The 42,012-nt window shown below is 62.1% G+C and carries 45 protein-coding genes and 1 tRNA gene (1 of these 46 running past the window's edge); 15 read left to right on the forward strand and 31 right to left on the reverse strand.

Annotated elements, in window-relative coordinates; genetic code table 11:
• Positions 1-163, forward strand: partial view of a phosphatase PAP2 family protein gene (locus DCO57_RS13420; protein ID WP_208977939.1) — the end only. The gene continues 656 nt to the left of window position 1, outside the view; the window shows 163 of its 819 coding nt (coding positions 657-819); its start codon lies beyond the left edge, outside the window; its stop codon occupies positions 161-163.
• Positions 164-172: 9 nt separating this feature from the next.
• On the opposite strand, the gene DCO57_RS13425 is transcribed toward DCO57_RS13420, so the two are convergent.
• Together DCO57_RS13425 and DCO57_RS13430 are read right to left on the reverse strand one after the other, a co-directional pair.
• A complete protein-coding gene (locus DCO57_RS13425) occupies positions 173-433 on the reverse strand; it encodes a hypothetical protein (protein WP_116699411.1) in 261 nt (86 codons plus the stop codon).
• Positions 434-547: 114 nt separating this feature from the next.
• Positions 548-1,012 (reverse strand): low molecular weight protein-tyrosine-phosphatase, encoded by a 465-nt coding sequence (locus DCO57_RS13430; RefSeq protein ID WP_116699412.1) that lies wholly within the window; start codon positions 1,010-1,012, stop codon positions 548-550.
• 172 nt (positions 1,013-1,184) lie between these two features.
• On the opposite strand from DCO57_RS13430, the gene DCO57_RS13435 reads away from it, so the two are divergent.
• Positions 1,185-1,481, forward strand: a complete 297-nt coding sequence (locus DCO57_RS13435) for a 4a-hydroxytetrahydrobiopterin dehydratase (RefSeq protein ID WP_116699413.1) — start codon at positions 1,185-1,187, stop codon at positions 1,479-1,481.
• 55 nt (positions 1,482-1,536) lie between these two features.
• Here DCO57_RS13435 and DCO57_RS13440 read toward each other — a convergent pair whose 3' ends face one another.
• Positions 1,537-1,764, reverse strand: coding sequence for a sulfurtransferase TusA family protein (locus tag DCO57_RS13440; protein WP_116699414.1), 228 nt, complete (start codon positions 1,762-1,764; stop codon positions 1,537-1,539).
• 210 nt (positions 1,765-1,974) lie between these two features.
• On the opposite strand from DCO57_RS13440, the gene DCO57_RS13445 reads away from it, so the two are divergent.
• The 4 genes from DCO57_RS13445 to DCO57_RS13460 all read left to right on the forward strand — a co-directional run bounded on the left by DCO57_RS13445 (position 1,975) and on the right by DCO57_RS13460 (position 5,555).
• Positions 1,975-2,808, forward strand: coding sequence for a transporter substrate-binding domain-containing protein (locus DCO57_RS13445; protein WP_165814736.1), 834 nt, complete (start codon positions 1,975-1,977; stop codon positions 2,806-2,808).
• 72 nt (positions 2,809-2,880) lie between these two features.
• Positions 2,881-3,432, forward strand: a complete 552-nt coding sequence (locus tag DCO57_RS13450) for a DUF924 family protein (protein WP_116699416.1) — start codon at positions 2,881-2,883, stop codon at positions 3,430-3,432.
• 435 nt (positions 3,433-3,867) lie between these two features.
• Positions 3,868-4,206: a P-II family nitrogen regulator gene (locus DCO57_RS13455; RefSeq protein ID WP_165814737.1), complete on the forward strand. Its 339-nt coding sequence runs from the start codon at positions 3,868-3,870 to the stop codon at positions 4,204-4,206.
• A 20-nt stretch (positions 4,207-4,226) separates the two neighbouring features.
• Positions 4,227-5,555 carry an ammonium transporter gene (locus tag DCO57_RS13460; RefSeq protein ID WP_116699418.1) on the forward strand — a complete coding sequence of 443 codons (1,329 nt, stop codon included), beginning with the start codon at positions 4,227-4,229 and terminating at the stop codon, positions 5,553-5,555.
• Between the two features lie 237 nt (positions 5,556-5,792).
• On the opposite strand, the gene DCO57_RS13465 is transcribed toward DCO57_RS13460, so the two are convergent.
• The 16 genes from DCO57_RS13465 to DCO57_RS23540 all read right to left on the reverse strand — a co-directional run bounded on the left by DCO57_RS13465 (position 5,793) and on the right by DCO57_RS23540 (position 19,615).
• On the reverse strand, positions 5,793-6,476 hold the full coding sequence (locus tag DCO57_RS13465; protein ID WP_116699419.1) for an HAD family hydrolase: 684 nt from the start codon (positions 6,474-6,476) through the stop codon (positions 5,793-5,795).
• Positions 6,477-6,545: 69 nt separating this feature from the next.
• A complete protein-coding gene (locus DCO57_RS13470; RefSeq protein ID WP_116699420.1) occupies positions 6,546-7,373 on the reverse strand; it encodes an ABC transporter permease subunit in 828 nt (275 codons plus the stop codon).
• A gap of 34 nt (positions 7,374-7,407) precedes the next feature.
• A complete protein-coding gene (locus DCO57_RS13475; RefSeq protein WP_116699467.1) occupies positions 7,408-8,301 on the reverse strand; it encodes a cation diffusion facilitator family transporter in 894 nt (297 codons plus the stop codon).
• 250 nt (positions 8,302-8,551) lie between these two features.
• Positions 8,552-9,325 carry a DUF1223 domain-containing protein gene (locus DCO57_RS13480; protein ID WP_116699421.1) on the reverse strand — a complete coding sequence of 258 codons (774 nt, stop codon included), beginning with the start codon at positions 9,323-9,325 and terminating at the stop codon, positions 8,552-8,554.
• Positions 9,326-9,422: 97 nt separating this feature from the next.
• Positions 9,423-10,046, reverse strand: a complete 624-nt coding sequence (locus DCO57_RS13485) for a DsbE family thiol:disulfide interchange protein (RefSeq protein WP_116699422.1) — start codon at positions 10,044-10,046, stop codon at positions 9,423-9,425.
• A gap of 5 nt (positions 10,047-10,051) precedes the next feature.
• Positions 10,052-10,225 (reverse strand): heme exporter protein CcmD, encoded by a 174-nt coding sequence (gene ccmD / locus DCO57_RS13490; protein ID WP_116699423.1) that lies wholly within the window; start codon positions 10,223-10,225, stop codon positions 10,052-10,054.
• A 4-nt stretch (positions 10,226-10,229) separates the two neighbouring features.
• Complete coding sequence (locus tag DCO57_RS13495; protein WP_116699424.1) at positions 10,230-10,997, reverse strand: heme ABC transporter permease; 768 nt, start codon at positions 10,995-10,997, stop codon at positions 10,230-10,232.
• 103 nt (positions 10,998-11,100) lie between these two features.
• Entirely contained in the window at positions 11,101-11,772 is a 672-nt protein-coding gene (gene ccmB / locus DCO57_RS13500; protein ID WP_116699425.1) for a heme exporter protein CcmB, read from the reverse strand.
• On the reverse strand, positions 11,769-12,431 hold the full coding sequence (ccmA, locus tag DCO57_RS13505; protein ID WP_116699426.1) for a heme ABC exporter ATP-binding protein CcmA: 663 nt from the start codon (positions 12,429-12,431) through the stop codon (positions 11,769-11,771). The genes ccmB and ccmA overlap by 4 nt, the downstream gene beginning before the upstream one ends.
• A gap of 166 nt (positions 12,432-12,597) precedes the next feature.
• Positions 12,598-13,374: a hypothetical protein gene (locus tag DCO57_RS13510; RefSeq protein WP_116699427.1), complete on the reverse strand. Its 777-nt coding sequence runs from the start codon at positions 13,372-13,374 to the stop codon at positions 12,598-12,600.
• Positions 13,375-13,510: 136 nt separating this feature from the next.
• Positions 13,511-14,425 carry an RDD family protein gene (locus DCO57_RS13515; RefSeq protein ID WP_116699428.1) on the reverse strand — a complete coding sequence of 305 codons (915 nt, stop codon included), beginning with the start codon at positions 14,423-14,425 and terminating at the stop codon, positions 13,511-13,513.
• Positions 14,425-15,420, reverse strand: coding sequence for a stage II sporulation protein M (locus DCO57_RS13520; protein WP_116699429.1), 996 nt, complete (start codon positions 15,418-15,420; stop codon positions 14,425-14,427). Before DCO57_RS13520 ends, DCO57_RS13515 begins: the two co-directional genes overlap by 1 nt.
• Complete coding sequence (locus DCO57_RS13525; RefSeq protein WP_208977940.1) at positions 15,420-16,691, reverse strand: DUF58 domain-containing protein; 1,272 nt, start codon at positions 16,689-16,691, stop codon at positions 15,420-15,422. The genes DCO57_RS13520 and DCO57_RS13525 overlap by 1 nt, the downstream gene beginning before the upstream one ends.
• A gap of 23 nt (positions 16,692-16,714) precedes the next feature.
• Positions 16,715-17,671, reverse strand: a complete 957-nt coding sequence (locus tag DCO57_RS13530) for a MoxR family ATPase (RefSeq protein ID WP_116699431.1) — start codon at positions 17,669-17,671, stop codon at positions 16,715-16,717.
• Positions 17,661-18,983 (reverse strand): hypothetical protein, encoded by a 1,323-nt coding sequence (locus DCO57_RS13535; protein ID WP_116699432.1) that lies wholly within the window; start codon positions 18,981-18,983, stop codon positions 17,661-17,663. Before DCO57_RS13535 ends, DCO57_RS13530 begins: the two co-directional genes overlap by 11 nt.
• Complete coding sequence (locus tag DCO57_RS23540) at positions 18,980-19,615, reverse strand: DUF4129 domain-containing protein (RefSeq protein ID WP_165814738.1); 636 nt, start codon at positions 19,613-19,615, stop codon at positions 18,980-18,982. The genes DCO57_RS13535 and DCO57_RS23540 overlap by 4 nt, the downstream gene beginning before the upstream one ends.
• 563 nt (positions 19,616-20,178) lie before the next feature.
• Here DCO57_RS23540 and acnA point away from each other — a divergent pair.
• The 3 genes from acnA (at position 20,179) to DCO57_RS13555 (ending at position 25,376) form a co-directional block, all read left to right on the forward strand.
• Complete coding sequence (acnA, locus tag DCO57_RS13545) at positions 20,179-22,854, forward strand: aconitate hydratase AcnA (protein ID WP_116699434.1); 2,676 nt, start codon at positions 20,179-20,181, stop codon at positions 22,852-22,854.
• Positions 22,855-23,122: 268 nt separating this feature from the next.
• On the forward strand, positions 23,123-23,719 hold the full coding sequence (locus DCO57_RS13550; RefSeq protein WP_116699435.1) for a hypothetical protein: 597 nt from the start codon (positions 23,123-23,125) through the stop codon (positions 23,717-23,719).
• A 109-nt stretch (positions 23,720-23,828) separates the two neighbouring features.
• Positions 23,829-25,376, forward strand: a complete 1,548-nt coding sequence (locus DCO57_RS13555; protein WP_116699436.1) for a DUF2235 domain-containing protein — start codon at positions 23,829-23,831, stop codon at positions 25,374-25,376.
• Between the two features lie 32 nt (positions 25,377-25,408).
• On the opposite strand, the gene DCO57_RS13560 is transcribed toward DCO57_RS13555, so the two are convergent.
• The 6 genes from DCO57_RS13560 to ispG form a co-directional block, all read right to left on the reverse strand.
• The gene (locus DCO57_RS13560) at positions 25,409-26,476 is read right to left on the reverse strand and encodes a hypothetical protein (RefSeq protein ID WP_116699437.1); all 1,068 of its coding nucleotides are present in this window, start codon (positions 26,474-26,476) and stop codon (positions 25,409-25,411) included.
• Positions 26,477-27,030: 554 nt separating this feature from the next.
• Positions 27,031-27,546: a DUF6515 family protein gene (locus DCO57_RS13565; RefSeq protein ID WP_116699438.1), complete on the reverse strand. Its 516-nt coding sequence runs from the start codon at positions 27,544-27,546 to the stop codon at positions 27,031-27,033.
• Positions 27,547-27,565: 19 nt separating this feature from the next.
• On the reverse strand, positions 27,566-28,339 hold the full coding sequence (locus DCO57_RS13570; protein ID WP_116699439.1) for a DUF2092 domain-containing protein: 774 nt from the start codon (positions 28,337-28,339) through the stop codon (positions 27,566-27,568).
• A gap of 562 nt (positions 28,340-28,901) precedes the next feature.
• On the reverse strand, positions 28,902-29,639 hold the full coding sequence (locus DCO57_RS13575; protein WP_116699440.1) for a DUF429 domain-containing protein: 738 nt from the start codon (positions 29,637-29,639) through the stop codon (positions 28,902-28,904).
• Positions 29,632-30,534: a pyridoxal kinase gene (gene pdxY / locus DCO57_RS13580; RefSeq protein ID WP_116699468.1), complete on the reverse strand. Its 903-nt coding sequence runs from the start codon at positions 30,532-30,534 to the stop codon at positions 29,632-29,634. The genes DCO57_RS13575 and pdxY overlap by 8 nt, the downstream gene beginning before the upstream one ends.
• A 21-nt stretch (positions 30,535-30,555) precedes the next feature.
• Positions 30,556-31,815, reverse strand: a complete 1,260-nt coding sequence (gene ispG, locus DCO57_RS13585) for a flavodoxin-dependent (E)-4-hydroxy-3-methylbut-2-enyl-diphosphate synthase (RefSeq protein ID WP_116699441.1) — start codon at positions 31,813-31,815, stop codon at positions 30,556-30,558.
• Between the two features lie 245 nt (positions 31,816-32,060).
• Here ispG and DCO57_RS13590 point away from each other — a divergent pair, with 245 nt between their 5' ends.
• The 4 genes from DCO57_RS13590 to DCO57_RS13605 all read left to right on the forward strand — a co-directional run bounded on the left by DCO57_RS13590 (position 32,061) and on the right by DCO57_RS13605 (position 36,448).
• Positions 32,061-32,963, forward strand: a complete 903-nt coding sequence (locus tag DCO57_RS13590) for a 4-hydroxy-3-methylbut-2-en-1-yl diphosphate synthase (RefSeq protein WP_116699442.1) — start codon at positions 32,061-32,063, stop codon at positions 32,961-32,963.
• 114 nt (positions 32,964-33,077) lie between these two features.
• The gene (locus DCO57_RS13595) at positions 33,078-33,860 is read left to right on the forward strand and encodes a 3-hydroxybutyrate dehydrogenase (RefSeq protein WP_116699443.1); all 783 of its coding nucleotides are present in this window, start codon (positions 33,078-33,080) and stop codon (positions 33,858-33,860) included.
• Between the two features lie 130 nt (positions 33,861-33,990).
• On the forward strand, positions 33,991-35,004 hold the full coding sequence (locus DCO57_RS13600; protein WP_116699444.1) for a patatin-like phospholipase family protein: 1,014 nt from the start codon (positions 33,991-33,993) through the stop codon (positions 35,002-35,004).
• Positions 35,005-35,602: 598 nt separating this feature from the next.
• Positions 35,603-36,448, forward strand: a complete 846-nt coding sequence (locus tag DCO57_RS13605; protein ID WP_116699445.1) for a pentapeptide repeat-containing protein — start codon at positions 35,603-35,605, stop codon at positions 36,446-36,448.
• A gap of 312 nt (positions 36,449-36,760) precedes the next feature.
• Here DCO57_RS13605 and DCO57_RS13610 read toward each other — a convergent pair whose 3' ends face one another.
• On the reverse strand, positions 36,761-37,576 hold the full coding sequence (locus tag DCO57_RS13610) for a MipA/OmpV family protein (RefSeq protein ID WP_208977942.1): 816 nt from the start codon (positions 37,574-37,576) through the stop codon (positions 36,761-36,763).
• A 217-nt stretch (positions 37,577-37,793) separates the two neighbouring features.
• Between DCO57_RS13610 and DCO57_RS13615 the strand changes: the two genes are divergently transcribed.
• Positions 37,794-38,090: a YggT family protein gene (locus DCO57_RS13615; RefSeq protein ID WP_116699446.1), complete on the forward strand. Its 297-nt coding sequence runs from the start codon at positions 37,794-37,796 to the stop codon at positions 38,088-38,090.
• Positions 38,091-38,398: 308 nt separating this feature from the next.
• Here the strand turns inward: DCO57_RS13615 and DCO57_RS13620 are convergent, their stop codons facing one another.
• From DCO57_RS13620 to DCO57_RS13635, 4 genes are all read right to left on the reverse strand, one after another.
• On the reverse strand, positions 38,399-38,590 hold the full coding sequence (locus DCO57_RS13620) for a Trm112 family protein (RefSeq protein WP_116699470.1): 192 nt from the start codon (positions 38,588-38,590) through the stop codon (positions 38,399-38,401).
• Positions 38,591-38,671: 81 nt separating this feature from the next.
• Positions 38,672-39,352 (reverse strand): LON peptidase substrate-binding domain-containing protein, encoded by a 681-nt coding sequence (locus tag DCO57_RS13625; RefSeq protein WP_116699447.1) that lies wholly within the window; start codon positions 39,350-39,352, stop codon positions 38,672-38,674.
• 101 nt (positions 39,353-39,453) lie between these two features.
• A complete protein-coding gene (gene trxA, locus DCO57_RS13630; protein WP_116699448.1) occupies positions 39,454-40,449 on the reverse strand; it encodes a thioredoxin in 996 nt (331 codons plus the stop codon).
• Positions 40,450-40,589: 140 nt separating this feature from the next.
• Complete coding sequence (locus DCO57_RS13635) at positions 40,590-41,111, reverse strand: prolyl-tRNA synthetase associated domain-containing protein (protein WP_116699449.1); 522 nt, start codon at positions 41,109-41,111, stop codon at positions 40,590-40,592.
• A 338-nt stretch (positions 41,112-41,449) separates the two neighbouring features.
• On the opposite strand from DCO57_RS13635, the gene DCO57_RS13640 reads away from it, so the two are divergent.
• A tRNA-Gly gene (locus tag DCO57_RS13640) sits at positions 41,450-41,524 on the forward strand.
• Positions 41,525-41,707: 183 nt separating this feature from the next.
• Here DCO57_RS13640 and DCO57_RS23915 read toward each other — a convergent pair.
• On the reverse strand, positions 41,708-42,012 hold a 305-nt coding region (locus DCO57_RS23915), incomplete at its 5' end, for a hypothetical protein (RefSeq protein ID WP_244287941.1).

Consider the following 42,012-nt stretch of genomic DNA (forward strand, 5'->3'; position numbering starts at 1 on the left):
CCACCGGTTGCTTTACGTCAACAATCCGCCGCTGGTGAGCGACATCCGGCTGGACGAGTGGTTCACGGTGAACGGCCGCCGGCTGCAGAGGATCGCCCGGCGGGTCCTGATGCGGATCAGGAGAGCTGTGCGGAGCCTGTTCGGCGTCTTTTCGGAAAGCTGAGCAGGGCCTTTATTTCTTGCGGGGCCGCGTACGCTTGAGGATCCGGGCGAAGTGCAGGGGAGACCTGTCCTCCACCCAGGTGATGGCGTGGTTCAGGTGAGGTGTGTTGCGCCGGCGGCTGCGCAGCAGGCGCGCCGCGCTGCGGCTTGTGGCGATGATGACGATCATGCCCAGAGCCAGAAGCGGCACTCCGGTCGGAATCGGCAGCCAGACGGTCGCCAGACCGAGCAGAATGAGGACCGCAGCAAAAGACCACCACAGAAGTTTCATGATTGGGCCAGGGACTATATCCGGGAGCCCAATCCATACAGCAGGCAGCAAGACGGATTTATGAACCTTGCCCGCAGGGGCTGTTGTTCTTCCCGGTCACGGGCGGCCTCCGGTTCATGCGGGCCGGTCAAGGGCCTCCAGCAACCGTTCACATCCGCTGCGGACAAGACGGTAGACATTTTCGAACCCCTGCGGTCCGCCGAAATAGGGGTCGGGAACATCCATGGGAGGATCGTCCAGCAGCAGACGGATCCGGGCCGTGCCGGAGTGTCTTGCGGCTCGGAGTGCGGCGAGATTGTCGGCATCCATTGCAAGGATGATGTCGAAACGGGCGAAATCCTCCGGGGCGACCTGACGGGCACGCTGCATGGACAGATCGACTCCGTGTTTCGCGGCGATATCGATCGATCGCGGGTCCGGTGGCTTGCCGATATGCCAGGCGCCGGTTCCGGCGGAATCGAGCGTGAACCGGTCGCTCTCTCCCTTTGCCTCGACCAGGGAGCGGAAGACGCCCTCGGCGAGCGGAGACCGGCAGATGTTGCCAAGGCATACAAACAGTAGGGAGCGGGGCAAGGTCATCTCCAGGCAGCGGTCATGACCACGGGGTAACCCGGCGTGCCCGGCATGGCAATGCAAACCTGACAGGTTCGGAGGATGCGGTGTTCGGGTCGCATCGAACCAATCCATTCTCATTCGGGCGTTCACACCCTAGACTGAGCAATCGGGCATTTGCGACCTGGAGGAGGATGAGATGGCGGAGCGACTGAAACCGGAAGAGCGGGCGGCGGGGCTCAAAGCGTTGACGGACTGGCATCTGTGCGAAGGGCGGGAGGCCATTTCGAAGTCCTTCCGGTTCCGGGACTTCCGGCGGGCCTTCAGCTTCATGACCGAGGTTGCGCTGGTGGCGGAAAAGATGAACCACCATCCGGAATGGTTCAATGTCTACCGCAACGTCGATATCACGCTGGCGACCCATGATGCGGGCGGGCTGAGCGCGCTGGATCTGGAGCTGGCGGCGGAGATCGACAGGATCGCGAGCGGTTCCTGACGAGACGGCCGGGGCTGTGGACGGCAGAAATGCCGAGGCGGCCCCGGGCGGCTCCTCACTTGCCTGCCACAAGCAGGAACCGGTGACCTGTTGCGGCTTTTTCCACGCCCTGCAAGGTGTGGCCGTCCTCCCGGCACATGTGGGGAATGTCGATTTCGGCCATGGGGTCGGTGGTGAGCACGATCAGGCGGTCGCCAGGGGCAAGTCGGGACAGGGCCTTGCGCGTCTTGAGAACCGGCAGCGGGCATTTGAGGCCTTTCAGGTCCAGTGTCGTTTCACTCAATGGCTCGGTTCCTGGAGTTGCAGGATCTCAGGGCTTTCGATCTGCCGGTTCATGGCAGGAAATCACATGCCTTTGCGCGCGATTGGAAGTTCGAATTTACGCTGAATATACTATCGAGATACCATGGGGAACGTCAGAAGGCGTTGCTGCCGGCAAAATCGTCAGAACCGCACCGGTATCCGGACTCCTGCAAAAAGGAACCCCGGAAGTTTGCAGACAGGAACAGGTGACCAGTTGAAATCGGGATTGTGGATTTTCGTCTGCGCGGTGTTTGCGGCCTGTCTGTGGGACGGCCCGCAGGTCAGGGCTGACCCCCGGCAGATCCACGTGGTGACCCAGGATTTCGCGCCGCTGCAATGGGACAACAACGGCAGCCCGGACGGTTATGTGGCGGAGTTCATGCTCGCCGTGGTGGAGCGAGTCAGGAGGCGCCTGCCGGTTTCGGTCGCCTCCTTTGACTTCCTGCCCTGGAAAAGGGCGATGCTGACGGCGCAATCGGACCCGAATGTGCTGATCTTCTCGCTGTCGCGCACGCAGGCGCGTGAAGAGGCCTTCATGTGGCTCGGGGAGGTGTCCCCCTATGGCCAGTATTTCTATCAGCTGGACACCCGGCCGGCGGTCGCTGCGGACCGGATCGAGGATCTCGTGTCTCTCAAGTTGAGGATCGGTGTTCAGGATGGCGGCAATCTGCATGGCTATCTGAAACGGCTGGGCTTTGACGAAACCGGCAATCTGGTGCCGATCACCGATTATCATCAGGGAATCGAGATGCTGTATCTCGGCCGGCTCGATCTTCTTCCGCTGACAGGATTTCTGGCCCGGGCCTCGGCCTGCCGGATGGGCTATGACGGGGCACTGCTGCAGCCGGTGGTTTTCATCGAAGACCTTGCGCAGCCCCTGTGGGCTGCCTTCAGCCAGGGCAGCGATCCCGACATGGTCGAGGTTTTCCGGGAGGAGATGGCCGAACTGAGAAAAGACGGCTTTTTCGACAGTTTATATGCCGAGCATATCGACCGTTGGCAGAAACGGGCCTGCGGCGGATAGGCATTTGCCGGAACGGACCAAAAGGTGGCCGCGTCGGGCGGCTGGTTTCAATGCAATGGTGAAAGATACCCAATGACCGATCAGCCGATTACATCGCTGGATGTGCTTGATTTCTGGTGGCAGGCAGGTCCGGAAAAATGGTTTGCCGGCGGCGATGCGTTCGATCGCAGCTGCCGGGAGAAATTCCTGCCGGCGATCGAGGATGCCTTTGCCGGCCGTCTGGACCCGTGGATGGAAACGGCGGACGGCGCGCTTGCGCTTGTCCTGCTGCTGGACCAGATGCCCAGAAACGTGTTCCGGGGCACGGCCGCGGCCTTCAAGGCGGACCCGAAGGCCCTTGCCGTGGCGGAGCATGCGCTTGCCCGCGGGTTCGACCGTGCCTTTCCAAAAGCCGGTCGCGGGTTTTTCTATCTGCCTTTCGAGCATTCGGAGGAGATGGCCCATCAGGAACGATCCGTGGACCTGTTCCGGGGCCTTGGCGACAAGGAACTCTATTACTACGCGCTGATCCACCTGGATGTCATTCGGCGTTTCGGCCGTTTTCCCCACCGCAACAAGGCGCTCGGGCGGGAGACGACCCCGCAGGAACAGGCCTATCTTGCGGACGGGGGCTTTTCCGCCTGACCGGGGCTGCCCGGTAACCCGATTTCCTGAACGCCTGCGTCTGTCTGTCAGCTCCGGCGCGCTTTGCCGCATTTTTATGCGGCGCCGTGGTCGGATTTATTTTTGCATATTTTTTAATCGTCGTCGTTTAATTTGGGCAATTAATAGGCAGAAAAACTGCCTTAAAAGCGGTCAGGTTTGTTTTCTGCCAGGCCTCTCCCTAATCGTTAACGGCTGTTAACGCGCGGATTTCGGCGAAAAACGACAGGTGAGTCAAAAGTTGGCACGGTCCTTGATTAGTAAGGGCCGACACCGTTCCGGGGCCACGCAGCGTGGCAAAGGCAAAGACCTGAGAAGATCCTTCCAGAGGGGAACTTGAAACAGGCGCGAGTTCCGGATCGGTCGCCAGAGCTTCTTCGATGGGAAGGGGCGCTAAGAAGGGGAATGGAACGAGCAATGAAAATAGTGATGGCCATCATCAAGCCGTTCAAGCTCGACGAAGTGCGCGATGCCTTGACCGGTATCGGTATCCAGGGGCTGACGGTGACTGAAGTCAAAGGCTATGGCCGCCAAAAGGGTCACACCGAAATTTACCGCGGCGCCGAATATGCAGTCAGCTTTCTGCCGAAACTGAAGATCGAAGTCGCTGTCGACAGCGCTTCCGTCGACAAGGTTGTCGAGGTGATTTCCAGTGCTGCGAAAACCGGTCAGATCGGAGACGGAAAAATCTTCGTCTACTCGATCGATCAGGCTGTTCGCATCCGTACCGGCGAAACCGACGCCGAAGCTCTTTGATTCAGGTAAGGAAACGTATCATGAAAAAACTTGTCGCTAAGGGCGCGACGACGCTGGCCTTGCTGAGCCTCTCGGTAATGCCGGTACTCGCCCAGGACACCGAGGCCGTTCCGGCCGTGTCCCCTGAGGTCGCCTACATTCTCAACACGCTGCTGTTCCTGATCGGCGGTTTCCTCGTCATGTGGATGGCCGCTGGCTTTGCCATGCTGGAAGCTGGCCTGGTCCGGTCCAAAAACGTCTCCATGCAGTGCCTGAAGAACATCACGCTCTACTCGATTGCGGGCCTGATGTACTGGATCACCGGTTACAATCTCATGTACACCGGTGTTGACGGCGGCTTCATCGGGTCCTTCGGTCCCTATGCCTTCGACGCCGTCGGCGGGGACGCACTCGACACCGGCTATTCCACGGCCTCCGACTGGTTCTTCCAGATGGTGTTCTGCGCGACGACCGCGTCGATCGTGTCCGGCACCCTGGCCGAGCGTATCAAGCTGTGGCCGTTCCTGGTGTTCACCGTTCTTCTGACCGGCTTTATCTATCCGATCGCCGGTTCCTGGCAGTGGGGTGCGGGCTGGCTCTCTGAAATGGGCTTCTCCGACTTCGCCGGTTCCACGCTGGTTCACTCCGTCGGTGGCTGGGCCGCTCTTGCCGGTGCGATCATCCTGGGTGCCCGTAAAGGCAAATACGGTGCCGATGGTTCGGTTCATCCGTTCCCGGGTTCCTCCATGCCGCTGGCAACTCTGGGAACCTTCATCCTGTGGCTCGGCTGGTTCGGCTTCAACGGTGCATCGCAGCTCGCTATGGGCACCATCGCCGATGTTTCCGATGTCTCCCGCATCTTCGCCAACACCAACATGGCAGCTGCCGCAGGTGTGGTCATGGCAGTGGTTCTCACGCAGATCCTCTACAAGAAGGTCGACGTGACGATGGCCCTGAACGGCGCGCTTGCCGGCCTGGTCTCCATCACTGCCGAGCCGCTGGCTCCGTCCGTCTGGCAGACCGTGTTCATCGGCGCTGTCGGTGGTGCGATCGTCGTCTTCGCCGTGCCGATGCTCGACAAGCTGAAAATCGACGACGTGGTCGGTGCCATCCCGGTTCACCTCCTGGCAGGTATCTGGGGTACGCTGATCGTGCCGCTCTCCAACACCGATGCCTCCTGGGGCGTTCAGATCACCGGTATCGTTGCCTACGGCGTGTTCACGCTGGTCGCTTCGGCAATCGTCTGGTTCATCCTGAAAGCCACCATGGGTATCCGGGTCTCGGAAGAGGAAGAAGCGCTCGGGCTCGACAAGGTCGAAGTCGGCGTCGAAGCCTATCCGGAGTTCGGTGTGGGCTCCCAGCGCCTCTGATCAGGATGCGCTGACACAAAATCTCCCAGGCGGTCTGTTGGCTCGGACCGCAAACTTGGAAAGCCCGGGGTTCGCCCCGGGCTCTTTTTTTGGTGTGACGCGAAAGCAGATCCATACGGTAGAAAGCCGGGATCATCGCGCTGGTGACGTTCCTCTTGCCGACCGCCTTCGCCGCCGCCATTGCCGCAAGCATCTCCGGCGGGATCATCGACGAGGGGCTTGTGAAGGCGGCCGCCTTCAGGCCAGCTGAGGGCTGTCGCGCAACAGGCTTGCCAGATTGTCGTGACTGTCGACGATGCGATGGGCTCCGGCTGCCCGCAGCTGGTCCGCGTGCCCGTCATGGCTGTGGCCGCCGCCGACAAACCCCCAGACCTCCATGCCGGCCGCCAGGCCTGCCTTCACACCGTTGATGCTGTCTTCCACGACCAGTGTCCGGGAGGGGGCCACCGCGAGCTTCTTCGCGGCGAAGAGGAAAAGGTCCGGTGCAGGCTTGCCGTTTTCGACCTGCTCTCCGGAATAGATATGCGGGTCGAAAAAGGCAAAAAGACCCGTGTGCCTGAGCTTGTGGCGCAGCCGGTGCACACGGGAGGAAGAGGCGACCGCACGCGCACCCGTGTGGGCTTGCAGCAGCTGCTTGATGCCTTTGATTTCCGACAGGTCGCGATTGATGCGCGCCATGGTGGCCGCGTCAACCTCGGGCGCGAAGCTCTCGGGCAGGCCACCCTTGCCGAGGGCCCGATGATCCTGGTCGAGAGCGGCCCAGTAGTCCGTGCTGCCGAGCCCCTGGAACCGGTTCATATAGTCATCCAGTTCGTAGTGAAGGCCGATCCTGGCCAGATACTCGCGTTCCACGTCCACATAGATCTTTTCGGAATCGACCAGAACGCCGTCGCAATCGAAGAGGATCGCATCAAATGCCATCGGTTCTACCTTTCAAGCGGTTCCGGCGGCACGGGAAACCCGCGGCCGGGTTCCAAATGGCCATGGGCCCTAGTGCGAGCCGTCGAACAGACCCTTAACCACCTGTCGTTGAAACAAGATGACAAGCAGGGCGGGGGGCAGCACGGCCAGAACCACGAGCATCATGCCCGGCAGGCTGGCGCGCCCGAAAAACTGCATGCCCCGCACCAGCGTGTAGGCGCTTTCCTCGGAGGTCACCATGACGGGCCACAGATACTGGTTCCACCCGGTGACGAACAGCACGAGAAACAGGGCTCCGGCGGTGGGCAGGGACAGCGGCAGCAGAATGTCCCTGAAGAAGCGGAGCGGTCCGGCGCCGTCGAGGCGGGCGGATTCCAGCAGGGTGTCCGGCACGGTCAGCAGGAACTGGCGGAAAAAGAGCGTTCCCAGGCCGGAGGCGACGAGGGGCAGAATGAGGCCGGAGCGCGTATTCACCAGTCCGAGGTCCGCAACGACGTCATAGGTGGGCAGGAAGCGGGATTCCAGCGGCAGCAGGAGGGTGAGCAGAAGGACGGAGAAGATCAGATTCGCGAAGCGGACGCGGAAGTAGATCAGGGCATAGGCCGTAACAAGCGACAGGACCACCTTCAGCCCGGCGAACCCCGCGCCGAGCAGCAGGGAGTTCCACAGCATGGTGAGCGCTGTCACGTCACCGGAAAAGCCGTAGCCGGAGGTCAGGAAACGGCTGTAGTTCTCGAATGCGCCGGTGCCCAGATCCAGCCGCAGCATCACGGGGGAGCCGGCCGCGTGGGTGGTTGCCGCGAACAGGGAATAGGCCGGCAGTACCATGAAGAGCGATCCGGCAATCAGGATCATGTGATCGGCAAGCTGGGCATGAAACCGGCGCCAGGAAGGCATTTTCGGATCGTCCTGTTTCAGGAAAGGGCGTGATCTAGAGAACGACAATACCGGAGTGCTTGGCCTTGTGTTCGGGTTCCACATGAATGGTGACCCTGGCACCCGGAACGTCTTCGGCTATGGCGATTTCAATCCTGTCGCAGATATCGTGCGCAGCTTCAACCGACATTTCTCCGGGAACAACCAGATGGAAATCGACAAAGGTCGATTTTCCGGCGATGCGGGAGCGAAGGTCGTGGGCTTCCAGGGCGCCTTCGCCATGTTCGGAAATCTGCAGGCGGATCTTGTCGAGGACGTCGGCGGAAGCTGCTTCGTCCATGAGGCCGCCGACCGATTCCTTGACCAGTCCCCAGCCGGACCAGAGCACGGCGAGGCCGACAAGCGCCGCGAGGGCCGGATCGAGGAGCCTCCAGCCGGTCAGCAGTACCAGAACGACACCGGCCAGCACACCGGCCGACGTGAGCACGTCCGTCATCAGGTGTTTGCCGTCCGCCAGCAGCGCCGGCGACCTGGTCTTCTTGCCATTGTGTATGAGCAACCGCGCCCAGAGCGCGTTGATGAGGGCGGCGGCCAGGTTCATGGCGATGCCTGCCGGCGAATATTGCGGACTTCCGCCACCGGTGAAGCCGACCCAGGCGGCATGAAAAATGGAGAGTGCCGCAAGGACGATCATCACGCCGACCAGCACGGCCGCGAAATACTCGGCCTTGTCGTGCCCGTAGGGGTGATTGCTGTCGGCGGGTTTGGACGCGAACCACACGGCAGCCAGGGTCGCGATCGAGGAAGCGATGTTGACGGTGGTTTCCAGGGCGTCGGAAAAAAGCGCGACGGACCCGGTCAGCCAATAGGCGGCAAACTTGAGACCGAGCACGACGATGCCGACGACGATACTCAGAAAGGCAATCCGCAGCCTGCGCTTCAGGTCCATGTCATACCCCCGGATCAAACCGCCCGGGCAGACTGCGCGAGGGCGGAAACGCCGGTCGAACCCAAGATGCTCCCGCATGTTGCCGTCAACCGGTTTCAGACTTCCGGCCGGTTTCGGCAGGAGGCCGGCCGATCGGATGCGCGGATCGGCCGGGGCAAGGGGTAGCAGTTTTTGCGCGGGTTACAAGACACCCGGTCCCTTATTCCCGCGAAATCCGTCCGGCAATCGCCGGTCGGCTGCAGAGTCCTTTCTAGGATCCGCTTTTCCAGTCCAGAACCGCGGCGCCGATTATGGTGCCTGGACCGTCCTGGTCTTCCAGCTGGATCAGGACGGCGCAGCGGGCGTCGCCTTTCAGCATCAGCTTGGATTTCGGCATGCGGAAGGTTTCGGCGCCGCCGGACCACATTCCCATGGGCTGCAGGTTGCGGACCACATTCACATAGTGGATCTTCCGCCCGGCGTTTTCTCCCTGATCGATCTCGACCGTCGCCTCTTCCTTGATGTGGACGAAGTAGACCGTTGCCATTCCGGCCTTTTCAGGCAGCGTGCCGTTCACTCTGGCCTGGACGACCATGTCGGAGATCTTCAGATCGACCGTCGCGGTGAAGGGGTCGGTGCGTGCGAGGGCGGCGCGGACGTCGTTTTCGCGGCTGCCGACAACATGTTCGTTGCCGTTGACGACCATTTGCGGGGTATAGACCGAACGGTCTCCCCTGCGGGCCGCGTAAGCCCGCTGGCGCTGGGAATTGACCGGACTGGCGAGGGTGTCCTTCCAGCCGAGGTAATCCCAGTAATCCACCGGCATGACGAGCGTCAGCAGGTCGCTTTCCTCTCGGGCCAGGCGTTCCGCGAGGCGGTCTGCCGGCGGACAGGAGGAACAGCCCTGGCTGGTGAAGAGTTCCACGACCTTTTGTGGCTCGGCCTGCGCGCGCTCCCAGGCTGCGGTCAGGGCGAGTATTCCTGAAATGACAATAAGACTTTTGCGGAAAGCTGTTCCCGCTCTCCGGCGCGTTGCACCCACCATCTGGCTCAATTCCTCTTCTGGATGGCGACAAAATATGCAATCGGTCCTTCAATCGCGAGTCACGAGGCGGTGACCACGGCTGAAAGGCTTCGGCGCGTCAGCCGCCTTCCCGGATTTTCCGAAGTTCGGGAAGAAAAACGTCCCGGTAGGTCTGGGGGCTGAGGGGACCGATGAACTTGTAGCGGATCATGCCGGCGGCATCGACGATGAAGGTTTCCGGAACGCCGTAAACCCCCCATTCAATCGCTGTGCGTCCCGCGTCGTCCGCCCCGATGCGGGTGTAGGGGTTGCCGAGGCTGCCGAGGAAGCGGCGCGCGTTTTCCGGCTTGTCCTTGTAGTTGATCCCGAGGAGCTGGATGCCCTCCACCGTGGCCAGCTCCTCCAGCAGGGGATGTTCCTGGCGGCAGGGCACGCACCAGGAGGCAAAGATATTGACGACGGAAACCTTGCCGAGGAGGTCGTCCCGGGAGAAGCCGGGAACGGGGACATCGTCCCTGAAGATGCCGGGAACGGCGTCGAGGGTGAAATCCGGTGCCGGTTTGTTGATGAGGGCGGACGGTATCTTTTGCGGGTCGCCGCCGAGGGTCAGCTGAAACAGGAACAGGCTGGCGAGAGCGGCGAACACCACTAGCGGCAACAGGACCAGCACGGGAAAGCCGCGTTTCGGCGTTTCCGGTTGCGGCCCCTTGCCGGGGCCGGCGTTTGTGTCTTGAGTGTTCATCCGGGCTATCGACCGCCCGCGTCCGGCCGCCGGCGGGAAACGCCCTGTTCGGCCAGCTCCCTGAGCGCCTTTTCCTGAATGGCCTTGTCAATACGCACCCAGGCGATGAGGCCGAGGACGGTCACGAGACAAAGGCCGTAAGAGGCAATGATGAAACCCGAGTGAGGGCCGAGGTCCATGGATCTACTCCGCCGGCTGTGCGGTTGCGGTCGCGGAACGGGGATGCGCCGACGTTGCGGCCCGCAAGCGAAGGGTGCGAACGCGGCGGCGCAGGATTTCGTTGCGCATGGCCATGAGGTGCAGCACGAAAAACAACAGGGTGAAGGCAATGGCCATCACCAGCAGCGGCCAGAGAATGTCCGGATGGATGGTCGGGCCGTCCATGCGCATGACGCTGGCCGGCTGATGCAGGGTGTTCCACCAGTCGACCGAAAACTTGATGATTGGCAGATTGAGCGCACCGACGAGGGTGAGGATCGCCGCTGCCTTGCCGGCCTTGATCGGGTCGTCCATCGTGCGCCAGAGGGTCATCAGGCCGAGATACATGATCAGCAGCACGAGCACGGAGGTCAGCCTGGCGTCCCAGACCCAGTAGGTGCCCCACATGGGCTTGCCCCAGAGCGACCCGGTCACCAGCGACATGAAGGTGAAGGCCGCACCGATGGGTGCGGCGGCCTTGGCGGACACATCAGCGAGCGGATGTTTCCAGACAAGGGTGCCGAGGGACGAAACGGCCATGATGGAATAGCACATCATCGACAACCAGGCGGCAGGCACGTGGATGTACATGATGCGGACCGTCTGACCCTGCTGGTAGTCTTCCGGAGCGACGAAGAAGCTCATGTAGAACCCGGCCGCGAAGGCCAGCACACACAGACCGGTCAACCAGGGGAGAACCACCTGGACCAGCCTCAAGAACCGCGTCGGATTTGCATAATCCCAAAATGCCATGCCTGCTTTTACTGCAGTCTTGCGATGCCATCAATGTGCCGAACGTCGCAGAGCCGCATTGTTCCCACTCTTGCCGGTTGGCGAGGGGGCCGAGACGGGGCCGTCAGTCGGATGCGAAGCGGAGCGCCGCGGCCGAGGCGACCGGGCCGATGACGGCTGCGATCAGCGAAAGAGCGCACAGGATCAGGAAGGGCGTGAGAAACGGCACCGGGTCGTGAATGGCGGCATCTGCGGCGCTGACACCGAAAATCAGCACCGGAATTGCCAGCGGTACCACGAGAACAGCGAGCAGAAGGCCGCCCCGGCGCAGGGAGACGGTGAGGGCCGCGCCGATGGCCCCGATCAGCGTGAGGGCCGGAGTGCCGACCAGCAGCGTCAGGGTGACGGCGCCCATTGCGAGGGGTTCGAGATTGAGAAACACGGCCAGCAGGGGGGCGGCGACGACCAGCGGCAGGCCCGTTGCGACCCAGTGCGCAAGGCACTTGATCAGCACCACCAGTTCCAGCGGCCGGCCGGCCATCAGCATCAGGTCGAGGGTGCCGTCGTCCCGGTCGGCCTGGAACAGCCGGTCGAGGCCCAGCAGTGTTGCGAGCAGCGCGCCTATCCACAGGATTGCCGGTCCGATGCGGGACAGAAGGTTGAGATCGGGGCCGACGCCGAAGGGAATGACGGTGACGACGGCCAGGAAAAACAGCACCCCGACAAGCGCGCTCCCGCCCACCCGCACGGACAGGCGCAGATCGCGCAGGAACAGAGCGAGCGCCCAGGAGGTCATGGTAGCGCATCCTCAACGGGCAGGGCGGCCGCGTCGGCGGCCTGCAGGTGCAGCTGCAGCACATCGGCAAGCGCCAGATCGGAATGGGTTGCCGTCACGATCAGGCCACCTGCGGCCAGATGCGCATTCATCAGCTCCAGAAGCTGTGTTTCCGACCGCCTGTCCAGGGCCGACGTCGGTTCGTCCATCAGCCATACTGGCCGGGACGTCACCAGGAGGCGGCACAGGGACAGTCTGCGTTTCTGTCCGGCGGACAGGAACGCGGCAGGCAGCTGGGCGGTATGGCCGATGCCCAGGGTGTCCAGCGCTTCAAGGGGCGTCACGGACCGGACGGAAAAGCCGGGCGCCGGGGCGGGAGCAGTGAAATTCTGCCAGAATTGCAGGTTTTCCTCGACCGACAGTGCCGGTTTGACCGCGTCCTGGTGCCCGAAATAATGAGCCTGTTCCTCGGGCGGGGTGTCGGCGGCGCCACCCTCCAGACGGATGGAGCCGTGGCTTGGGGGAACCAGCCCGGCCAGCGTGCGCAGAAGTGACGACTTGCCGATGCCATTCGCCCCGGTCACCACCAGGGCGCTGCCACCATTCAGGGAAAAGGACAGATCCTCGAACACCCGGCGTCCGCCGCGGTCGATGGTCAGGTTTTCGGCAATGAGTTTCAGGGTCGGCTCCGGCGTGGGTGAATTGAGCCTCCCTTGTTAGAGGGGGGCAAGGGGCGCTGGCAAGTGGGCAAATACGCCCAGGCCGGGGAGACATCCCGGGAGCTGCCAGCGTGCCATGTGCGCCGGGCGGGACCGTGGAGCTGTGCCCCGCGGTCCCGGGGCGGCCTCAGTCGAAAACCGACGCGATCTGGTCGACGCTGATGCCTTCCTTGATCTCGCGCAGGCGGGCATAGATCAGGGCAATGAGAATGCTGATGTAGCCCACTCCGATGGTGGACAGCGCCGAGTACAGGATGACGGCAATGATGGTGCCACCGATGGCGGCGACAATTCCGATCACCAGGCCCACGACAAGGTTTATGACGATGATGAGGATCAGGGCCAGGAGAAGCGCGCCGATGATGGGCCAGCGGTATTGTTTGGTAAGGCGGGCACTGCGACCGAGGCCGCCGAACCCGACACGTTCGATGACGACCGCCGGGACCATCACCGAAAACACCGCGTAGAGCCAGAGACCCGGGATGACGAACAGCAGCGTCCCTATGCCGGCCAGGAGGCCGGCGACCAGGCTCAGGATCGCCACGGGCACCAGAGCGCTCAGCGCCGGGCCGATGTAGCGTCCCGGCTGCACGGGCCGGTTCAGTTTCGCGTCATAGGCAAGTTGCACCAGAAGCGCGGTCGTCAGGGAGTAGATCACCATCTCCACGACGAACGCCAGTCCGAAGGCGGCGGAGCTGCCGGGGCTGTCGAATGTGGGCTCCCCCACTCCGAGTGCCGCGTCGAAGCCGATCAGCCCTCCGGTCAGCAGGAAGCCCAGCAGCACGGGCACGAAGGCGATGATGACGACCTTGAGAAAATTTCCCAGGAGGATCGAAAAACTGTCGCCGATCAGGGCGCCGACGCCGAGCGCGACCTTGGGCTGATCGAGGGGGGTGTCAGTCATTGGGGAACTCCAATCGTTTCAAATAAATATCAAAAAGGATGACTTCAATTGCCATGTCTCCCCGGACAGTGCGGGATTTCACACCATAAGGACAAATACGGAATTCTCAAGCCGCGTCAGTGAACCGGGAAGGGGCTCAGGCGTCTTCGCCGGTGCTGGCATAGTGCTTGTTCTCGCGCCGGTCGCCGAAGAGCCGGCGCTGCTCGAGGTGCTCGCGCTGGGCATTGTAGAAGGCCTGCAGAAAGGCAACCCGATCCTGCGGCGGGACCGGTTGCGCATAACCGATCTTCCTGCGGATCTTCTCGACAATCGTGGCGATGGCCGCGTCCGTCTGCTGGCTGGCTGTGGGCGTGCCGTGCGCGCGCAGCAGAGTTTCGAGGGTCTGAAGCTCGAAGGCGCCATAGTGGTCGAGCTGATGGGCCAGAAACCGGACATTCGTCCCGCCATGACCGGCCGCGGGATTTTCCACCGCCAGATCCTTCAGCAAGAGCGGAACCGGGAGATGGATCACGTGGGTGCCGGCCATCAGGTCGCCAAGGCGGCGGCGGTAACGGTCGCGGAGCGGTACCAGAAACACGATTGCGATCCACACAAGCGCGGTGACCGATGTGAGGAGCGACGTCATGTCGAGTGTCAGCAGCAGCATGCCCGGCAGAAAGATCTCCGCTTCCTTCATCAGGTTGCGCAGCACGAGCGAATGAGCACTCAGCGACCCGCCGTCATGGGCCACGACCTTGATCTTCATGAGGCGCTTGCCCAGGGTCTGGCCGTTCCAGGCGAGCTCGGCCAGTATGTAGTAGGGAACACCGATGGAAAAGAAGACCAGGACAGCGATGGCAGTCATCGACTGCGGGCTGGAGAGGGCAAGGGTGGAAAGCAGGATGAGCAGGCTGATCGCTGCGATGAAGGTCAGGACAATGTCGATGGACTGGGCGGCAATACGCACGCCGATGCCGGCAACCGGCAGCGTCAGGGGGACTCCTTCCGGGGGCACGAGCCTGTCGGAAGAAGGCCCCTTGCCCCTCTTTTTGCTGCCGGGACGCCGGATCATCACCGTTTCCTTCCGCCGAGGGCGAACCAGGCCAGCCAGAGCGCGCCGACGCCCCAGCCGATGACGAAACGCAGGGTCAGATCCTGAACAAGCTGCCGGGCGAAGCTTTCCAGAAGGGCGGCGGCGACCAGCATGAGGGCGGCGACGAGCGCCAGTTTCACCGCATCGCGGCCGGCGTGGCGCAGGGCGTCGGCGCGCGACCGGTCTCCGGGAAAGAGCACCGCGGCACCGAGCTGCAGGCCGCCGCCGCAGGCTATGCAGACTGCCGAGAGTTCGGTGACCCCGTGCACGGAAAGCCAGCCGGCGAGGTCGACCCCCAGTCCGCGGTCCACGTGAAGCGCGAGGAAGGCCCCCAGCAGGAGGCCGTTGTAGAACGTCAGCAGGATGGCCGGCGCGCAGGCGAACACGCCGAGGCCGAAGACGAAGATGGCGATCCGCGTGTTGTGCGAAAACAGATAGGCCGCGAAGGCGCCCAGACCCGATGTTCCGCTGTCGTGACCGTAGATGGACTCCCGCAGGGAATCGGTTGTCGCATTCGGTCCGCGGCCATCGGCCATCTCGGAGGGCATGAAGACATAGAACCAGTCGTTGTTTTCGAAATAGAGCATGTAGCCGGCCAGCGCACCGAGCGTCATGAAGAGGAAGCCGAGCAGGATGAAGATCCAGGACCGGCGCATCGCCGCGGGGGCGCCGCGGGTCAGAAAGCGGCGAAGCAATCCGCCAAGCCGTTCCTGCGGTGCATAGACGCAAAGATAGGCGCGGGCGGTCAGGGCCTCCAGATAGGCCAGCAGAGCCTTGTCGAGAGAGATTTCGCGGGCGATGGCGAGCGAAGTGGTCGCTTGCCGGTAGAGAGCGGCCAGGTCGCGCGCCTCGGCGAAGGCCATGCGCTGGAGTCCCTTGCTCTCCGCGGTGCGCACCAGGGTTTCGAGACGCCGCCAGTCGGCCTCGCGTTCACTGCGGAACCGTGCGGAACGGATGAGATCCTGGCCATCCATCAGATGAGCTCCCGTGCCTTGATCTCGAGATAGGTCGAAATCAGTCGCGCGGTAACGGCCTCCGGCTTCGCGTCGACGATGGTCACCCCCATGCGGGTGAGTCGCTCGAGAACCAGGCGGCGTTCGTGGATCGACTGGTTGGCCGCGACGAGTGTGGCGGCGCCGTTCAGGTCTTCGGGCGGGGTCTCCACAAGCGCCTCCAGTTCCGGATCGCGGATGGTGACGAAAATCAGCAGATGGCGCCGGGCCAGGATGGCGATGTTCTCGATCAGGAGTTCGGCCGATGTGGTGTCGACGAAATCGGTGAATACGACAATCAGGCTGCGTTTCGGCGTGCGCGCGTTCAGTTCGCTCAGGGCCAGGGTATGGTTGGTCTCGCGGCTGACATAGGACAGCTCCGCCGTCCAGTGGCGCAGCCTTGCGAAGGCGGTGCGGCCCGGGGCCGGGGCGGCAAAGGTGCGCGGTTTCACGTCGTAGGAATAATAGCCGACCAGGTCGCCGCCGACCGCCGCAGCCCAGGCAGTGGCCAGCGCCGCCGTGACGGCGTGGTCTATCTTCGGCAGGCCGGCGATTTCCTCGCGCATCAGATAGCCGTTGTCGAGGGCGACGATGACGTGGTGGTTGCGCTCCGCGCGCAGTTCCTTGGCAACCAGGGACCGGCGGCGGGCGGAACGTTTCCAGTCGATTGTCTTGATGTCCATGCCTGGCACGAAGTCCCGTAACTGCTGAAATTCCGAGCCTTCGCCGATGGCCCGGTTCTCCTTGGCGCCGAAGAGGCTGGACTGGACCGTTGTGGTGATCTGACCGGACTGGACGAGGCGGATGTTCGGAACCACGCGGATCTCCGCACCGGCGTCCAGACGTGGCACGAATTCGAGCAGTTTCAGTCGCGACAGCCAGCGCAGCCAGACATGGTCGAGGCGCCAGACACCACGCCGTATGGCACGGCAGGCAACCTCCGCCGTGGCGCGTCCTGCAGGAGCGGGAGCAAAAAGCGCTTCATCGCCGCCGCGCAGGCCGTGCGGCCAGTCGAAACGGGCCGTGAGTCCCGGAGGCGCGCGGTCGATTTCCAGGTGCAGGGCGACGGTTTCGCCGACAAAGACCTCGGTCGGCGTCTCGACCACGAGATCTCGCCGGCGCCGCCAGGACAGGGCCAGATCGCCGGCCACCGCCACCGCCAGGAGAATCCACGGCAGACCGGCTGCCGCGCGGGCCGCGCCACCTGCCAGGACGGCGATCAGCGACAGGAAAAGCGCCGCCAGGGCAAGCACGAGCAATCTTTTCGACGGCCGGATCAGCGGGGAGCCTCGATCTGGTTGAGAATGTTTTCCAGGACCTGCGCGGGGCTGCGGCCCTCGATTTCGGCGGCGGGGCCCAGAACGATCCGGTGGCGCAGGGTGGGCACGAAGAGCCGCTTGACGTCGTCGGGGATGGCATAGTCCCGGCCGTTGAGCGCCGCAGTGGCTCTGGCGGCGCCCGCGAGGGCGTCCGCTGCCCGGGTGGAGGCCCCGAAGGCGATTTCGGAACTCTCCCGGGTGGCGCGAATGAGGCGGAGGATATAGGCGAGGATGTCGTCCTCGAGAATGATGCCGTCGACCAGCGCACGCGTTTGCGCAAGCGTCTCGCCGTCCAGCACCTTGGCAAGGGAATCCGTTTCCAGACCGGCTTCCAGGGGTTCGGCGGCATGCTGGCGCAGGATCGCCATTTCGATGTCCTCGGGGGGGAAGTCGATCACCAGCTTGAAGAGGAACCGGTCGAGCTGTGCTTCGGGAAGCGGATAGGTTCCCTGCTGTTCTATCGGGTTCTGCGTGGCCACCACGATGAATTCGCGGCCGAGAGAATGGTCGGTGCCGTCGATACTGACCGTCCGTTCGCTCATCGCCTGAAGAAGGGCCGCCTGGGTTTTGGGCGGGGCGCGGTTGATTTCATCGGCCAGCAGAACCTGGGAAAACACCGGCCCCCTGGTCAGGACGAAGGCGTTGGTGCGGAAGTCGAAGATCGAGGTGCCGAGCACGTCTCCCGGCATCAGGTCGGGCGTGAACTGTATGCGACCGAAATCGAGGGCCAGCACGGCGGCGAAGCTTCGGGCCAGCAGGGTCTTCGCCGTTCCGGGCGGGCCTTCGAGCAGCACATGTCCGCGAGCGAACAGGGCGACCAGCAGCAGGTCGATGAGGTCGTCCTGCCCGAGGACTGTGCGGCCGATTTCCGCCCTCAGGGCGTCTGCGCGTTGCCGCAGGGCTTCAAGTGTCATGGGTGATTTGCTCCAGAACCTGTTCCAATTCGTCGATGAGGCGGATGGCTTCGCCGGCCGGCAGACGGGCGGGCAGTTGCCGGATGCGGCTGAGTATGGTGCGCAGCCGGTCGGCTTCCGCCGGGTGCCGTCGCCGGGCCGAGTCGAGGAAGGCCTCTTCGCCGCCGTAGTGGCGGGCATGGGCGGCGCCGAAAAGCGCCGCTGCCGTCGCCGAAAGCCGTGCGGCGGCATATTCGCGGGTCAGGGCGCCGTCCTGGCCGGACAGCCGCATCAGCCGGGCTCTTGCGCGCACCGCAAGCAGCTTGCCGGCCCCGGTTGCCGTTTCTGCCGGGCGGATCGGTCCGGCCCGCAGGGCTCCGCGCCAGAAAAACAGCAGGAAGGTCAGAACGGCGCCGATCCACAGGGTCACGAAAGGCGGGCCGAAAAAGCGGCGCAGATCCTCCCATGTCCGTTCGCGTTCGGGTTGGCTGGCCGGGTCGCGCAGCCAGAAGTCGCGGCTGTAATCGATCACGACGTTGCCGTCCTCTGCCCGGGAGCGCAGGACATCCAGGGCGACTCGCGCATTGTCCCCCAGACGCAGTCCGTGATTGTCGAGCAGGTCCGGGTCCGAGAGGACGAGAATCCTGCCGTCCGGCTCTCCGTCGGCTGCCAGCATGGGGCAGTCGGCCAGCAGCATCGCTTCTTCGGAGCCGATGATCGGGATGCAGTCGCGGCCGGTGAACATCTGCGCGGCATAGATCCGGGCATGCAAGTTTGTTCCGTCCGCAGACCGGTAGGGGAAATCGGTGAAAGGAGTCTTGGCGTCGATGAGCCGGGGATCGATGTCATCGATGATCTTGCCGAGGGTCGCGGCCAGCCGTTCGCGCTCGACCTTCAGGACGGGATGGGCAAGGCCGGTCAGGCGCATCCCGCTGCGCCATTTCGGCAGGACCACCAGGGTGGGCACCGTTTGCGCCTTGAGGGTGATGACCGGCGTGGAGAGGTCATATTCGTCCTGTTGCTGCAGCAGCTCCTGCTTGGTCGACGGTGTGACGCGGGTTTCGTCCAGCTCCGTGTCGTAGACCGGCACGACCAGAAGACCGATCGATGTCTGGTCGATCGTCCAGCCGCCGAAGAAGTTCTGTGCCCCCACGCCTTCGGACGCCAGCCAGATCTGCAGGCCGTCGAAACCGGCGGGGGAGCTGCGCAGGGTCTGTTGCCGCTGTGCGAGAAAATACCATAACGCGGCGGCCCCGAAGGCGCATATGAGAACGATGATGACCGTCTCGAGGCGCAGCGTCCGGGGTGTCCGGGGGGAGAGGGTTTCGCTCATGCGGCGCCCGGACCCAGCAGCTGCCTGCAGCCGGCCAGATGCCGGCGAAATTCGTCTTCGCTCACATCGCGGGCGCCGAACTGCACGCGTTCGCTGGCCATGACAAGGGCGCGCAGGGCGTCCCGTTGTGCCTGCCCGTCCGGGATGTGCCGGAGAGCGTCCCGCGCGGTCCAGCTGCGCTGCATCAGCACGCCGTTCGCCGCCACGGTCGCGGCGAGGACCTTCTGGGCCAGCAGCACGAGTGCCTGCCGCCGGTCCTCGATGCGCAGGATCTCGTCAAGGGTTCCCGGTTTTTGGGCCCAGGCAGGGGGCTCGGTCCGGACCTGCCGGCGGGTGCGGCCGGGATTGCCGGCATCGCGCTTCAAGGACACGGTCATACGGCCGCCGAAGCGCAGGAAGAGATAGAGGATTGCGGCAAGAATGACACCGCTCACGATCAGTACGGGCCAGTCGGTCTCGCCGCTCGTCCGGTCCGCGTCCGGTGCCTGCGGGCGTTCCGGCTGGAGAGAGGTGTCCAGTTCGGGCGGCGGCGCGGAAGGGTCGAAGTAGGTGACGTCCGTGTCGATGCCGCGCAGCCGGATCGCTCCGAGGTAGTCCTGGCCGGATTCGCCGATCTCGACAGGTTCCGGCATTGCTTCCTGTGCGTGAAGCGGGAGTGCGGAAAAAAGCGCAAAGACAAGACATGCGGCAAATCGGACCATGCGAAAAGCATTACCGGCAACCCGGGACCTGCGCAACAGACGGCCCTGTGTTTCGGGCGGGCTGCGGGGCGGCCGGGAACCGAGGCGTGCCTTCGCGCAAACACTTGCGGGGAGAGCCCTCGTGATGATTCCGCAAGGGGAAACCGGCCTCCCGAGACTCTACAAAAGGAGGGTTTTCATTTTGTATACGCTTGTATATAAAGCGTCCGAGCGGCCCTCATAGCCCTTGTTCCTGTCACCTTCATGCGTCTTATTCGCTTTCATGCCATGATAGCGTGTGTCACGCCGCTGGCGATCAGGGCCAAAGTTTTGTATAGGGGCGGCGAAGCGATGCGATCGTTTTCCGTCGAGCCAGCCTTGCCGGTGGATGACGCAGCGCAGAACAAGCCCGAAAACGGGCGGATACGGTCCAGAGCGGACCAGCCAGAGATTTTAGACCGGCGGCCTGTCAGATGCGGCCAGGTTGCCACGGACCCTTAAGGAGACCGCGCGTCGTGACCCAGTCCCTCGATAGCTTCAAGTGCAAGAAGACCCTGACAGCCGGCGGCAAGACCTACACCTACTTCTCGATTCCGGAAGCAGAGAAAAACGGCCTGGAAGGTGTTTCCAGACTACCGTTTTCCCTGAAAGTCGTTCTGGAAAACCTGCTGCGCTTCGAAGACGGGCGCACGGTGAAGAAGGAAGACATTCTTGCCTGTGCCGAATGGCTGAAAACCCGCAAGTCCTCGCAGGAGATCTCCTACCGTCCGGCACGCGTGCTGATGCAGGACTTCACCGGTGTTCCGGCCGTCGTCGATCTGGCGGCCATGCGCGACGCGGCGGTCAAGCTCGGCGGCGACCCGAAGAAGGTCAACCCGCTGGTGCCTGTCGATCTTGTCATCGACCACTCGGTGATGATCGACTACTTCGGCACCAAGGACTCCTTCCGCAAGAACGTGGAACTGGAATACCAGCGCAACAAGGAGCGCTACGAGTTCCTGCGCTGGGGCCAGTCGGCATTCGACAACTTCCGCGCCGTTCCTCCCGGAACCGGCATCTGCCATCAGGTGAACCTGGAATATCTCGCCCAGACCGTCTGGACGAAGGAAGAGGACGGCGAAACCGTCGCCTATCCGGACACGCTCGTCGGCACGGACAGCCACACCACCATGGTCAACGGCCTGGCGGTTCTGGGCTGGGGCGTCGGCGGCATCGAGGCGGAAGCGGCCATGCTCGGCCAGCCGATCTCCATGCTGATTCCGGAAGTCGTCGGCTTCAAGCTGACCGGCAAGCTGAATGAAGGCATCACCGCGACCGACCTCGTGCTGCGCGTCGTGGAAATGCTGCGCCAGAAGGGCGTTGTCGGCAAGTTCGTGGAATTCTACGGTCCCGGCCTCGACAACCTGTCGCTGGAAGACTCCGCCACCATTGCCAACATGGCTCCGGAATATGGCGCGACCTGCGGCTTCTTCCCGGTCGATGCGGACACGCTGAAATACCTGGAGGCCACCGGCCGCGACAAGGATCGCGTCGCGCTGGTAGAGGAATACGCCAGGGCCCAGGGCATGTACCGTTCGGGCAATGAAGAGCCGGTCTTCACCGACACGCTGGAACTGGACATCTCCACGGTCGTTCCGGCCATCTCCGGACCGAAGCGCCCGCAGGACCGCATCAACCTGTCCGATGCCGCCACTGGCTTTGCCAAGACCATGGCGGAAGAGTTCAAGAAGGCGGACGAGCTGTCCAAGCGGGTTGCCGTCGAAGGCAAGGACTACGACCTCGGCAATGGCGATGTGGTGATTGCGGCGATCACCTCCTGCACCAACACCTCGAACCCCTCCGTTCTGATCGGTGCCGGCCTCGTGGCCCGCAACGCCATGCAAAAGGGTCTCAAGGTCAAGCCGTGGGTGAAAACCTCCCTGGCTCCCGGCTCCCAGGTCGTGACCGACTATCTGGAAAAGGCCGGTGTGCAGGACGATCTCGATGCTCTCGGCTTCACGCTGGCCGGTTACGGCTGCACCACCTGTATCGGCAACTCCGGTCCGCTCGACCCGGCGATCTCCAAGGCGATCAACGACAACGACCTGATCGCCTGTTCGGTGCTCTCCGGCAACCGCAACTTCGAGGGCCGGGTGAACCCGGACGTGCGTGCCAACTATCTGGCCTCGCCGCCCCTGGTCGTCGCCTATGCCATCGCCGGCAACCTGAACGTCAACATCACCGAGGACTCTCTCGGCGAGGATCAGGACGGCAACCCGGTGTATCTGCGGGACATCTGGCCGACCACGGAAGAGATCACCGATCTCATCCGCTCCTCGATCACCGAGGAAATGTTCCGCGAGCGCTACGGCGACGTCTTCAAGGGCGACGAGCACTGGCAGGGCATCAAGGTGGAAGGCGGCATGACCTACGGCTGGCCGGTTTCCTCGACCTATGTGCAGAACCCGCCCTATTTCGAGGGCATGACCATGGAGCCGAAGCCGCTTGAGGACATCGAGGGTGCCGCCGTCATGGGCCTGTTCCTCGACAGCATCACCACCGACCACATTTCCCCGGCCGGCAACATCAAGGCCGACAGCCCGGCCGGCACCTATCTTGCCGAGCATCAGGTCGCCCAGAAGGACTTCAACTCCTATGGCGCACGGCGCGGCAACCACCAGGTCATGATGCGCGGCACCTTCGCCAACATCCGCATCAAGAACCAGATGGTTCCGGGTGTCGAAGGCGGCGTCACCATGAAGGACGGCGAGAAGAAGTGGATCTACGACGCCTGCATGGAATACCAGGAAGCGGGCGTTCCGCTGGTCGTCTTCGCCGGCAAGGAATACGGCACGGGCTCTTCCCGTGACTGGGCCGCCAAGGGCACCAAGCTGCTCGGCGTGCGCGCGGTGATCGCCCAGTCCTTCGAGCGGATCCACCGCTCCAACCTGGTCGGCATGGGCGTTGTCCCGCTCACCTTCAAGGAAGGCGAGAGCTGGCAGTCCCATGGCATCACCGGCAAGGAACGCGTGACCATCAAGGGCATCGCCGACATCAAGCCGCGCCAGATGATGGATGTGGAAGTCACCTATGAGGACGGCAAGACCAAAGTCATCGAGTGCCTGTGCCGCGTGGATACGGAAGACGAGCTGGAATACATCAAGGCTGGCGGCATCCTGCACTACGTGCTGCGGAACCTGGTGACCAGCTGATCGGTCCAAGGATCGGATAGCGGACGATTTGAGCGGGCCCTTCGGGGCCCGTTTTTGTTGATCTGGCGCATTTCTGTCCGTCTGCGCGCCTGTTTGACACGATGCCAATTGAAGGGGGTACAGCCCGACGATCCCGTTTCGCGCTTCGCTCTGCCGGCCCTTGGGATCCTGCATTCACGCCGGGCAGGCCCGCAAGGATTGCCAGTGGTGCGGAAACGATGTTCCATACAGCCTGATATTTTGAATTTGTGATTTTTTGGAGAGGGCCATGAAACCGATTTTTACGGCAATTCTTTTCCTGGGTGTTTGCGGACAGGCTGCGCTCGCGGATCCGTGTCAGGACAGGTTCACAGAACTTTACCTTCAGCTCGATCAGGGAACTCCGACAAAGAGTGCCACGACGACGGCATTCAAGGGCGCGCCGCCTTCGACCAACACGTTTCTTTATCTCACCCCGGATCACTACATGACTGTGCCGACCTCCCCGGCAGGGCCCTGGGTGCTCGGCTATGAGAACGTGCTCTATCAGTCTGCGGACGCAGGCAAGACCTGGCAGAAGGTCCGCGACATGGACACCGGCCAGAATGCCGACAAGGCGCGGGCGGACAAGCTGGCCAATGCGGAAACCATCCGTAATCCTGTCTGCGGCGAAGAGGCGATGAACGGCGAGACCGTGGATGTCGTGGCGGCGGATGTCACCGTGAGCCAGGGTATGCTCACGGAGAACCGCTACACTTACTGGGTCCGGCGCAGCGACGGTTTCATTGTCAAGGCGGTCTATGACACCAAGGCGCCGGGGTTTGAGATGGTGACGACACAGGTCATTGAAAAGGCTCCCGGACTGACGTTGCCCGCACCGGAATAGGTCCGGATTTACCGGCAGTTTTCGCGAATTTTCCGGCTTTCGCTCTTGGTGATGTGGCAAAACCTGTGATTAATTTATATCTTCGGACAATCCTGACGGGAGCCGAGGCATGGTCAATCTTGTGGTGTGTTGCGATGGAACCTGGGCGACGCCGGACAACATGGATGACGGCATTCCTGCGCCCACGAATGTGGTGAAAATCCATGCGGCGATCAGCGGGAAAGATGCGTCCGGCGTCCCCCAGGAAACATATTATCACGCGGGTGTGGGAACCGAGGGCGGCTGGTGGAGACGGCTCCTGGGCGGCGGGATCGGTGCCGGGCTGGACCGCAATATCAAGAGCGCCTACCGATGGCTGGCGGGGATCTATCAGCCGGGAGACAGACTCTTCCTGTTCGGATTCAGCAGGGGAGCCTATACGGTCCGAAGCCTGGCGGGGATGATCTCCGCCTGCGGCCTTCTGGATCTGGGCGAAGAGGGGCTGCCGGATGAAACGATATGGGCGCGGGTGGACGAGGTCTTCGCCAATTACCGCAGGACGGAGGAAAACCGGAGAAACCTGAGGCACCTGCCGTTTCACAACACCGGGCCGGGACTGGACGGGGCGGGGAAAACGCCCGTTCACTTTCTGGGTGTCTGGGACACGGTCGGATCTCTCGGCATTCCGGACGAGCTTGCGCTGCTGAATCTTCTCGACGATCCGCGCAAGCACGCCTTTCACGATACGGAACTGAGTGACACCGTTGCCTTTGCGCGGCACGCAATCGCGATGGATGAGCCGCGCTCGACCTTTTCCCCGACCCTGTGGACGAAAACCGGCGCCGGGACGGACGTGAAACAGATCTGGTTTCCCGGGGCCCATTCCGACGTGGGCGGGGGCTACGCCCGCATGGGTCTGTCCGATGGGGCGCTGAAATGGATGATCGAGGAAGCGGCGGCTTGCGGTCTCGCCTTCCGGGAGGCAGCAGTGGCCCAGATCGATCCCGATCCGCGGGACGTGCTGCATGATTCCGTCGGCGGTTTCTACAGGAAGCTGAGGACCCGGCCGCGCAGCGTGCCCTGTCTCACCGACCCGGATTCCGGGGCGCGGTTTCATTCCTCCGCTCTGAAACGGCATGGCAATCCGCCCCTGACCCAAGCCGTCTACTGGCCGACCCATCGGCTGGAAGTGGGGCAGAAATGCAGCTTCGATATCTTCGCGCGCGAAAAATGGAATGCGACCGGGCTGTTCCTGAAGGCTGGTGAGGATTACCTTTTCACCGCGTCGGGCCAGTGGGTCGATGCCACCATCAAGTGCGGTCCGGAAGGGACACGGGACGGTCGCTTCCAGGCGGCCGAGGTGGTGCATGTGGCCGCCTCCGCCTGGGGGCAGGTGGAGAAAATGTTCAAGGCCCTGTCCGGCAACCTGCAGACCGACTTCTGGCTGACCCGCCGCGAAGGGGAGATGCCGTGGTTTGCGCTGGTCGGGGTCGTTGCCAATGGCATCGGCGCGGAGGCACCGGAAAATGCGGTGCCGCACGACAGGTTCCTGATCGGCAGGGGCGGGCGGTTTCCCCTGAAGGCGGACGGCTATCTTTATGCCTTCGCCAATGACGCCTGGCAGGCCTACGGCAACAACAGGGGCAGCGTGAAACTGACGGTTGAGCGGACAGGATAAGCTGCCCGCAAGCGCCGATCATCACGGCATTTCTACAGTGTCAGATTCAGATCGATGATCGCACGGTTTCCGATCAGGTTCGGTCCCCAGGAAGCTTCGCTTTTGCGGGCCGAATCCGGCGGATCATCGGGATCCGCGACGCCGGCTGTCTTGATCCTGACCATATAGGGACCACCGACAGGAACGGCATAGCCGCCGCTGGAGGGAAAGCGAGACCTGTTTCGCAGGAACAGCGAGGACAGGGCATTCATCCGGCCCTGTCCGGCAATGGTTCCGATGACCGCAAGCTCGCCCTCCTTGCCGAACATCACATCCACGGGACCCGTGGCGTTTTTCCGCGTCAGCATGACGGATATCCAGGCCTGATCCTCGCGCGTGGGGCCGGCGATTTCGGCCGGCGGCTCGATCGGTCTGAAGCCGAGGGCGCGCAGGATCCTGTTCACACCCGCACTGCCGCCGGCGATGATCATGGCGGTCAGGATGTAGCCCGGAATCGTGTTTTCTTCGGGAGCGACGGGCCGTGTGTAGATGTTGAACAGATTGGTCACCACATCCAGATGGAACATCACGACCAGGGTCAGGGCGAAGGCGAAGGCAATCAGGGCATTGGAGGAGGACGTGTTGAAAACGCGCATATAGGGCCGCCAGCGGAAGATGAGCTGCAGACCGCTTTCCACGAGAACGGCCAGAATGAACAGGATGAAGACCGCCTTGAAGGACTCGTTGTAGATTTCGGTGCTGCCGAAGGCTCCGGGCTCTCCCCGCAGGTCGACCTTTACGGTGATGATCTCATCCGGTTTCCCGGCCAGCTTGTATGTGACGACGTCGGTGGAAACTTCACCTTTTCCCGGTGGAAAATATATCAGCGCATTTTCGCCATCGGCGGCCTTCGGGACGACATGAACGGTGCCGTATATGGCCTCGGGGGCAAGAAACTCTTCGGTCGACCGGACTATTTGCAGTGCTCCGTCCTGCGTTCCCTGCAGAACACCCTGGGCGAGAGCCGTCGCGCCGCTGAGCAGCGGGAGTGAAAGCAGAAGAGTCAGGATCAGCAGGAGGCCCTTCCCGGGCGGGCGAGTTACTAGGAATTTCCGGTCCATGACGTTCCCCACTTTCTAAAAATGCCGGTATCTGAAACTCCGGGTCGTTGGCGGCTCTGCAGTCACCGCAATAGAAAAATGTCTTTTGCGCGGATGACTCCGCGGCACTGAATTCGTAAACGTTCGACGTTCTGAATTCAGTGTTGCAATTTTAAGGGGAAAAATGAAGCTGCAATATGCGCGGCCGTCGGCCGGACGTGCGGGCCGGCCACGCAATTCGCCGCGCAGGGGAGCATGGTGACCGACAAGCTGCCCGGCGACACCAGGCCTGTTCAGGTCTTGCGCCCGATGCGGGGAGAGGGCAACGGCGTAGGCCGGCTCAAGTGTTTCCGCCCGAAATCAGATCGGCACGGTCTGACGACCGTGCCGATGGAAGCTGTCCGCGCCCTCATGCCGCCACGCAAGAGCAGATGCGTGTGGCCCAGGGGATGACTGCGCAGGTGAAATGAACGCCTGAAATCCGTTCAACGAGATACCCTGCTGACCAGCCGACATAAGCTGGCAATGCGCGTCGGCGGTCGGTTCAATGTCCGGCTACCGACGCCCGAACCTGTTTAGCGTGGCGGGTTCACAACGATGTAATTTACTGTCGTGCCCTGGTACTGCGGTGCGTACCAGGCGTTGCCGCATTGCTGATAGACAATGCCGTTGACGACCACCTGGGAACAACCGGAGGGAAGCGACGCGACGATCGTGCCAACTGCGACAGCCGTTGCGGTAATGGCAGCTGCCCTTGCTACCGGATGGTGGCGATGGTCATAGTAATGATTGTCAACATTGACGTTGGTGTTCCGGTTAACATTTACGTCAACGTTCTTCTGATTCACCACGGTATTATTGTTGTTGTTGCGGTTCACCACTGTTTTGTTCCGGTTAACCGAGGTGTTGTTGACTTGGTTGTGACCACCGCCCGCACGGTTGTTCACGGTGTGGCGTCCGCCACCTCCACCGCCGCCACGATGACCACCTCCACGGGCTTCCGCCTGGTCGGTGCTGGCAACATGGACCGTCGCCGGAACGAGGCCGTAAATCAGGAATGCCGAAAGGGTTGATAACAGGATTTTGCGCATGATCGGTTGTCCTCCCGGATTATTGGTCTGCGGTTTCTGCAGAGTAGATACGGATCTTTTCAGCTCCCTCCGGCGGAGCGAAACTGAAGACCGATGCATCGAACGTGGCTTCAGGGGTCATGTCGATGACAGCTGAATATTGAGGTCTGGCAGGCTGTGTCAGGTCGACAATGGACAGCTTGCAAGGAAGCTTCTTGTCTCCTTGCGTGATCCAGATCTGCCAGCTCACATCGTCCTGGGCGAAGACATACTGGTCGCAAAGGCGGCCACCGATATTCGCAGGTCCGACCATGGTGGCAGCCGTTACATCGGCGAGATTGTCCTCATCGGTTCCCCAGAAGAACAGATCCGCAAGCGGGAACTGAAGATCATGCTTTTCGGCAGCCTTTTGCAACGTTTCGCGGATTGTCGCGGGAGCCTCGAACTGGGCGTAGTAACCGAGCGTTTCGCCGTAGACCGTAACCGTCTTACCGTCATAGGTGATGCTGCGATGAAGATCCGCGCCTTCAATTTCGGCGCGCAAGCCGTCCGGAAGACGTGCAGAAATCGTGAGTTCCTCGTTTCTTTGAACGAGAACGCCGTCGCCGACGACATCGTCATAGGCAACGTCGGCGTGAATGCCGAAACTTTTCAGTTCACGCAGCTGCTTGCCCATTTCGGATACGGCGGCAATGGCCGTCTGCGTTGCCTTGTCATCGGAACTGTCCGCCGCCATTGCAGCGGGGGTCTGTCCAAGCGCGGCCAACAGACCGACAAGAACAGGGACGGAAGCATTCCTTCCGGTATTTGTCATTCCTACCTCCAGATATGTGTTCAGAAAAACCTAGCCGCGCCGTGACATTCGATCAGTTACGGCGCGGGCATTGCCAACTTATGTTGGCCGGTCAGCAGGGTATCTCGTTAAACGGGTATCAGGCGTTCATTTCAGTTGTGCAGTGTTCCCTCACGCCGCACGCATCTGCTCTTGCGCGCGCGATGATCGGCAACGGGGACAAGGGCGTGAACAGGCCTGGTGTTGCCGGGCAGCCTGTCGGTCATCACGCTCCCGGGCTCGCCGGATTGGGTGGCCAGCTAAAACGGGTCAACAAGTTGGCAATGCCTTTTGTCCGCATAAAAAGTGTGTCCTCTCGAGGGGCTGTTTTCATAAGAAATGCATATGAAAAGGGGAAAACTGATTGATCTTGGAGTGGTGAAACATCCGATTTGCGTTCCGTGCGCAGGATGCTCCGGTGAAAAGCGTCATCTGAACTTTACGGACGGCCGGAACCCGCCGCCATCCGAATAACACCCTACAGCTTTTGCGAATCTTGTGTCGACTTCATGGCAACGACGGATTTTCGGACCGGTTCGGGTCCTCACGCCCAGATTGCCATTCTCAATCCGCGCCCGTCCCGCCGATAGTCTTTCGGAAAGGGTTCGGCCTGCCCCATTAGAATCCGCTCGGCGATCAGGCAATTGGCGGCCGCGTCCAGAAGGTCGTCGCGTCCGCAGCCGGGCGGCGGCTTCTGGTCGAGGAAGGCCCGGTCGAGGCCCTTGGAGACCAGCAGATCCCGCCGCTGATCGAGACCGTCCGGATTGGCGCGGCTTCTGATCTTCTTCGGCAGGCTCATTTCCGTTTCGCCGTTGAGCCGCCAGAACGCCAGCTCCGGGTGAACCTCATGAACGCGGGCCTCGAGCTCGGGTGTCATCAGGGCGTCGATCTCGCGGATCTTCGGGAACAGGTGGAAGCACTGCCTGGAGACCTTTTTCGGCGGATCCGATGTTTCCAGTGCTGTCTCGCAGGCCGCCGGGTAGTCCTCCTCGTAGACGGCTGCGCGCGAGGGGACAGTGAAAACGGAGGACTGTCGCTGGCCCAGGTGCCGGCGGGCCGCCTTTTCCGGGCCGCGCCCGGCAGGCCCGACCCGATCGGGCAGACCGATAGGCATGTCGACCGCGATGATGTCCACCAAGGGGACAAGGACGAGCAGGTCCGCGAAGCGCGGAAAAAGCCGGAGTTCCAGAGTGTCGGGGATCTTCGGAACGCGCAGGACGGCGATCCAGCCGGCCCTGCAGCCGTCGACACCGGCAACCCGCACTCGGGAATGCTCAGGCACGGGACCTTGATTCCAGTACCCGGCGCGAGGTCACCAGCGCCATGGCCCGGACCACCGATTGCTGTTCCTCGGCGAAGAGCAATTCGTCGGCGCCCTTCTTGACACTTCTGGCCACCAGTTCGAAGACGGAGGCCGCGGCACGTTTCAGCGCTTCCTCGTCGTCCAGCCCTGCCAGCAGATTGGTGAGGAACAATCCGGCGATCAAATCGCCGGTGCCCTTGGGGGGATCGGCAATGACCGCATGTTCGGTGGCGACGGCGCCACGCGGTCCGGCCAGCAGATTGGCGATGGCATTGCGGCGGAGCGCCGGAGAGGAGGTGACGACGACGCGCTCGTTGCCGAGAAGGCGCGCTGCGGCCAGTGCCTGGAGTTCGCTTTCGATCTCCCGCCCGGTCAGCCAGCCGAGTTCGAAGCGGTTGGGTGTGACGATATCGGCCATCGGGATCAACCGGTCCCGAACGGCCTCGGCGGTTGCCTCGGGGACGTAGAGCCCGCTGCCCCCGTTCGCGGGAAAATCGCCGATCACCGGGTCGCAGAGATAGAGAGCCTGCGGATTGGCCTTCCTGACCGCCTGCACGATGCCTTCAATGGCACTGGCCTGTTCGGCATTGCCCAGATATCCGGAGATGACGGCACCGATTTCGCCAAGTCCCGGAGCCCTGGCAAGGTCTTCGGCAATGGCGGCGAAGGCATCGGTCGGCGGAACGATCCGCGTGCCCTTGCCCTGTCCCGGGTGCCAGGGCAGAAGAATGGTCGGCAGGAACCAGACCTCGTGGCCGACCCGTTCCAGGGCGAAGGTCAGCCCGCGACCACTGATGCCGCCACGCACGACCTGGGAGGTGATGACAAGGATCGGCTGCTTCTGCGGCACGGGAGAGCCCGGCTGTTGTGTCATCGTCGGCATCTTTCTGGCGGATCAGGCGGCGTCTGAAGAGGATTTTCTGCCGGCGCCGTAGCGTTTCTCGATATAGTCCAGCACCATTTTCTTGAATTCGTCGGCAATGCCCGGCCCGCGCAGGGTGGTGACCTTCTCGCCGTCGACGAAAACCGGTGCGGAAGGGGTTTCGCCGGTGCCGGGCAGGGAAATGCCGATGTCGGCGTGTTTGGATTCGCCGGGCCCGTTGACGATACAGCCCATCACCGCGACGTTGAGGCTTTCGACGCCGGGATATTCCTCGCGCCATTTCGGCATGGACTCGCGGATATGGTCCTGAATGTCGCCGGCCAGTTCCTGGAACACGGTCGAGGTGGTGCGGCCGCAGCCGGGGCAGGCGGCGACAACCGGAACGAAGGCGCGAAAGCCCATCACCTGCAGCAGCTCCTGGGCAACCTGCACCTCGCGGGTGCGGTCGCCGCCGGGCTCCGGCGTCAGCGACACGCGAATGGTGTCGCCGATGCCCTGCTGCAGCAGGATGCCCATGGAGGCGGCCGAGGAGACAATGCCCTTGGTGCCCATGCCGGCTTCCGTCAGGCCGAGGTGAAGCGCGTAGTCGCAGCGGCGGGCCAGATCGGCATAAACGGCGATCAGGTCCTGCACCTGGCTGACCTTGGCCGACAGGATGATCCTGTCACGGCCCATTCCGAGGGCTTCGGCGCGTTCGCCCGACAGCAGTCCGGACTGGATGATCGCCTCGCGCATGACGGCGCCGGCCGAAACCGGCTTGGCGCTGTTCGCGTTCTCGTCCATCAGCCTGGTCAGCAGCTCCTGGTCCAGCGAGCCCCAGTTGACGCCGATGCGCACCGGCTTGTCGTGCTTCAGGGCGATCTCGATGATCTGGGAGAACTGGGTGTCGCGCTTGGCCTTGAAGCCGACATTGCCCGGATTGATGCGGTACTTGTCGAGCGCCCTGGCGCAGTCGGGATAGTCGCTCAGGAGCTTGTGGCCGATATAGTGGAAATCCCCGACCAGCGGCACATCGATACCGAGGCGGTCCAGACGTTCGCGGATGCGCGGCACCTGGGCGGCGGCCTCGGGTCGGTCGACGGTGATGCGCACGATTTCCGACCCGGCCCGGGCGAGGGCCGAAACCTGGGCGACGGTCGCGTCCGCGTCGGCGGTGTCGGTATTGGTCATCGACTGAACGGCAACCGGCGCGTCGCCGCCGACCATCACGTTGCCGACCATCACGCCAACCGATTTGCGCCGGGCCAGGGGTTTTGCAAAATCATCAATCATCACGGGAACCACAGGGTCATGGGAACTGAGTTCATGGACACATACATGAGGGAACTCGGTCCGGTTTTCCAGCGCATGATTAGGGGTTGAGGCGAAAAAGGGCAATGGGGGCGGAGCCGGCAGGGCGAAACCGGCGGATTTACGCCGCGCCTGAAGGCGCCGGGACCGGTCCGATGCGGTGCTGGCGCGGCCCGGCAAAATCGCTATTCTTCCGCAAGCCTGATCAAACCCTGCGAGGGCAGTTCATGTTCATCACGGTTCTGGAACGCTCACTGTCTCTGGCACAGCACAATATCGGAACGCTGCTGCGGACCGGCTGGGCCTATATCCTGCTGCTGGTCGCCCTCAATTTCGCCATCGGCGGTACGCTGATGCCGGAAAGCGGGTTCACGACCGTGTCCTACATGACCGAACCGGTCGCGGCGGCCGATGAAGGTGCCTTGCGCGCCCTGGCGGCGGTCGCCAATCTGCTGGTCGGCTTTTCGATCGCCATTGCCTATGTCCGCCGGATTCTGATCGATGCGCGCGATTTTCCGCTCACCTTCGGCGGACGCACCGTTCGGGTGATTCTCAACCAGATCGTTCTCACGCTGATCGGCCTGCTGTCGCTCGTCCCTCTTGCGATCGTCGCGCTGCTGCTTGCGGCGGTGACCGCCGGCGCCGGCCTGCTGCTTTTCGTTCTGGCGCCCTTCATCGCACTGATGGTGGTCCAGCGCTTCTCGGTCATTCTGCCCGCAGCCGCGCTGGACGACCCGCTCACCCTGAGAGAAAGCTGGCGGGCGACCTCCGGGCTCGGCTGGGCCATGGCGTTTTCGGCCCTGATCATGAGCCTGCTTGCCGGGTTCCTGGTGTTCGTCTGGATGCTGCTGCTGGGCATCAGCGACGGGATTGTGCCCGCGAGCGCACTCTGGCAGCAGATCCGTTCGGCAATCTTTCCCATGGGCACGATGCTGATTCTGGTCTGGGCCTTCGCCAGCCTTCATGCCACATTTTACGGATTGATCCGCGACCGTTTCGCCGCGCGTCTCGGCCTCAGGCCTGCCGACTACACGCAAGCCGAAGACCATAGGACCGCCGCCAGGGCGCGTGCCCGCAGGGCTGTCGATGGTGTCCGGCGCCTGCGCCGCCGGAATGCCGACCGGCCCTGAGGGACAGGGGCGCGCAACTGCGTCATTGTCACTCCGGAGTATTGCGATGTTGCGGTGCGGCACCAACTGGTGAAATGATGCGCCTGAATTTCATAACGTCCTGGGAGATCCATCATGCTTTCCAACAAAACCGCCGTCGTCACCGGCTCCACTTCGGGCATAGGCCTCGGGTATGCCCGGGCCTTCGCGGAAAAAGGGGCCAATGTGGTCATCAACGGTCTGGGCGATGCGGCCGAGATCGAGCGCACCCGTGCGGCCATCGAGGCCGATTTCGGTGTCCGCTGCTCCTATTCCGCCGCCAACATGCTCAAGGGTGACGAGATTGCCGGCATGATCGCCGATGCGGAGAAGGAATTCGGGTCCGTCGATGTCCTGGTCAACAATGCGGGCATCCAGTTCGTTTCTCCGGTGGACGAGTTTCCGATCGAAAAATGGGACGCGATCATTGCTATCAACCTGACGTCGGCGTTCCACACCACCCGGGCAGCCCTTCCGGGCATGAAGGAACGGGGATGGGGCAGGATCATCAACACAGCCTCGGCGCATGCGCTGGTCGCATCGCCGTTCAAATCCGCCTATGTGTCCGCCAAACACGGCATTGCCGGCCTGACCAAGACGGTTGCGCTGGAAGTGGCCGAGCATGGGATCACCGTGAATGCGATCTGTCCCGGCTACGTCTGGACGCCGCTGGTGGAAGCGCAGATCCCCGACACGATGAAGGCGCGCAACATGACCGAGGAGGAGGTCAAGAAAGACGTGATGCTGGCCGCCCAGCCGACAAAGCAGTTCGTGACCATCGAGCAGGTCGCCGCCTTTGCCGTGTTCCTGTGTTCCGATTCCGCCTCTTCGATCACCGGCTCCATTCTGCCGATCGACGGCGGGTGGACGGCGCAATAATCACCCGTCCGGGTGACGGATCTGCGGCCGGTGCGGATCGGAGATCCGTCGTTCTAATTCGGGCATGCCGTCCGCACGCACGCGGACGCAGATGTTCCGGGCCTTCGGAAGAGGCCAAAGGAGGACCGTGATGGCCGCAGCGAAGAAAATAAACCTCGCCCTTCAGGGCGGGGGTGCGCATGGCGCGTTTACATGGGGTGTCCTGGACTGGTTTCTGGAAGACAGCCGCTTTGTCATCGACGCCATAACGGGAACATCCGCGGGAGCGATGAACGGGGTTGTTCTGGTCAGCGGCATGGCGTCCGGCGGCGAGGACGGGGCGCGGGAGAGCCTGGAAAATTTCTGGCGCGAGGTCAGCAGCCATGCGCAGTTCAGTCCGATCCAGCGCTCTCCCCTGGATGTCCTCCTGGGGCAGTGGAGCCTCGATTTTTCGCCCAGCTATCTCTATTTCGACGTGATGTCGCGATTTGCCTCTCCCTATGAACTCAATCCGTTCAACGTCAATCCCCTGCGCGACGTGGTGGCGAAGGTCGTCGATTTCGAGAAGGTGCATTCCTGTCATGCGGTGAAACTGTTCATTTCCGCGACCAATGTCTTCACCGGGAAGATCAGGATCTTCACCCACAAGGAAGTGACCCTGGATGCGGTGATGGCCTCCGCCTGCCTGCCGCATCTCTATCAGGCGGTGGAAATTGACGGAGAGCCCTATTGGGACGGCGGCTACATGGGCAATCCGCCGCTTTATCCGCTGTTCTACGAAACAAGAACACCGGATGTGGTGCTGATCCAGATCAACCCTCTGGAGCGGCGCGAGGTGCCGAAGAGCGCGCGGGAAATTCTCAACCGGGTCAACGAGATCAGCTTCAATTCGACCCTGCTGAGGGAGCTCCGGGCCATCGACTTCGTCACCCGTCTGGTCGAAGAGGGGAAACTGTCCAGGGACGACTACATGAAGGTGCATATGCACCGGATTTCCGCTGCCGAGCTCAATCCGCTGCAGGCCTCGTCGAAACTGAATGCGGAATGGGCCTTTCTGACCGAGCTGCGTGACATCGGACGCAACACCGCCCGGGACTGGCTGGACCGTCACTACGACGACATCGGCGAGCGTTCCACGGTCGACCTGCGCAGCGAATTCTCCTGACGGCCGCGCCGGCGCGGTGGCGATCGCGTTAACCTTCCGTTAGCCGCGTTTGCAGGTGGCGTTGCAGATTGCAATGCAGGCTGGGGGCATGTTTTTTAACGAAATCAGCATGTTGTGGATTCCGCTTCTGTCCGGGCCAGATCTGGATGTTTTTCGCGAAAAACGGTTTGGCAAGGCTTTTGCGTTGGAATTGGCACGCTGATTGTCAGGTAGTGCGTCGTCAGCGAAAAGTGGATGGAAGAAGCGGGCAAATGCGACCCCGCCCGCTTCTTCCTTCCCACATCTTCCGGCAGGGGCCGCCTCCGGCATGTGCGATGCCCGCACAATCCCCGGCAGATTTCCCGATATTTTCATGTAAATTCGATTTTCGGACGGGAACTGTCCTTAAATTGCCGGCTTGATGACCTATTTCCTGCTTGTCGGGACAGCCCCTGTGGTGTTGCCGGCGGTTGATTTGTGACTGCCATGTGGAGCATCCTGCGTTCGTGCGAATACAGGCAGAATGTTTCAACACTTTGAGAACGATCGGGTTTTCTGCTTTGTGCCGGTTCGGACGGACGCGGGCCGGTCTTGATGGTTACGGGAAAAGGGATTTGCGATGAGCGACAGGATGACCCGGTTTCTGGCAGGTTGCCTCGGCGCGCTGACGGTCGCGGCCTGTTCGGGAGGCGCCTTTGCGGTCGAAGCCCTGGCAGCGAGCGACAAGGCGCGGATTGCCGAGATCACCGCTCAGGGGGGATGCCCGCGCTGCGATCTGAAACTTGCCGAGCTTCGGGGCATCTCGATGGAGAATGCCGATTTCGACCGGGCGATCCTGCGGGAGGTGGATCTGAAGGAAGCCGTGCTTCCGAATGGAAATTTCCGCAGGGCCGATTTCCGGCGGACGGAGGCCGAGCGCTCGGATTTCTCCGGGTCGGATTTTTCCAATGCCAGCATGCGGTCGGTCGACCTGGAAAAGTCGAACCTCACCGGGGCCAATCTGCAGGACGTCGACCTGCGGGAATCGGACATGAATTCCAGCATCGTTTCGGGCGCGAATTTCGACGGAGCGGACCTCAGAAATGTCACCCTGATCCGTTCCATCGGACATGGGGCAACCTTCAGGGGGGCGAAGATGGACGGGGCCAATCTTGAACGTGCCGATCTGCGCGACACGAATTTTCAGAATGCCCGCCTCCGCCAGGCAAAGCTCGACCGCATCAGCGCGAAAAACGCCGATTTCTCCGGTGCCGATCTGTCAGGTGTCAGGCTGGTCAGTTCCGATCTGAGCGGCGCAAATCTGACCGATGTGGATTTCGACGGTGCCCTGCTGCGCCGGACACGTCTGCCGGGCGCCGATCTGACGGGCGCCAAAAATCTGGATCCGAGCCGGATCCTGGGGGCCTGCGGCGACGAGGCCACCAAACTTCCGAGCGGCATAGAGCTGGCCACCTGCACCTACTGACGGCCGGGGCGAACGCGGTGGATTGAAGGGACGGTTCTGAACGGGCCATGCTGCCGGTCATCTTGCGCCTGGACAGGGTCTGCCCCATCCGTGCGGGCGGGACGCGCGTGTCAGGTTCAAGCTTTCCGGGAACGGCCTGCGGAAGCCTTTCCCGTCACTTCAAAACCTGTCTGGAACCGTGAGGAACCCTGTTGCCGGTCTGGAGCCAGTCGCGCTGAATTGAATTCAGGAAATCGCCCGAACGCATTTGTGATGCAAAGACTGCCTCGGCGTCTTCCTGAAGTCATGAATCCGATTGAACGCGACGCGCTCCTAGAACAGGTCGAATGCGAAGCGGTAGCTGACCCCGACGCCAAGACTGAACTGGTCCTTGCTGCCGCCTTCGGCAATTGGGCTGTCGGCGGCGTCGCCGACCAGCCGGTCGTAGCCGCCCTGAAGGTGAAGGCGGACATCGTCGTTCCAGTCGTAGCTGGCACGGGCCGCCAGGCCGAGGCTCTTGAAACCGGCGCTGGGGCTGTAGGCGGTCAGGCGTCCGCCGCTGTTGGCGGCTTCAGAGGCACTGACACCGAAATAGGTGTCCATGTAATCCTCGGAGGCAAAATCGGCACGCGGACCGAAACTGACTTCCCATTTTTCGCTCGGATAGATGATCCCGTCGAGACCGACCATCCCGACCTGGCCGGTATGGCCGTTGATCCCCTGGCGCAATTCGGCGAAGGCGCGGAAATGATTGGTCCGGAAGCCGCCGCCAAGCCCGAGCTCAAGCGCCCAGTCGACGGTTTTGGTTCCCGTCAGGTCCGAGCTGTCGCTGGCCTTGCGTTCGCCGATGTAATTGAATGAGGGGTAGAAGAAGACGCCGCTCTTGCGCCGTCCGTCAACGACCTGACCGAGACCCGGCACGTAGAACCGGCCCACGGCGATGATCGGGAAAGGATAGACCAGATAGCTGTCCGCAGCTTCGTACCGCGGCTTGGCGATGGCGCCGATGCCGAGATCGATCACAAACTGCTTGCTTGCATCCTGAGAGGAGACCTGGCCGCTTTCCGCCAGAGCGCCTCCAGACACGGCGCTCAGTGAAAGGGCCAGCGCGACGCGAGACAACAGCTTCATCATAAAGGTCATATCCATTGGAGATCCGAGTGGAGGGACGATAGCACGACTAAGGGTTATAAAAAGCCTAAGGAACGAGGGTTTTGTGAAACTGTTGCATTTGGGCATCTGTGACCGGTCCGGAGAAAACCGCGCTGCAAACAAATCCGCGTTGCGAGGTGCCGCGTCTTGCAGCTTTTCCGTCTTGCCGCTACATGAGGTTCAAGACAGATCCTGAACGGCAACGGACGAGACCATGACAGCCCTTTTCAACGTCATTCTTATCGCACTGGAACTCTACACCTACGTGATCATTGCCTCTGCGATCTTCTCGTGGCTCTTCGCCTTTAATATCGTCAATTCCAACAATCAGGTCATCAACAGCATCGGCCGGGTGCTCTATAATCTGACGGAGCCTGCGCTGCGGCCCATACGCCGCTTCCTGCCGGATCTGGGCGGCGTCGACATTTCCCCGGTGATCCTGCTGCTGCTCATCATTTTCATCCGTCAGATCATCATCATCAATCTCATGCCGCTGTTTCGCGGATACTGATCTTCTGAAAATTCGGGGATGAACCTGTCCGGACCGGATGGCCCGGGCACAGACTGCTGGCGAGCCCGCTGTCCACCGGCTCCGGCAGGTGGGATGCAGGTCGAGCCCCGATCCGGAATCCGGACATATTTCGCGCCGCCGTCGCATATTGATCCTGATCAGGCGGTAACCCGGCAGTTTGGCGCTCGCATGCGCTCGCGCTGAAGTCTGGAGTCGCGTTTACGCGATGACGCTTCGCACCACGCAGCCCGGACTGCCGACAGCGGGTTTGTCGGCAGACTGAAACTCAAGCAATCTGGTCCGTAACCCTAATCTTCCAGCTTGCGGGCCTCGTCCGGCAGCATGATGGGGATGCCGTTGCGGATCGGATAGGCGAGGCGCGCCGAGCGGGAAATCAGTTCCTGCTTCTGGGCATCATATTCAAGCGTCGATTTGGTCAGCGGGCACACGAGAAGCTCCAGAAGCTTCCGGTCAACGGGGCGTTCCGCGGTTTCGGTCATGGGATCGGTCTTTCTGTCCTGATGGTGCCTGAACACTCCTCCGTCTCCCGGACCCGGAGATGCGGCAGGAGGTCCGGTGGCCTACTGCAATGTGGTGCCGCCATCGTTCTGCGATCTGGCGAGATCCATTTCGGTGATGGCGATCAGCGTTTCGGCGCGGGTCTTCAGGTCGCGCGCTTCCAGCAGGGCCTGTTTTTCCTGGGGGCCGTAGGGGCACATCATGCAGAGCGCGTTCACCAGAACTTCGGTTTCGGCTTCCGAAACGCTGCGCCAGTCGGCTTCCAGATTGTTGGCGTCCAGATAGGCGCGCAATGTCTTCAAAAGGCCGTGCCGGTCGACGTCCTCTTCGCCTTCGCCGCATTTGAGATCATGGGCGAAGGGGGCGAAGTCGCATTCCACCTGGCGGAAGCCGGAATAGGAGCCCAGTTCCTTGCCGAGGGCGAAGCGGGTGATGCCCTGAAGGGTGATCAGATAGCGCCCGTCTCCGGTCTCCTGAAAGCTCGTCAGGCGGCCGACGCATCCCACGTTCGCCAGTGCCGGATTGTCCTCGTCGTCGTCGGTGTCGTGGTCCGGCGACGGCTGAACCATGCCGATCAGCCTGTTGCCCGCCAGGGCCGCATCGACCATGTCGATGTAGCGCTGCTCGAAAATGTTCAGCGGCAACTGGGTTCTGGGAAGAAGCAGGGCGCCGGGCAGAGGAAACACGGGCAGAATCGGCGGCAGATCCGCGATCGTTTCGTAAATGGCATTTCCCGCCTGCATGTTCCCGCCTTCTGTCGTTGGTCCTACCGGAATCGGCGCGCTGTGCGCCGCCGGGCGCACAACGCCATCCGAATCCTAATGTGTGGCGTGATCGGCAATCGTCAAGAAAACAGCACCGCAGAAAGGCGGCGCCGTCCATAGGCGCTTGCCGGATCCTTGAAGCCCCAGGCCTCGAAGAACTGCAGAAGCTGCTTGCGGGCGCCGTCCTCGTTCCACTCCCTGTCGCGGCGGACGATCTCGATCAGCTGGTCGACGGCGCCGTTCTTGTCGCCCTTGCCGTTCAGTCCGAGGGCCAGATCGAACCGGGCCTGCAGGTTCAGAGGATCTTTCTCGATGCGGTCCTGCAGATCGGCCAGATCGCCGAGAGAGGCCGCCTGTTCGGCCAGCTCGAGCGCGGTCCTTGCAGCGACATATGCCTCGTCGGAGCGTTTCTCCTCCGGCACGAGGTCAAGCGCCTGGGCGGCGCGCTCCGGTTCTCCGGCCGCGAGATAGCATTGGGCAAGACCGGCGATGGCCTTGGCGTTGTCCGGTTCCATCTGCATGACGGCACCGAAGTGCTGGGCGGCCTGGCCGAAATCACCGGCTGCAAGCAGCTCTTCGGCCTGCTCGAGATGCACGTCCGCCTGGTTTGCCGGGGCCGGGCCGGCGACCTTTTCGATGAAGGCCTTGACCTGGCTTTCCTGCTGGGCGCCCATGAAGCCGTCGACCGGCTGGCCGTCCTTGAAGGCGACCACGGCGGGAATCGACTGGATCCCCATCTGTCCCGGGATCTCCGGGTTTTCGTCGATATTCATCTTGGCGAGCCTGACCCGGCCGCCGGCGGCCTTCACGGCGGCCTCGATGATCGGCGTCAGCTGCTTGCAGGGGCCGCACCAGGGAGCCCAGAAATCCACCAGTACGGTCTGATGACGGGAGGCTTCCATCACGTCCGCCATGAAGGTCTGAGTGGTGACATCGAAAACCAGATCGCCGCCGGCGGGAGCGCCGCCGGCGCCGGCCGCAGCCTGACCGTCCGTCTGACCTGCGTAGCCGCCGCCCATGCTGCCACCGAACCCGCCGCCGATCTGGCCGCCCATGGTGTAATTGCCGTTGCTCATCTGTCCGCCTCGTTTCTACGGTCCGCGTCTGGCGCGCCCGGACCTAAAGTGGTGACCGTCAAAGGGTCGAATTTGCTCATAACATGGAGCCGAAGCGCCCGAATTACAAACGCCTGCCGGGTACGCTTCAGGGCCGTAAGCTAAAGTCCCGCCGCCACGGCCTCGTCGCTGACCGCGAGGATGCGGGCGGAGTGACCGCAGGCGCCGGCGAATTTCATCAGATCGTCCGCTCGAATGGATGTCGTGGCATCATTCTTGAGCGGATGAAAGTTCAGGACATTGTGCTGCATCATTGCAGCGTCGAACACGGGGGTAACCCTCTGTGCTTCCCGGTCGTTGATCAGGGAGAAGGGCGTCACCGATCCCGGTTCCACGCCCAGCACCTCCATGAGAAGATCCGCATTGCCGAAGGACACCCGTCCCTGCGCGCCGATGGTCTGATGGATCTTCTTCAGGTCGATCTGTGCGTCGTGCAGCGCCACGACCAGGAACAGGCGGCCCTTCTTGTCCTTCACGAACAGGTTCTTGGTGTGGCCGCCGGGGATGCGTTCATGCAATCCGCCCGATTCCGCCACGGTGAAGACCGGTTCGTGATCGACCGTGGTCACATCGATATCGAGGGTTTTCAGGAAGGCCATCAGATCGTCACGGCTTGCCGGCATGCAGTTTCCCCAGGTTTCAACGGGTCCGGGAAGCGTTCCTGTCCGGCCCGGGGGCCGCAGGATGCTCCCGTCATTCCTGATCGGTCGCGTTTCGTGCTCTCATGTGACTTGACATGAAGACAGGGTGATCTAGCGCGTTTCCATATTCCGCGACAAGAGTGAATTGCCGTACTACGGTGCTGAATTCCGTAGTTTTTCCCGGCAGATGAACACAGGAAATCCACAAAAAGACGGCTTGAAAAAAATCTGCAGATTCGGTGTTGCAATCCGTCCCGGCTTGGTTCATATACAGCGCCACCGAAGCCGGGGCGGCACTGCCCAGGCGCTCAGGTCGCTGTGCGGGCGTAGCTCAGGGGTAGAGCACAACCTTGCCAAGGTTGGGGTCGTGGGTTCGAATCCCATCGCCCGCTCCAAATTCTAGACAACAAAAGCCGTGGTTCGCCGCGGCTTTTTGTTTGTCTAGAAGGTTGAATTCATATTGAATGCATAAAATTGTTCGTGCCTCGGTGGGGGCTCCGTTTTCAATGTTATGGGATTCAATTCGCGTAAATATGGACGAATATTTAAGCCATAGCGACCTTTCAGCTGACCAAAAACTAAAGCTGCTTGAAGATTTTTTGGTTGGTCACTCGAATAACGATTTTGAGAACTTTGAGCAACGGATCAGTCACTTTTGTCCCTTTGAAGCTATTGGAATGGTTCGTCAGGAAATTCGACATTCCAACTTCCTGAGTTTTATACTTGATCCAAATAATTCCCACCCATTTGGGGATCGTCTGCTTAAGACCTGATTGCTTGAAGTCGCCTCCCAAGCAGGGATTGGCCAGTTTTCTCTCAAGCCACTGGATGTTCACTTTCTTGATTGCGGAAACGCCATACTTTTGCGTGAACGTGCCAATAT

Source organism: Labrenzia sp. 011 (assembly GCF_003075075.1).
Taxonomy (GTDB): Bacteria; Pseudomonadota; Alphaproteobacteria; order Rhizobiales; family Stappiaceae; genus Roseibium.

What these genes read in the sequence shown, in the direction of transcription:
- DCO57_RS13625 (WP_116699447.1), bottom strand. Translation starts at nt 39,352, where the DNA reads ATGCAGGCGGGAAATGCCATTTACGAAACGATCGCGGATCTGCCGCCG.
- DCO57_RS13570 (WP_116699439.1), bottom strand. Translation starts at nt 28,339, where the DNA reads ATGACAAATACCGGAAGGAATGCTTCCGTCCCTGTTCTTGTCGGTCTG.
- pdxY (WP_116699468.1), bottom strand. Translation starts at nt 30,534, where the DNA reads ATGACACAACAGCCGGGCTCTCCCGTGCCGCAGAAGCAGCCGATCCTT.
- DCO57_RS13450 (WP_116699416.1), top strand. Translation starts at nt 2,881, where the DNA reads ATGACCGATCAGCCGATTACATCGCTGGATGTGCTTGATTTCTGGTGG.
- DCO57_RS13535 (WP_116699432.1), bottom strand. Translation starts at nt 18,983, where the DNA reads ATGAGCGAAACCCTCTCCCCCCGGACACCCCGGACGCTGCGCCTCGAG.
- DCO57_RS13600 (WP_116699444.1), top strand. Translation starts at nt 33,991, where the DNA reads ATGGCCGCAGCGAAGAAAATAAACCTCGCCCTTCAGGGCGGGGGTGCG.
- DCO57_RS13555 (WP_116699436.1), top strand. Translation starts at nt 23,829, where the DNA reads ATGGTCAATCTTGTGGTGTGTTGCGATGGAACCTGGGCGACGCCGGAC.
- DCO57_RS13530 (WP_116699431.1), bottom strand. Translation starts at nt 17,671, where the DNA reads ATGACACTTGAAGCCCTGCGGCAACGCGCAGACGCCCTGAGGGCGGAA.
- DCO57_RS13425 (WP_116699411.1), bottom strand. Translation starts at nt 433, where the DNA reads ATGAAACTTCTGTGGTGGTCTTTTGCTGCGGTCCTCATTCTGCTCGGT.
- DCO57_RS13495 (WP_116699424.1), bottom strand. Translation starts at nt 10,997, where the DNA reads ATGGCATTTTGGGATTATGCAAATCCGACGCGGTTCTTGAGGCTGGTC.
- ccmB (WP_116699425.1), bottom strand. Translation starts at nt 11,772, where the DNA reads ATGACCTCCTGGGCGCTCGCTCTGTTCCTGCGCGATCTGCGCCTGTCC.
- DCO57_RS13560 (WP_116699437.1), bottom strand. Translation starts at nt 26,476, where the DNA reads ATGGACCGGAAATTCCTAGTAACTCGCCCGCCCGGGAAGGGCCTCCTG.
- DCO57_RS13515 (WP_116699428.1), bottom strand. Translation starts at nt 14,425, where the DNA reads ATGATCCGGCGTCCCGGCAGCAAAAAGAGGGGCAAGGGGCCTTCTTCC.
- DCO57_RS13595 (WP_116699443.1), top strand. Translation starts at nt 33,078, where the DNA reads ATGCTTTCCAACAAAACCGCCGTCGTCACCGGCTCCACTTCGGGCATA.
- DCO57_RS13550 (WP_116699435.1), top strand. Translation starts at nt 23,123, where the DNA reads ATGAAACCGATTTTTACGGCAATTCTTTTCCTGGGTGTTTGCGGACAG.
- DCO57_RS13615 (WP_116699446.1), top strand. Translation starts at nt 37,794, where the DNA reads ATGACAGCCCTTTTCAACGTCATTCTTATCGCACTGGAACTCTACACC.
- DCO57_RS13455 (WP_165814737.1), top strand. Translation starts at nt 3,868, where the DNA reads ATGAAAATAGTGATGGCCATCATCAAGCCGTTCAAGCTCGACGAAGTG.
- DCO57_RS13605 (WP_116699445.1), top strand. Translation starts at nt 35,603, where the DNA reads ATGAGCGACAGGATGACCCGGTTTCTGGCAGGTTGCCTCGGCGCGCTG.
- DCO57_RS13435 (WP_116699413.1), top strand. Translation starts at nt 1,185, where the DNA reads ATGGCGGAGCGACTGAAACCGGAAGAGCGGGCGGCGGGGCTCAAAGCG.
- DCO57_RS23540 (WP_165814738.1), bottom strand. Translation starts at nt 19,615, where the DNA reads ATGCCGGAACCTGTCGAGATCGGCGAATCCGGCCAGGACTACCTCGGA.
- DCO57_RS13430 (WP_116699412.1), bottom strand. Translation starts at nt 1,012, where the DNA reads ATGACCTTGCCCCGCTCCCTACTGTTTGTATGCCTTGGCAACATCTGC.
- ispG (WP_116699441.1), bottom strand. Translation starts at nt 31,815, where the DNA reads ATGATTGATGATTTTGCAAAACCCCTGGCCCGGCGCAAATCGGTTGGC.
- DCO57_RS13610 (WP_208977942.1), bottom strand. Translation starts at nt 37,576, where the DNA reads ATGGATATGACCTTTATGATGAAGCTGTTGTCTCGCGTCGCGCTGGCC.
- DCO57_RS13620 (WP_116699470.1), bottom strand. Translation starts at nt 38,590, where the DNA reads ATGACCGAAACCGCGGAACGCCCCGTTGACCGGAAGCTTCTGGAGCTT.
- DCO57_RS13480 (WP_116699421.1), bottom strand. Translation starts at nt 9,325, where the DNA reads ATGGTGGGTGCAACGCGCCGGAGAGCGGGAACAGCTTTCCGCAAAAGT.
- ccmD (WP_116699423.1), bottom strand. Translation starts at nt 10,225, where the DNA reads ATGGACCTCGGCCCTCACTCGGGTTTCATCATTGCCTCTTACGGCCTT.
- DCO57_RS13465 (WP_116699419.1), bottom strand. Translation starts at nt 6,476, where the DNA reads ATGGCATTTGATGCGATCCTCTTCGATTGCGACGGCGTTCTGGTCGAT.
- DCO57_RS13460 (WP_116699418.1), top strand. Translation starts at nt 4,227, where the DNA reads ATGAAAAAACTTGTCGCTAAGGGCGCGACGACGCTGGCCTTGCTGAGC.
- DCO57_RS13590 (WP_116699442.1), top strand. Translation starts at nt 32,061, where the DNA reads ATGTTCATCACGGTTCTGGAACGCTCACTGTCTCTGGCACAGCACAAT.
- trxA (WP_116699448.1), bottom strand. Translation starts at nt 40,449, where the DNA reads ATGAGCAACGGCAATTACACCATGGGCGGCCAGATCGGCGGCGGGTTC.
- DCO57_RS13635 (WP_116699449.1), bottom strand. Translation starts at nt 41,111, where the DNA reads ATGCCGGCAAGCCGTGACGATCTGATGGCCTTCCTGAAAACCCTCGAT.
- DCO57_RS13520 (WP_116699429.1), bottom strand. Translation starts at nt 15,420, where the DNA reads ATGGATGGCCAGGATCTCATCCGTTCCGCACGGTTCCGCAGTGAACGC.
- DCO57_RS13485 (WP_116699422.1), bottom strand. Translation starts at nt 10,046, where the DNA reads ATGAACACTCAAGACACAAACGCCGGCCCCGGCAAGGGGCCGCAACCG.
- DCO57_RS13510 (WP_116699427.1), bottom strand. Translation starts at nt 13,374, where the DNA reads ATGACTGACACCCCCCTCGATCAGCCCAAGGTCGCGCTCGGCGTCGGC.
- DCO57_RS13470 (WP_116699420.1), bottom strand. Translation starts at nt 7,373, where the DNA reads ATGCCTTCCTGGCGCCGGTTTCATGCCCAGCTTGCCGATCACATGATC.
- DCO57_RS13565 (WP_116699438.1), bottom strand. Translation starts at nt 27,546, where the DNA reads ATGCGCAAAATCCTGTTATCAACCCTTTCGGCATTCCTGATTTACGGC.
- DCO57_RS13475 (WP_116699467.1), bottom strand. Translation starts at nt 8,301, where the DNA reads ATGGACCTGAAGCGCAGGCTGCGGATTGCCTTTCTGAGTATCGTCGTC.